Genomic DNA, 56973 nt, shown 5'->3' on the forward strand with positions numbered 1-56973 from the left:
GCCCCGCGTCGACGCCGCCTACCACCTCCTACCCCCCCCCCCCTCCCCCCCCCCACCCCCCCCCCCCCTCCCCCCCCCCCCCCCCCTACCCCCCCCCCCCCCCCCCCCCCCCCCGCCGGCCCCCGGCCGGACACGCCGCCGGACTGGCGGAGCCGACCGTGATCACCCAGGGTGGAGGCAGCACCGGACGAAGGAGTGGTCTTGGACGCGGCCGACGGCGCGACGCGCACACTGGTGACCGGCGCGAGCGGTTACATCGGCGGTCGGCTGGTGCCCGAACTCCTCGCCGCCGGACACCGCGTGCGCTGCCTCGCGCGCTCCCCCGGGAAGCTGCGCGACCACCCCTGGGCGAAGGACACCGAGATCGTCCGGGGCGATGTCACGGACGCCGCCTCGGTCGCCGCCGCGCTGGCCGACGTGGACGTCGCCTACTACCTCGTGCACTCGCTCGGCGCCGGTGACGGCTTCGAGCGGACCGACCGCGAGGCCGCGCGGATCTTCGCCGAGGAGGCCCGCCGGGCCGGTGTGCGCCGCATCGTCTACCTCGGCGGCCTCACCCCGGCGGGGGTGCCGACCCGCGCGCTCTCCCCCCATCTGCGCTCGCGTGCCGAGGTCGGCCACATCCTGCTCGCCTCGGGAGTGCCGACCACCGTTCTGCGGGCCGCCGTCATCATCGGCTCGGGATCGGCGTCGTTCGAGATGCTGCGCTACCTGACCGAGCGGCTGCCGGTGATGGTGACGCCGAGCTGGGTGAGCACCCGGATCCAGCCGGTCGCGGTACGTGACGTACTGCGCGTGCTCGTCGGCAGCGCGACCATGCCGGCCCGGGTCAACCGCGCCTTCGACATCGGCGGCCCCGACGTGCTGACCTACCGGGACATGATGGTCCGGTACGCGGCGGCGGCGCAGCTGCCCCGGCGCCTCCTGCTCCCGGTGCCGATGCTCAGCCCCGGGCTGTCCAGCCGGTGGGTCGGCCTGGTGACGCCCGTACCGGCCTCCATCGCCCGGCCGCTGTGCGAGTCGCTGCGCCACGAGGTCATCTGCCACGAGCACGACATCGCCGAGTGGGTGCCCGACCCGCCGGGCACGCCGATCGGCTTCGACGAGGCCGTGGCGCTCGCCCTGCGCCGGATCCAGCAGGCGCAGGTCGCCACCCGCTGGTCATCGGCCTCGCTCGCGGGCGCGCCGAGCGACCCGCTGCCGACGGACCCCGACTGGGCGGGCGGCAGCCTCTACACCGATGAACGGGAGCGCGTGGTCGACGCCGCCCCGCAGCGGCTGTGGGACGTCGTGGAGGGCATCGGCGGCGAGCACGGCTGGTACTCCTTCCCGCTGGCCTGGGCGGTGCGCGGCTGGCTCGACCGGCTGGTGGGCGGCGTCGGCCTGCGCCGGGGGCGGCGCGACGCGGCCCGGCTCCGGGCCGGCGACTCGCTGGACTTCTGGCGCGTCGAGGAGATCGAACCGGGCCGACTGCTGCGGCTGCGGGCCGAGATGCGGCTGCCGGGACTCGCCTGGCTCGAGCTGTCCGTGGAGCCCGTGGAAGGCGGCCGGTCCCGCTACCGTCAGCGGGCACTGTTCCACCCGCGGGGCCTGGTGGGCCAGGCGTACTGGTGGAGCGTGGCACCGTTCCACTCCGTGGTCTTCGGCGGCATGGCCCGCAACATCGCCGCCGCCGCGGAGCACGATCCCGCGCGCTCCTGACGTCGCGCCGGACCACGGCCCCCTCGCGCCCGCGGAAAATCTTCGCCTCCGGACCCATCCGCCCGCTCCGCGGCTCCGTATTACCACCGCAGACGTGATCGCATGTGTGCGCACGCGAGAGCTCGGAGGTCGCGAACGTGAAGGAAGCCGTGCACATCGGCCCCGCACCGGAGGCCGGGCCCGGCCTGGAGGAGCTCATGGCCGAGGTGGCCAGAGGGGACAAGGACGCCTTCTCCGCGGTGTACGACGCCGTGGCGGGCTCGGTCCTCGGCGTGGTGCGCGGCGTCCTGCGGGACCGCGCGCAGTCCGAGGAGGTGGCGCAGGAAGTACTCGTCGAAGTGTGGGGCAAAGCGGCCCGCTACCGCACCGACCGCGGAACGGCGATCAACTGGGTGCTGACCCTGGCGCACCGCCGCGCCATCGACCGGGTCCGCTCGGTGGAGTCCGCCGCCGCACGGGACCATCAGGCGGCGCTCCTGGACCGGACACCGGAGTTCGACGAGGTGACCGAGGCGGTGGAGAGGCGCCTGGAGCACGAACAGCTGCGGCGCTGTCTGCGGACGCTGACCGAACTCCAGCGGCAGTCCGTCTCCTTGGCCTACTACCGCGGTCTCACCTACAGTCAGGTCGCCGAACTGCTGGCGGTGCCGCTCGGCACGGTCAAGACGCGGCTGCGCGACGGGCTGATCCGGCTGCGCGACTGCCTGGGGGTGAGCGCGTGACCGCCGATCTGCACACGCTGACCGGGGCCTACGCCCTGCACGCTCTCGACCCCGCCGAACGGGCCGAGTTCGAGCGGCATCTCGACGCGTGCCCCGCCTGCGCCCAGGAGGTGCGGGAGCTGTCCGCCACGGCGGCCCGGCTCGGGAGCGCCCTGACGCTCGTACCGCCCGAGGCGCTCAAGGAGTCGGTGCTGCGCCGGATCGACACCGTGCGCCAGGAGCCGCCGCGGACCTCCGCGAACGCGCCGGCCGGGGCGGTCCTTCGCCGTCGCGCCGTGTCGGCCTGGGCGCTGGCCGCCTGTCTCGCCGCGGTGGCCGCGCTCGGCGGGACCACGGTGTGGCAGCACCTGGAGGCCCGGGACGCGCGGCAGGAGGCGCGCCAGGCCCAGCGGGCCACGGACCGGGTGGCCGACGTCCTCGGGGCGCCCGACGCCACGACCAGCAGCGCGCGGCTGGCGGGCGGCGCGAGCGGCACGGTCGTCGTCTCCAGGGCGCGCGACAAGGCCGTGTTCGTCGCCGCCTCCATGGCGCAGCCGCCGCGCGGCAGGATCTACCAGTTGTGGTTCGACGACGGCGGCACGATGCGGCCCGCCGGGCTGATGGACCCCGGGCGGACGGCGCAGACGGTGCTCATGGACGGTGCGGTGGGCGACGCCTCCGGCATGGGCATCACGGTCGAGCCGGCGGGCGGCTCACGGCATCCGACGTCGAAACCGATGGCGCTGATGCGGCTGCCCGCCTGACGCGGAAGGCCGTACGAGGCATCGGGGTGAACGACCAATCCGGGCAGGACGCAGGGACGGATTCCCGTACATGGAAGACACTGCTCACCAGCCGCCGCGCGGCGTCACACGTCTGTCACTGGGTGCCCTGAGCGGCTTGCTCGCCGGGTACGCGGCGATCGCCGTCGCCGAACTGCTCTCCGCCGCCGTACGCCCCGAGTCGGGGCCGGTCGTCGCGGTGGGCGGGGCGGCGATCGACCGCACTCCGCCCGGGGTGAAGGACTGGGCGATCCGCCAGTTCGGCACCGACGACAAACTCGTGCTGCGGCTCGGCATTCTCGCCGTGCTGACCGTACTGGCCCTCGCTCTGGGGGCGCTGGCCACCCGGTGGCGGCGGGCCGGATCCCTCGGGGTCCTGGCGTTCGGTGCCGTCGGCGGGTCGGCCGCGGTGGGCCGGCCCGACTCGACGAGTCTCACCGATGCTCTGCCGTCCGTCGTCGGGGCGGCGGCCGGGGCCGTCCTGCTGTACTGGCTGGCCGGTCGTCTGGGCCCGGCCGACGGGGCTCGCGGGAGGACCGTCGCCGCCGGGGAGCCGGGCTGGGACCGGCGCGGCTTCCTCGTCGCCGCCACCGCGGCGGCCGCCGCGTCGACCGGCGCGGGCCTCGCGGGCCGGGCGCTCGGCGGCTCCCGGGGGCAGGACGCGGTGGCCGCACGCGAACGCGTCGTCCTGCCCGCTCCGGTGTCGGAGGCCGCGCCCGTGCCGCGCGGCGCCGCGCTGCGGATCGGCGGCGTCAGCCCGTTCATGACCCCGAACGACGCCTTCTACCGCGTCGACACCGCTCTGACCGTGCCGAGGGTGGACGCCACGAGCTGGCGGCTGCGCATCCACGGCAAGGGGGTCGCGCGGGAGCTGACCGTCTCCTTCGACGAGCTGTTGCGGATGCCGCTCGTCGAACGCGACATCACGTTGACCTGTGTCTCCAACGAGGTGGGCGGGCCGTACGCGGGCAATGCCCGCTGGATCGGGGTCCGCCTGGCCGACCTGCTCAGGCGCTGCGGGGTACGGCCGCCGTCCGAGGGCGGCCCCGCCGACCAGCTCGTGGCCCGCTCCGTCGACGGCATGACCATCGGCAGCCCCGTCGAGGACGTGCTGGACGGCCGCGACGCCCTGCTCGCCGTCGGCATGAACGGCGAGCCGCTGCCGTTCGCGCACGGCTTTCCCGTCCGCATGGTGGTGCCCGGCCTCTACGGTTACGTCTCCGCCTGCAAGTGGATCCGGGAGATCGAGCTGACCACGTTCGACTCCTACGACTCGTACTGGGTCGAGCGGGACTGGGCCCCGCGCGCCCCCGTCAAGACACAGTCACGGATCGACACGCCGAAGCCGTTCGCACGTCCGGGCAGCGGCACCGTCATGGTCGCCGGGGTCGCCTGGGCCCAGCATCGCGGCATCGACAAGGTCGAGCTGCGGGTCGACGACGGCCCCTGGGAAGAGGCCCGCCTCGCCGCCGAGGACACCCGCGACACCTGGCGCCAGTGGTCGATCCCCTGGCAGGCCACCAAGGGCAGCCACACCCTGACGGTCCGGGCCACCGACCGCACGGGCGGAACCCAGCCAAAGAAGCGGACTCCCACCATCCCCGACGGAGCCTCGGGATGGCATTCCGTCGTCGTCACCGTCGGCTGACCGAGCCGTGCGCGACGCACCGCTTTCACTCTTCCGGGCGACCGACCAATCCGCGCGGTGAGCCGTTCCGGATTCCCCGCGACGGAGGCAGATCGCCTTCGTGCACCATTTCGCCAGGGAGTCACCATGCGCACTCGAATCCGTCGTATCGCCGTCGCCGTCACGGTCAGTGCCGTCCTGCCGCTGGCCCTGACCGCCTGTTCCGACAGTGATTCCAAGGACAGCGCGTCCGACAGCGCCTCGGCCGGCGCCACCAAGGGCTCGGGCATGTCGAGCCCGGACGACTCCGCGGGGGCCATGAACGAGCCGTTCGGCCCGGCGTGTTCGTCGGTCCCCGAGGACGGTGCGGGCTCCTTCGACGGCATGGCCAAGGACCCCGTCGCCACGGCCGCGTCCCACAACCCCGCGCTGTCCACGCTCGTGTCGGCCGTGAAGAAGGCCGGTCTCGTCGACACCCTCAACAACGCCGAGAACATCACGGTGTTCGCGCCCACCAACGACGCCTTCGACAAGATTCCCAAGGCGGACCTGGACAAGGTGCTCAACGACAAGGCCACGCTCACCAAAGTCCTGACCTACCACGTGGTCGGCCGGAAGCTGACGCCGAAGGACATGGAGAACGGCTCCTTCGCGACGCTGGAGAAGTCCAAGCTGACCACGGCGGGCTCCGGCGAGTCCTACAAGGTCAATGACACGGCCGGCGTGGTCTGCGGCAATGTGAAGACCGCCAACGCCAACGTCTACCTCATCGATTCCGTGCTCATGCCCAAGAGCTGACGGGCTCGCGCCCCGGCACCGCGGGTCCCCGGCCGGACGCCCTGACGGCGTCCGGCCCGTACGGCGTCGGACAGGCTCTCAGTCGGCGTCCTTGCCCATCGCGCCCAGGACCGCCTGGCGGGCCTCGTAGAAGTCGGCGTCCGAGACGGCCGGATCGTCCTCCACCTCGCTCAGCCAGTCCTCCATCTCCTCGGGCTGCCACAGGTCGAAGCCCCGGGGGATGTCGATCGTCGTGGTGCTCGCACGCAGCTGCTCCATCGCAGCGGCTTCCTGGACACTGCGAGTGCTCACCTCGGTCACCGCGCCACGTCCTTCCGTCTCTATAGGGGAACGGACGGGCGACCTTGCCAGACACACCCCGGATGTGTCCAAAACAGCTCTTGGCGGGCCGTCTCTACGAGGCCAGGACGCTCACCCGCCCGGTCAGTTCCGCCGAGAAGACGTCGGCGGCCTGCCCCAGGGCCTCGGCGGACCCCGGCGCGATGACCGTGCGGCCGCCGTCGACGGTGATGTCCTTGTCGAGGGTGAACCAGCCGGGGACGATGTGGGCCGCCCCCATGGAGGTCAGCACGGGACGCAGCGCGTAGTCGATGGCCAGGACGTGCGCGGTGCTGCCGCCGGTGGCGAGCGGGAGCACGGTCTTGCCGGCCAGTGCGTACTGCGGGAGCAGGTCGAGCAGCGCCTTCAGCAGACCGCTGTACGCCGCTTTGTAGACGGGGGTACCGATCACGATGCCGTCGGCCCGGGCGAAGCGCGCCGCGGCGTCGATGATCGCGGGGTGGCCGAAGTCCGCGCGCAGCAGCGCTTCGGCGGGCAGGTCACGGACGTCGAGGGCGCTCACGTCGTGGCCGCGTTCGGTGAGCCGGGCGTCGATGTGGCGCAGGAGCCGGCCGGTGCGCGAGGTGGCTGAAGGGCTTCCGGAGACGGAGAGGACGGCGGCCATGGGGACCTTCCGGTTGCGGTGGGGTGAGCGGGGCGGGGTGTGCGGCCGTGCGGCCGGTGGTGTGTGCGGTGCCGGGGCGTCCGGTCACCACGAGCTGGTCCGTACGGTGACCAGGGGTGTCAGGTCGGCTCGCAGGGTTTCGAGGAACGTGACGATCTCGGCGGCCACCGAGCGGTGCTGCTGGTCGTTGAGGACGTCGTGGCGGGCTCCGTGCACGACGGTGAGGCGGGCGCGGGGCAGCGTCCCGGCCAGCCGGTCGAGGGCGTCGTGGTCGGCGAGCGGGTCGCGGTCACCGGCGAGCAGCAGGCGCGGCAGGCCCGAGTCGGTGGCGCGGGCCGCCTCCAGGAGAGCCTCCGGCACGGGGGTGCCGAGGGCGCCGCGCCGCACCTGTGGGTCGTCGGTGAGAGCGGCCCGGTGGGCGGGGCACGTCGTCCGTACGTCCAGTTCCTCGTCCCAGGTGGTGGCCCCGGCGGCGCCGGTCCCGGGGAGGGCGGCGAGGACGAGGGCGTCCGGCCGGGGCGCGTCGGGGCCGGTGGGCGGGCCGAACAGCGCGGCGAGCGCGGCGGCGCCCGTGTCGGAGCCGATCAGGACGAGCGGCCGTACCGTGCCGTCCTCGGAGGCTGTGCCGTCGATCGCCGCGGTGAGGCGTGCGCCGAACTCGGCGGAGTGCGCGGCGAGTCGGTCCTCCGTCACGTCCGACACATCCGCCGCGTCGATGACGCGGACCCGGTAGGCGTCGGCGGCGAGGCGCTTGCCGAGCCGGTCGTAGGTCGCGCGGGTCTCGCCCCGTCCGGGCACCACGACGACGGTGCCGCGGGTGCGCAGGCCCTCGGGCGCGTGGTGGTCGGTGTACTGCCCGCTCATGCGACGCCCGCCTTCTCGGCGGCGTGCCGGTTGGCCGGGACCGGCAGGCCGAGGTTGCCGCGCAGGGTGTCGGCCTCGTACTCGGTGCGGAACAGGTCGCGCTTCTGCAGGATCGGTACGACGCCGTCGACGAAGAGCTCCAGTTCCTCCTCGGTGCGGAAGGCCAGGTTGATGCCGTCGAAGGTGCCGGCGTCGAACCACTCCTCGATACGGTCGGCGACGGTCTCCGGCGCACCGACGAACGGTGAGCGCCGGAACTCGGCCAGCGACTGGGCGACTTGACGTAGCGTCAACTTCTCGGCCGTCGCCCGCTCGATGATTTTCGCGGCGCCGGTCCTGCCCCCCTTCTCGGCGAGGTGGGCGACGTCCGGGAAGGGCGCGTCCAGGTCGTGCACGCTGAAGTCGTAGGCGCCGAAGGACCGGCCGAGGAGGGCGAGGTGGCGGTCGAAGTCGTTGTCCTCCTCGAAGATCTCCCGTTCGCGACGGCGGGCGGCCTCGTCGGTCGCGGCCACGACCGGTCCGCCGTGGATGAAGATCTTGATGTGCTCCGGGTCGCGGCCGTGCGCGGCGGTGCGGCGCTTGATGTCGGCGTAGTACTCCTGGGCCTGCTGGAGCGGTCCGCCGGGCGCGTAGATGCCCTCGGCGACCCGGGCGGCGAGGTCGCGGCCCTCCTCGGAGACCCCGGCCTGGAAGATGACCGGCCGGCCCTGCGGCGAGCGCGAGAGGTTCAGCGGGCCCGCGACCTTGAAGTGCTCCCCCTCGTGGTCGAGCGCGTGGAGCTTTTCCGGGTCCAGGAAGACGCCCCGCTCGACGTCGGCGGGGAACGCGTCGTCCTCGTAGGAGTCCCACAGGCCCTCCGCGACCTGGACGAACTCCAGGGCGCGCCCGTAGCGGGTGGCGTAGTCGAGGTGTTCGTCGAGGCCGTAGTTCTTCGAGGTGCCGGTGTCGAAGCTGGTGACGACGTTCCAGCCGGCGCGGCCGCCGCTGATGTGGTCGAGGGAGGCGAACCGGCGGGCGAGGTTGAACGGCGAGTTGTAGGTGGAGCTGGCCGTGCCGACGAGGCCGAGGCGGCGGGTGTGGGTGGCGACGGCCGACAGGAGGGTGAGGGGTTCGAGCCGGTTGAGGTAGTGCGCGGGGTAGGTGGCGTTGATGAATTGGCTGTCGACGATGAACAAGGCGTCGAACAGGGCGTGTTCGGCAGCCTGGGCCAGCCGTATGTAGTAGTTGATGTCGATGCTGGCGTTCTTGGCGACGCGCGGGTCCTTCCACAGGCCGTGCTGGCCGGGGCCGCCGACGCCGTACGGGTGCAGCGCGAGGTGGATCTTCTTGCGGGACATGGCTGTTCCTGTCTGTGAGCGCGTGCGAGAGGGGGGCTAGGAGTGCAACAGGGCGCGGAGCGCGTCCCGTTCGGCGCGGTCGATCGGGGCGCCGTGCAGGGTCGGCGCGGAGCCGAGCAGGAGGCGCGTGTACGCGTGCCGCGGGGCGTCGACGATGCGGCGGGCCGCGCCGGTCTCGACGAGTTCCCCCTGGTAGAGGACGGCGATGCGGTCGGCGACGCCGGCGACGGAGCCGAGGTCGTGGGAGATGAGGACGAGCGCCGTGCCTTCGGCGCGCAGCTCCTTGAGGATCTCCAGGACCAGGACGCGGTTGGCGGAGTCGAGGGCGCTGACCGGTTCGTCGAGGATGACGACGCGCGGTTCGGTGACCAGCGCCCGTGCCACGGCGACGCGTTGGCGCTGCCCGCCGGAGAGCTCTCCCGGCAGCCGTTGGAGCAGGTCCTCGGTGAGCCGGACCCGGCCGAGGAAGCTGCTGACGCGGGCGGCCGCCTCTCCGCGCGGCACACCGTGCACGAGCAGGGGCTCGCTCAGCGACTCCTCGATGGTGAGGTCCGGGTCGAGGCTGCGCAGCGGGTCCTGGAAGACGTACTGGATGATCCCGCTGCGGCGCAGGTCGCGCCATTGGCGGCGGCTGTAGGAGCTGATGTCGGCTCCCCCGACGACGATGGAGCCGCTGGTGGCCGGTACCAGGCCGAGGACGGTGCGGGCGAGGGTGGACTTGCCGGAGCCGGTCTCGCCGATGAGACCGACGGTCTCGCCGGGCGCGACGCTCAGCGAGACGCCGTGCAGGGCCCGGCGGCGTCGGCGGCGCGGTCCGTAGTGCACGTCGAGACCGGTGATCTCCAGGATCGGATCGTGGGACACGGCCGGGCGGTCGGTGCTCATGCGTCCTCCTTCGCCGTGCGGAACGTGTCCAGGCCGTAGCTCTCGTGCTCGTCGATGAGCAGCCGGGTGTAGTCGTGCCGCGGGGCGTGCAGGACCGAGCGGGTGGGTCCCTGTTCGACCACTTCGCCCTGGCGCATGACCAGGACCTCGTCGCAGAGCTGGGCGACGACGGCGAGGTCGTGGGAGACGACCACGAGCGCGAGGCCGCTCTGTTCGCGCAGGTCGGCGAGGAGGTCGAGGATCTCCGCCTGCACGGTGACGTCGAGCGCGGTGGTGGCCTCGTCGGCGATCAGGATGCGCGGCCCCGCGGCGATGGCGGCGGCGATCAGGACGCGTTGCAGCATGCCGCCGGAGAGTTCGTACGGGTACTGGCCGTGCACGAGTTCGGGGTCGCGGAGGTGGACGGCGCGCAGCAGTTCGACGGAGCGTGCGCGTGCCTCCCGGCGCTTCAGGCCCTTCTTCACGCGCAGGACCTCGGCCACCTGGGCGCCCACGCGGATCGAGGGGTTGAGGTAGGAGGCCGGGTCCTGGAAGACGGCGCTGATCGTGGTGGCGCGCAGTGCGGTCCAGCGGGCGGGTGTCAGGGTGGTGATGTCGGCGCCGTCGATCTCGACCGAGCCGCCGGTGATCTCGAAGTGCGGGGGCAGGATGCCCAGCGCGGCGCGGCAGGTGAGGGTCTTGCCGCTGCCTGACTCGCCGACGATGCCGACCGTCCTGCCGGGGGTCAGCTCGAAGCTGACGCCGTGCACGATCTCGCGGTCACCCGCCAGGTCGCTGATGCGCAGATCGCGTACGCGGAGCACGGGCTCGGCCGGGGGCGTGCGCGCTTCGGGCGCGGTGACCGGCTGCGGGAGCGTCTTCTGGGGCGACGGGGTCATCGGGCTCCTCCGGCGGGGGCGGGTTCGGCCGCGTCGACGCGGTGGGCGCGTGCCTTGCGGCGGTTGACGAGGGCGCGGCCGGCCTCGCCGGAGACGTCGCGGACGGCGTCGGCGAGCAGGTTGGCGGCCCAGACCGTCACCATGATCAGCAGGGCGGGGGCGACGGGCGCCCACGGCTGGTGGCTGAGGTAGGCCAGGTCGGAGGCGAGGAGTCCGCCCCAGGTCGGGGCGGGGGGCTGGACGCCGATGCCGAGGAAGGTGAGGCTGGAGACGATGACGAAGCCGACGCCGATGGTCTGCGCGAAGGCGACCGCGATGGGCGGCAGCACTTTCGTACCGACGTGGCGGCGGACGATCCGGCCGAGGGAGGCGCCGGAGACGAGCGCGGCCTCGACGTACTGGGAGCGGGCCACGGTGAGGGTCGCGGCGCGGGCCACGCGGTAGAACAGCGGGGAGACCAGGACGCCGGTGACGAGCATGGCCTGCGTGATGCCGTTGCCGAGGAGGGCGATCACGGCGACGGCGAACAGGAGGAACGGGAGCGCCACGAGGGTGTCGGTCAGCCGCAGCGTGAGCCATTCGAAGGCGCGGCCGAGGTAGACCGACAGGATGCCGGGGACAGCCCCCACGACCAGTGCGGTCAGGGCGACTTCGAGGGAGCCGAGGACGCTGACGCGGGAGCCGTCGAGGAGGCGGCTGAACGTGTCGCGACCGAGGTAGTCGGTGCCGAGCCAGTGGGCGGGGGAGACGTCCGCGAGGGTGTGGGCGCTCGTGGCGAGGGGATCCTGCGGGGCGAGCAGGGGGCCGAGGAGAGCGAGCAGGGCAATCAGGGTGAGGATGCCGAGGGCGATCCGTCCGGATGTCAGGGTGAGGAGGCGGCGCACCATGGGTCACACTCCCCTCTGCGAGGCGGGCGTCACGCGGGCCAGGACCAGGTTGACGAGCAGGTTGAAGGTGACGACCAGGAGGATCGACACGACGAGGACGCCTTGGACGGCGGGCACGTCACCGGCCTGGGCGGCGTCGTTGGCGAACCGGCCGAAGCCCTGGAGGCCGAAGATCCACTCGGTGATCACGGAGGCGCCGACCAGCGCGGGGAACTTCAGCCCGAGCGTGGCCAGGGTCGGGCCGAGGCCGTTGCGCAGGACGTGGCCGAAGAAGATCCGCCGGGGGCTCAGGCCGCGGACGACGGCGCCGGTCACGTAGTTCTCGCTGTAGGCCGCGATGAGGCTGGTGCGCAGTTGCCGGGCGACGTCGGCGATGACGTCGAAGCTCAGGGCGAGGGCCGGCAGGGTGATGTGGGCCAGCCACGGCCCGACGCCCTCCGCGGCGGGGACGTAGCCGGCCGAGGGGAAGAGGTGGAGTCCGACGGCGAAGACGGTGACCAGGACGATGCCGACGACGAATGCGGGCATCACCGAGATCACGGTGACGAAGCCGGTGACGGCCCGGTCGATCCAGGTGGTGCGGCGCAGTGCGGCGAGCGTGCCGAGGGCGAAGCCGACGACCACGCCGATCAGCAGGGCGAACGTCGCGACGGAGAGGCTGACGCCGAGACCGACGCCGATAAGGGTGGAGATGTCGGCGCCGTTGGTCCAGCTGGTGCCGAGGTCGCCGTGGAGGATGCCGTCGAACCAGTCCCCGTACTGGACGAGGAAGGGCCGGTCGAGCCCCCACTCGGCCTCGACGCGGGCGACGGCCGCGGGGGTCGCCTCCTCGCCCAGCTGGATGCGCGCCGGGCTGAGCCCGCTCAGCGAGCGCAGCGCGAACGTCACGAAGGTCGCGACCAGGAAGACGGGGACGAAGAGAGCGACCGACCGGCCGAGGGCGGCCAGGATCCGCCCCGGCGCGTGCCGTGTCCGGGAGCGTGGGGCCGTCACTTGGCGCCGCCGATGGTCACGCCGGTCCAGTCGATGTGGGCCGGGTTCGCGGGCAGGCCGGAGATGGACGTGCTCTTCGCGATGAGGTTGGGCTGGGAGTACGTGAAGACGAGGGCCTTGCTCTCCAGGCCGGCCCGGGTCGCCGCTTGCAGCGTCCTGGCGTAGCCGGGCGCGTCGAGCGGGGTCCTGCGGACCTTGGCGATGGCGGCCTCGAACCCGTCGGGCTCGTAGGGCGAGCTGAGGTTGAGCGGGCCGTTCGGGCCGAAGTGGGCGGTGAGCGTCTGTGCGGCGGAGTCGCGTCCGGTGGTGGAGTACAGCGAGAACGTCAGGTCCTTGGCGAAGAACGGCGTGGCCCAGTTCTTGTCGATCCTGATGTCGACGGTGATGCCGGCCTTGGCCAGTTGTGACTGGACGATCTCGGCCTGCGGGTCCTCGGCGGGGATGACGAGCTTCAGCTTGAGGTCACCCGCCTTGTAGCCCGCTTCGGCGAGCAGCTTCTTCGCCTTCGCCACGTCGTGCGGGTAGGCGTTCTCGGACTTCGGGTCGTAGGCGACGTACCCCTTGGGGAAGGGCTGGTCGGTGGTCTCGCCGTAGCCGAACGTCAGCTTGTCGACAAACTCCTGCCGGTCGACCGCGTAGCGGACGGCGTCGACGACCTTGTCGTTGTCGAACGGCTTCTTGTTGATGTTCAGGCTGAGGTTGGAGGCGTTGAAGCCGGGCTGCACGAAGACGTCGAGGCCGGCCTTCTTGGCGGCGGCGGCCTGGCTGGGTTCGATGTCGGCGAAGTTGTAGACGCCGGTCTGGAGGCCGGAGATGACGGTGGAGGCGTCGGGGGCCGAGGTCAGCTCGACGTTGTCGATGTGGATGTTGCCGGCGTCCCAGTAGTCCGGGTTCTTCTTCAGTACGGCCTTGGTGCCCGGGACGATCTGGGTGACGGTGAAGGGGCCGGCGCCGACGGGGTTCTGGTCCAGCTTCGCCGGGGACTTCGCCGCCTTGGGGCTGGCGATCTGCAGGACCCGCTGTCCGAACAACTGCGGTATCTGGTAGTCGACTTGGTTGAGCTGGACGACGGCGTCGAGTCCCTTGGCGGTCACGGACTCGATCGAGGTGAGGTCGCCGAAGAGGGCGGAGTTCTTCTGCTTCTTGGCCCGCTCGACCGCGGCCTTCACCGCGGCGCCGTTCACCGGCGCACCGTCGCTGAACTTCAGGCCGGGCCGCAGATGGAAGGTGATCCGGTCGCCCTTGTCGTTGTACTCCCAGCTCCTGGCGAGGTCGGGGACCGCGTCGCCCTTCTCGTTCGTGCGCGTCAACGAGGCGTACACCAGGGAGAGTTCGCGGAACTGGGCGCCGCTTCCGCCGACCACCGGGTCCCAGTGGGCGGGGAAGTACGAGGACGTCCACTTCAGGGCGGAGCTTCCGTCCGCGGAGGCGGCCTCGCCACCGCAGGCGCTGAGAGCCGGTACGAGGAGTGCGGCCAGGCCGGTCACCAGACCTGCGGCGCGCAGCCGGGCGGCGGGACGGGGGTGGCCTGCGGGGCGTCGGGGCGTGCGGCGTCCGGACATGGGTCTCTTTCGTCGATGGCCCGCTGCCGCCCGGGGCGGCGGAGAGCGGAGCGAGGGGTGGCGCACCCGGGACCGGCACCGGCGCACGCCTCGGCCGGCCGTCGCGCACGGGCAGGTGGGCACGGCGGGCCGAGGCAGGGGCGTCAGCGGGTCACGGGAGGACCGGGATGCGGAGCGGAAGAGGCGGCGGCGCGGGGAAGAACGCGCTCGGCCGGAGAGTGCGCGGGCAGCGCGCAGGGCGGTGGACTCGGTCGGTCAGCGACAGAGGGCGCTACAGGTGCGCCGCAGATCCACGTAGCGGCACACCACACCGGGGTGCGTCGTGAGCATGCCCACATCCTGGGGCCGGTCGTCCGCCCTGTCAATGGACACCAATTGGTGTCTCATTCGGCGGACGGACTTTCGCCGCTGGTCAACGGCGTGTCAGGGGGCGCCGGATGCGTCGAGCGGGTGGGCGGGGCGGGCCCGGGCCTCCTCCGTCAGCAGCCACAGCGGGCCGCCGGCGGTGTCGACGCGCACCGCGTCGGGCGGCGGCCAGGGGCCGGTCGTCAGCGCCTGGCTCTCGGGCCCGGTGAGGCTGCGGTAATGCCGCAGCGCCCGTGCCGCGGGCAGCTTCGGCGTGGGCTCCGCCAGCAGGCCGGGGCTCAGCTCCTCGACCGCCGCGGCGTACTCCCCGTAGGGGCGCCAGCCGGGTACGAGGCGCCGGCCGCCCGGGGTACGGAACAGCAACGTCGGCAGCGCGTACCGGAGTTGCCCGTCCGACGCCTCCTTGGCCGCGCCGGGGTGCGGCGAGTCGGAGTCGACGCGAAGCGCCTCCGGGACCGGCCTGCGCGCCTCCGCACGGTCGGCCCGTACCCGCTCACGTACGGCGTCGGAGGCCGCGTCGGCCCGTAGCCGCTCCGGCTCGAGACCCGGCACCGACGCCACGGCGAACAGCGCCGAGTCGAGCGTGTCGGCGGGACGGCCCGTCACGAACATGCTCTCGCGCAGCCGCCGCAGCACCTGGTCGGCGACGCGGCTCCCCTGCGCCTCCGCCGCCTTGGCGACGAGGGACGCGGGCCAGGAACTCGCGGCGACCCGGAACAGGCGGGCGGCGCGGGGCGCTTTCGTGTGGCCGCAGATCCGCTCGACGTAGCGGGCGTACCAGGCGGCCTCCGCCACCGGGTCGGGCGGCGGGTCGTCGTCGTCGTCGAACAGGACGCAGTACGCCCGGCGCCAGCGGGCCCGCCCGTCGAGCGCCGCCCGCAGACGGCGGAAGGTGGGCTCCGAACCCCAGGCCCAGGGGCACAACGGGTCGGTGTACTCGACGACTTCGAGGCCGGGATCCCGCTCCCCGCCGTGCACGTCCGGGCCGGGCGGGGCCGTCACGCGGCGCTCCTGCCCGCCCGTGCACCAGGGGCGTCGGCCGTCAGCAGCGAGGCGAGGGTGACCCCGTCCAGGAGCGCCGACGCGTCGGCCTCGATCCGTCGGTACACGTCGGGCAGGTCCGTGGCGGCGCCCGGGTAGTCCAGGCCGTCCAGCGGCTCGCCGCGCAGGGTGATCAGCTCGCCGTCGACGGCGCGCGCGACATCGAGGAGGGAGATCTCCTCGGCGCGGCCGCCGAGCCAGTAGCCCCCTTCGCAGCCGCGCTGGCTGCGCACCAGGCCGGCCTTGCGCAACTCGCCCACGACGGACTTCAGGAAGCGGAACGGAATCCCCTGGGAGGAGGCGATGGACTCACAGGTCAACGGACGATCGGGGGTACGGGCGAGCTCCAGGAGCGCCCGCGCGGCGTAGTCCGCCTTCGCGGAGATATGCATGCGCACATCATGCCTGAACACCCGGCCCCGACAAGGCCCTTCGTGACCGGCCCTCCCTTTGTTGCGGAAACATTGCCGCAGGTGGGAGGCAATGGACACCTCTTGACATCCTTTTCCGGCGGGCTCTAGCGTCCGGGCCATGAGCGATCCGCTGACCACCGCCGGCGAAGGTTTCCACCCGCATCTCCACGAGTCCCCGGACCGGCCGGCGGCCTCGCTGCGCTCCCGTCTGCACCACATCCGCGCCGGCTTCCTGGACGGCGACACCGCGCAGACGGGCGGCATGCGCCGATTCGCCGCGGTCAGCGGACGGGCCGTGGGCTCGGAGAAGCTCTGGATGGGCCAGACCCATGTCGCCCCGGCCACCTCCTCCTCCGACCACCACCACGGCGCGTCCGAGACCGCCATATACGTGGTCAGCGGACACCCGGAGTTCGTCTTCCTGGAGGACACCGGCACCGGCGAGGAGGAGGTCCGCCTGCGCACCTCCCCCGGCGACTACATCTTCGTCCCGCCGTACGTGCCGCACCGCGAGGAGAATCCGGACCCGGCCGACGAGGCCGTGGTCGTCATCGCGCGCAGCACCCAGGAGGCGATCGTGGTGAACCTGCCGAAGCTGCACGCGCTCCCCGCCCGCGACAGCTGAAACCCCATCGGCCCCGACAGCCTCCGAATTCACCCGTCCGGCCCCGCATCGATGCTCCCGGCGGGCGCCCGGACCGCGCCGGGCCAACGCTCTCCTTACGACTGATCTCTACGTGGTGAGGGTGGTGGCGATGCGCACGAGAGCGTTGGCGTCCGAGTTCATCGGGACTCTGCTTCTGGTCTTCTTCGCCGTGGGCTCCGCTGTCCTGGGGGTCGAGTTCATCGGCACCCTCGGTATCGCGCTGGCCTTCGGCTTCACGCTGCTGGCGCTGGCCTACGCGCTCGGACCGATCTCCGGGTGCCACGTCAACCCCGCGGTGACCCTGGGCATGCTGTGCGCCCGCCGCATCGACGTGCGGACCGCGGTGGGCTTCTGGATCGCCCAGTTCGTCGGCGGCATCGCCGGAGCGGCCCTCCTCTTCCTGCTCGCCAAGCAGGTTCCGGGCTTCCACGCCACCGGAGCCTTCGGCAGCAACGGGTACGGAGCGCGGTCGGCGGTGCACATCAACACCGGCGGCGCGTTCCTCGCCGAGGTCGTGCTCACCTTCCTGCTGGTGTTCGTGGTGCTCGCCGTGACGCACCGCGTCGCCGTCACCGGCTTCGACGGCCTGCCGATCGGTATCGCCCTCGCCGTCATCCACCTGGTCGGCATCCCGCTGACCGGCACGTCGGTCAACCCGGCGCGCAGCCTCGGGCCGGCCCTGTTCGCGGGAAGCTCCGCTCTGTCGCAGCTGTGGCTGTTCATCGTGGCGCCCCTGGTCGGCGGTGTGCTCGCCGCGCTCGCACACCGGGTGACGCACCCGGCGGGCGAGGACCGCACGATCGCCGACGAGGTGGCGGCGGTCTGAGCTGTCTTTGAGCGGCCGCTGCCGCGAGCCGGCGCGGGCCGCCGGACGGCCGACCCCTGCGCGCGGGCAACGGACCAGCCCCGCGCAGGGACTTCCCAGAAGGCTGGTGTGACGGCGTTCGAACAGGGGTAGGACGGTGCAGGGCCGGTCCGATCATGGGACCGCGCTCACTCAGTCCGCCCGTCTCCGAGCCGGGCGAAAGAAGACGAAGGACAGCAGTATGGCCAGCGGCACCGTGAAGTGGTTCAACTCCGAAAAGGGCTTCGGCTTCATCGAGCAGAGCGGCGGCGGACCCGACGTGTTCGCCCATTACAGCAACATCGCCGGCAACGGCTACCGTGAACTGGTCGAGGGCGAGACGGTCACCTTCGACATCACCCAGGGCCAGAAAGGCCCGCAGGCCGAGAACATCGTGCGCGGCTGAACCACCACGGAACCACCGGCACTGCGGGGCGGCGGCCCTGAGACCACCGCCCCGCAGTGCGGTTCCGGCACGGACTCAGCAGTCGACGTCGGCCGCGTCCCCGGACACCGCCACATGGCGGACGCCGACTGGCCGTCCGGCTCCCCCGCGTCGATCGTGTTCCCATGGCCGACGCCCCTTCCAGACGCGACGTACGCGCACGCCTGGAACTGCAGGCGATCCGCGCGCTGCTGGAGGCCCAACGGCGGCGCATCCGGACGTACGTCGAACTCCGGTCGAACTCCGCGCTGCCGCGCGACACCGCCGCCCCCGCACCGGCCGCGTCACCGCCGGCGGGGCAGGAGGTGCTCGACGCCCTCCCCATGCCGGCCTTGCTGGTCGCCCCGCTCCTCGGCGAGGACGGCACGGTCCAGGGCGTCGTCTACGCCTGCGAGAACGACGCGGCGCGGGCCTACGGAGCCGACCGCCTCCCCGAGACCGCTCTGCAGCGATGGTCCGGCCCGTTGTCCCTGTTCGAACAGTTCCCGGCCCTCGCGAGTACGGCTCTGCCCACGATGCTGGCCCGCGCCTTCCGCGACCGCGCGCACCAGGGCCCCGAGACGGTGGAGTGGCTCGTGAGCGCCCCGGCCGGTCCGGTGCGGCTGCACGACGAGGTGCGGGTCGCCCCGTGCGGCGACCACCTGCTCATCACCTGGCAGAGCGGTCATCGGACCCGTATGGCGGGCGCCGCCCAGCACCTGGTGCGTACCTGCTGGGCCGAGTGGAACCTCGGTGATCTCCATGTCGAGCCCTCGCGCGGATTCCGCGATGTGCTCGGCCTCCCGGAGAACACGCCGGTGCCGACCCTCTTCGAACTGGCCGCCGTCGTCACCGGCGACAGCCTGCCCGCCCTGTACCAGACCCTGTACGACGTCATCCTGCGCAAACGCCGGGCCGAATGCCAACTGCGCCTCGCCGGGCGCGGCGAGCGGGTCTTCCGCATGGTCGCCGAACCGGTGCGGATCGCCCCCGGGAGCCTGGTCTGGGCGCTGCGGGCGGTGCTCATCGACGTCACCGCCGAGCGTCGGCGGCGGGAGAGCGCCGAGTCCGCCGCACGGGAGGCGCACCGGCAGCTGGAACGCGTCGAAGCCGTCACGGAGGTCGCCGATGTGCTGCGCGAGGCGGTCCTCCCGCACTTCCAGGGCGAACTCGCCTCGTACGGACTGGACGCGGCCGCCGTCTATCGGCCCGACGCGCGGGAGGCCCGGGTCGGCGGCGACTGGTACAAGGCCCGCCGGCTGCCCGACGGGCATCCGCTCATCGCGCTGGGGGACGCGCGCGGGCACGGCCTGGAGGCGGCCACGCTGATGGCCAAACTCCGCTACGCGCTGGCCGGACTCGCCTACACCGGGCAGCCCGTGGAGCGGCTGACGCAGTGGCTCAACGAGGTGGCCTGCGCCGACGGCACCGAATCGACGGCGACGGCGATCATCGCGCACTACCACCCCGAAGACGCCTTGCTGCGATGGACGTGCGCCGGTCATCCGCGCCCCGTCCTCCTGCGCGACGGCGTCGCCACGCAACTGCCGGACCCGGTCGACGGCCCGGGGCTGACGCTCGGCGTCCTGCCGGGCACCACGTACACCGCCGCCACCGCCCCCCTGTGCGTCGGTGACGTGGTGCTCCTGTACTCCGACGGCCTGACCGAGCGCCGTGACTCCGACCCCGACCAGGACACCCGGCGCTTCCTCGCCGCCGCGGAGCGATGCCAGGCCGAAGCGCCGCCCGCCACCGGTCACGAGGCGCTCCAGGACTACGCCGAACGGCTCGTCGCGCGGCTGGACGGCCCGCACCGCACGGACGACGCCACGTTGCTGGCCCTGCGCCGGATCGCCACCGGCTGAGCGGCCGGGGGGCGCGGGCTCCGTCAGGCCGCCGGGCCGCCGCTGCCGCTCGGGGCGCTGCTCAGGTCGACGACGCAGAAGATGTTGTCGTCCGGGTCGGCGAGGACGACGAAATCCGGGTCGGGCGGATAACTGTCCCAGGGGACGGCCCGCGCGCCCAGGCCGATCAGCCGCCGCACCTCTTCCTGCTGTTCCTCCGCCGTTTCCACGAAGAGGTCGAGGTGGAGACGGGGGCGCGGCTCGGCCGGCGACTCGCTGTACAAGAGGGCGAGGGCCCGCCCGGAGCCGTCGGCGTGATCGAGCGTCCGCCACGTCGCGCTCTCCCACTCCTTGGTGGCGACCAGGTGCAGGGCCTGCGTCCAGAAGGCCACCGCGCGGGACATGTCCGTGACACCGATGACGGGGAATCCGAGTCTCAGCATGCGAGGAGCGTAGATCGCGGGACCGGAGCCCGGTACGGCGCCCTACTGCGCGTCCGGTTGCGAGGAGTTCAGGGCCTCGCTCCGTGTCTCGTAGATGGCGGTCACCTGGAGCAGTTGTTCCTCGCTGAGCCCCGGGAGGAGGTCCTTGTCGGTGAGCAGCTCCTGCCGCTCCGCGGCCATCCGGCCGAGGTGCTCCATGTCGGTGGCGGCGGCGTGTCCCTGCTGCTGGATCAGGGCTTCGTAGCGCGCCAGCAGACTGTTCAGCGCGCCTTCGGCACGGGCGCGGGGTGCGGCGGGATCGGTGTTGTGGGCTTCGTCCATGGGTCCATCATCTCCGGACGAGGCACCGGGCGGCCGGGCGAGGGCCCTCGTGTCGGTCTTCGTGCCGGGTTTCCCGGCCGGACGGGGCGCCGCGCGGGCCGCCTCGCCGCGCCGGTCATCCGACGTGTGCCTGCTGGCGGGCCCTGCGGCGCCAGGCCCGGAGCATCGGGGCGCGTTCGTGCTCCGATGTGCCGCCCCACACGCCGGTCGCCTGCCCTGTCCGCAGGGCCCATTCCAGACACGCCGACCTGACCGGGCACCGATCACAGATCTCTATCGCGTCATGGACGTCCTGGAGGGCGGGTCCGCTGTGCCCCACCGGGAAGAACAGTTCGGGGTCCTCCCCCACGCACGCCGCTCCGTCGAGCCACTCCATTGTTCTTCTCCCTCTCTTGTCTCGGAAGCAGCGCGGGTACCCACAGCACCGGGACGGCAACCGGCCTGATGCGGAACCTTCTTGGGCCGGGCCGCCGGTACGGCGCTACCTGGCGTGCCCGTGCGCCGACGCCCGCCTCACTCCTGGAGGTCCGGGGCGGTCCGGCCGTCCTTCTCGAAGGTCACGTCCTGGCCCGCGACGATCTGCGCGCCCATGTTCCTGCGCATCATCTCCAGGGCGGCGTCGGCCAGTTCGGGGTGGATGTGCGCGACGGCGTCGCGGACCACCGTCACGTCCAGGTGCCGGATGTGGGCGTCCAGGGCCGAGTACAGCACGCACTGCTCGGTGACCTGGCCGCACAGGACCACCTGGCCGACGCCCAGTTCCCACAGCAGATACGTCAGCGGCGTCTCGTAGAAGATCGAGTGCCGGGCCTTCACGACGAACAGGGCCTCGTCGTCCGGCTGGATCGGTTCCACCAGCTCCGCGTGCGGCCCCGACAGCGCCGCGTCGACGAGCGCGCCCTGGTGGGACCGCCACTGCCCGAAGTTGTCGTTCACGTAGATCACCGGCACGTCGTGAGCGCGCGCCTCCCGGATCAGGTCGGCCACGACCGGCACGATCTTCCGGGCCGAGGGCAGGAGCTGATCCGCGTCCGGATGGTCGTACGTGTTGATCATGTCTATGACGATCAGGGCACACGGTTGCTGTTCCATGGTGATGAGAGCCTTCCTTGCGCACGGACCCTTACCAGGCTGGTCACACTTGGCGCCGTTCCGCCACATGACCGCCTGCGCCGACGATCACCCCGGGTACCCGGGGCCGCACGGGCGATGCACGCGGACGCGCAGCACATGCGCAGGCAATCCGCGCAGGTCACGATGGGAGAAGACGGGAAAATCAGGTGAGTGCCGTCGACTTGTGCGGGAACGCGTGGAGGAGCGGGCTCCTGCGGACGAAGCAGAGAAAGACGAAGCAGAGAAAACAGAGGAGACAGACAGAGCGGAACGAGCAGCCGCACCCCCCGTACAGGCCCCGCCCGCAGCAGCATCCGCCCGATGACGCCCGCCGAGACGGTTCTGGAGCATTCGATGACTACGGCCGACCGAGACGCCCCGGTACTCAACGCCGACGAACTGCGCGAGGTCGACGCCCACTGGCGCGCCGCGAACTTCCTGGCCGTCGGCCAGATCTACCTGATGTCCAACCCCCTGCTGCGCGAACCGCTCCGCCCCGAGCACGTGAAGCCGCGCCTGCTGGGGCACTGGGGCACCTCACCCGGGCTGAATCTCGTCTACACACACCTGAACCGGGTGATCAAGCGGCGCGAGCTCGACGCCCTGTGTGTCTGGGGCCCCGGGCACGGTGGTCCGGCCGTCCTCGCCAACGCCTGGCTGGAGGGCAGCTACAGCGAGATCTACCCGGATGTGGCGCGCGACGAGGCGGGCATGACCCGGCTGTTCAAGCAGTTCTCCTTCCCGGGCGGCGTACCCAGTCACGTGGCGCCGGAGGTTCCGGGCTCCATCCACGAGGGCGGCGAGCTCGGCTACTCCCTCGCGCACGCCTACGGCGCGGCCTTCGACCACCCGAACCTGCTCGTCGCCTGCGTGGTCGGCGACGGCGAGGCGGAGACGGGTCCGCTCGCCGCGTCCTGGCACTCGGGCAGGTTCCTCGACCCGGTGCACGACGGCGCCGTACTGCCGATCCTGCACCTCAACGGCTACAAGATCGCCAATCCGACCGTGCTGGCCCGGATGCCCCGCGACGAACTCGACGCGCTGCTGCGCGGCTACGGTCACCTCCCGCTCTATGTGGAGGGCGACGATCCCGCCCAGGTCCACCAGGACCTGGCGCGCGCCCTGGACCAGGCGCTGGACCTCATCACCGACCACCAGCGGGCGGCCAGGACCGGTGAGGCGGCCACCCCTGTGCGCTGGCCCATGATCGTGCTGCGTACCCCGAAGGGCTGGACCGGGCCCGGCCAGGTCGACGGCCTCCCGGTCGAGAACACCTGGCGCGCCCATCAGGTCCCCCTCCCCGAGGTCCGTGAGAACCCCGAGCACCTCGCCCAGCTGGAGAGCTGGCTGCGCTCGTACCGGCCCGAGGAACTCTTCGGCGAGGACGGCGCCCCCAGCGAGCCGGTGCTGGCCTGCGTGCCGGAGGGAAAGCGTCGGCTGGGATCGACGACGTACGCGAACGGCGGGCTTCGCCTGCGCGCCCTGCCGCTGCCACCGTTGGAGGAGTTCGCCGTGCCGGTCGAGAAGGCCGGTGCCACGGCCCACTCCCCCACCGGACTCCTCGGCGAGTACCTCGAACGCCTCATGGCCGACACGGCACGCGAACGCAACTTCCGGCTGGTCGGGCCGGACGAGACGGCCTCCAACCGGTTGCAGGCCGTCTACGGGGCGAGCGGCAAGGCCTGGCAGGAGCAACTCCTGGCCGTCGACCAGGACCTCGACCGGCACGGCCGGGTCATGGAGGTGCTCTCCGAGCACATGTGCCAGGGCTGGCTCGAGGGGTATCTCCTCACCGGCCGGCACGGCCTCTTCTCGTGCTACGAGGCCTTCGTCCACATCGTCGACTCGATGGTCAACCAGCACATCAAGTGGCTCAAGACCTCCGGTGAGCTGCCCTGGCGCGCCCCCGTGGCGTCGCTCAACTACCTGCTCAGCTCACATGTGTGGCGCCAGGACCACAACGGCTTCTCGCACCAGGACCCCGGCTTCATCGACCATGTCCTCAACAAGAGTCCGCACGTCGTCCGGGTGTTCCTGCCGCCGGACGCCAACACGCTGCTGACCGTGGCCGACGACGCGCTGCGCAGCCGCGACCACGTCAATGTCATCGTCGCCGGCAAGAACCCGGGCCCCGACTGGCTCTCCCTCGACCAGGCACGCGCCCACTGCGCGCGCGGCGCCGGCGTGTGGGACTGGGCGGGCACGGAGAGCGGGGAGGGGCCCGACGTGGTCCTCGCCTGCGCCGGCGACGTCCCCACGCAGGAGGTCCTGGCCGCGGCCGGGCTGCTGCGCCGGTACCTGCCGGAGCTCGCCGTGCGGGTCGTGAACGTCGTCGACATGACCACGCTGCTGCCGTCCACGGAGCACCCCAACGGCATGCGCGACGCCGAGTACGAGGGACTGTTCACCTCCGACAAGCCGGTCATCTTCGGCTACCACGGCTATCCGTGGCTCATCCACCGCCTCACCTACAAGCGGACCGGCCACGACAACCTCCACGTCCGCGGCTACAAGGAGTCCGGCACCACGACGACGCCGTTCGACATGGTCGTCCGCAACGACCTCGACCGGTTCCGTCTGGTCATGGATGTCATCGACCGGGTGCCCGGGCTCGCGGTCCGGGCGGCCGCGACCCGGCAGCGGATGGCGGACGCCCGCACCAGGCACCACCGCTGGATCCGCGAGCACGGCACGGACCTGCCCGAGATCGTGGAGTGGCAGTGGCCGGGCTGAACGGACTGAACAGGGGCGGCCGGTCCGGCCACCGGCGCGGCCGGACGGAGACGGTCGAGGAGAAGGCCGACCGGCAGTGGGCGGAGCTCGTCCAGGAGTTGCGGGTCGCCCTGACCGGTGTGCAGATCCTCTTCGGTTTCCTGCTCACCGTCGTCTTCACACCACGGTTCACCGAGCTTTCCGACACCAACCGCACCATCTACATCGTCACGGTCATCCTCGGGTCCGCCGCGACCGGCGCCCTGATCGGCCCGGTCGCCCTGCACCGGCAGATCCGCGGACGGCGCATCAAACCGCAGGCGGTGCTCTGGTCCTCCCGCCTCACCTTCGTGGGCCTCGTCCTGCTGCTGGCCACCCTGACCTCGGCGCTGTTCCTGATCCTGCGCGTCGCGACGCACGACGGACTCACCCCGGTGCTCGTCGCGGGGGTCCTCGCCTGGTACCTGCTCTGCTGGTTCGTCCTCCCGGCCTGGGTCCGAAGACGGCACACCGAGGAGGAATCGGCCACCGAAACCGACCCCCGTACCGACACCGATACCCACAGCAATACCGATACCGATACCGATACCGATACCGACAGCAACGGCAACGACGCCTCGCGTTGACCCCCAGACCCGATCAGGAGGCGAACATGGTGCACATCGGCTACACGATGATGACCGAACAGGCCGGACCCCGGGACCTCGTACGGCACGTCGTGGCCGCCGAAGAGGCGGGCTTCGACTTCTCCGTCACGTCCGACCACTACTCCCCGTGGCTGGCCGAACAAGGCCACTCCCCCTACGCCTGGGCCGTGCTCGGCGCCGCCGCCCAGGCGACCTCGCGCATCCCGTTGATGACCTACGTGACGTGTCCGACCACGCGCTACCACCCGGCGGTCGTCGCGCAGAAGGCCGCCACGCTCCAGCTGCTGTCCCAGGGCCGGTTCCGCCTCGGCCTCGGCTCCGGCGAGAACCTCAACGAGCACGTGGTGGGCGGGGGCTGGCCCGCGCCCGGCGTGCGGCTGGAGAAGTTCGAGGAGGCCGTCGGCATCATCCGCGCCCTGCTCGACGGTGAGGAACTCACCCATCGCGGCCGCCACTTCGAGGTCGACCGGGCCCGCCTGTGGGACCGGCCCGACACCCCGCCCCCGATCGGTGTCGCCGTCTCGGGACCGGCCTCCTGCGCGCTGGCGGGCCGTGTCGCGGACCTGGTCATCGCCACCGAGCCCCGCGGCGAACTGCTCGATGCCTTCGACCGCGCCGGTGGTGCCGGAAAGCCGCGTGTCGGCCAGCTTCCCGTCTGCTACGACCCGGACCGGTCGGCCGCGGTCAAGCGCGCCCACGAGCAGTTCCGCTGGTTCGCCGGCGGGTGGCGGGTCAACGCCGAGCTGCCGCACCCCGTCTCGTTCGCCGGTGCCACCGAGCTGGTGTCCCCCGAGGACGTCGCCAAGTCCATCCCGTGCGGCAGCGATGTCACCGAGTTCGTCGAGGCCGTACGGCCCTTCGCCGACGCGGGGTTCACCGAGGTCACGCTCGTCCAGATCGGGGGGGACCACCAGGACGCCTTCTTCACCTGGGCCCGCGACGAACTGCTGCCCGCTCTGCGCGCGGCTCTGTAGACCGCTCCGGCGCCGACCGGACACGAACCACAAGTACAGCAATGGACCGACCGACGGTCTCCGACGACCCGATACAGGAGAAACCCCTGATGAACAGCGCTTCCGACGACAACCAGACCCTCGTCACCGTGACCTTGAGCAACTGCTCGGCCCAGGACGCCGAGAGCGTCCTCACCTACCTCGCCTCGCACTTCCCCGACCGGGCGTCCACCGGGGACGGCTCCGACTCCTCCGCCACGCCCACCACGGTGTGGACCGCACAGCTCGACGTCGGCGCCGCCTCCTCCGGCTCCGCGTCCGGCTCCCCGAGCGGTGCCGGCCTTGAGGGCGCCGTCTCCGTGTCCGCGCAGGGAGTCCCCCACGAGGTCGGCGCCGTCCGTGAGGCGCTGGCACGGGCGTTCCGCGTCGAGGACGCCGGGTCGGCCTCCGGCGACCAGGAACTCGACGCCCAGTTCCGGCTCACCTCACGCTGAGGTCCACCCGCTCACCGGGCCCGCCGCCGATCGACTCGTTCGCGCTGCGGGCCCACGGTGTACCTGGGGTCCTCGGCCGAGGCGACGCCCGCGTCGAAGATCCCGAAGCGGGTGCACGCCGAGCCCGCGAGCAGTGCGAGGCCCGAGGCGATCGCGGCCGGCCGGCTGCGGCCCAGGACGGCGGCGCCCGCGGCCCCGGCGAGCGTCAGCGCCTGCGCCGTGCGCAGGAGCGTGCCCGCCCGCCCCTGCCGGTACGTCTCGGCGACGGGGCCGAGGCGCCGCTCCGCCGCCTTCACGGCCACGGTGTCCGCGAGCGCGGCGAGCCCGGCCGCGTACCGCGCGGGGGCGGTCTCGTGCACGGGGGCGACGAGGAGGGCCATGCCCGCGGCGGCGGCCGTCGCGGAGGCCGTGAAGAGGTAGGGCAGTTCGCGGTGGGCCCCGTGCCAGGCGGGGACCGCCGTGTCGGCCGCCAGGACGGCGGTGTACGCGGCGACCACGGGGCCGAGCACGGCGGCCGTCCCCGTCGCCACGGCCCCGGCCCTGGGCAGCCGGCCGGTGACGGCACTGGCCGCGGCGGCGCCGGCGGCCGGGCCGTAGGCGCTGAGAAGCCAGGAGCCCATGCTCATCGGTGAGGTGGGCTTGAAGACCCGCAGCATGTTGGCGAAACGGGACGGCCGGCCCAGGTCGTGGACGAGCGCCGCGGCCGACAGCGAGACGGCGGCCAGGGAGGACACCTTCAGGGCGGTCGCCGTCCGGGGGCGGTCCGTGAGCTGCGCGGCCGCCGCGACGACGGAGCCCGCCCCGGCGAGCCCGCCGAGGAAGAAGTACCCGGCGATGTCGCGCGCCTGCCAGGACGGCGGCTTGATCACAGGGCGGCCGTAGTAGGAGTCGAACTCGGCCTTGGGCACCATGAGTTGCTCACCTCGGCGGCCTCGCCGCCGCTGCCCCGTCGGCCGGTCCTGCGCCGTCATCGCTGCCTCCTGCCGGCCGCCGCGAACGACACGGCGACGCCGCCGAGCAGCGCGAGCGCCGCGCCGGCCGCGTGCTTCCACATGGCCGGCAGATCGCGGGTGGTGACGACGGGGTCCGGTGGCAGCCCGTACACCTCGGGGCGGTCAAGGAGCAGGAAGAAGGCCCCGTCCCCGCCGACGCCGTCCTCGGGGTCGTGCCCGTACAGATGGGCCTGGTCGACGCCCGCTTTGTGCAGCTCCTCGACGCGCATCGCCGCCCTCTCCCGCAGTTCGTCGAGCGGCCCGAACTGGATGGACTCCGTGGGGCACGCCTTGGCGCAGGCCGGTTCCTGGCCCGCGCCGAGCCGGTCGTAGCACATCGTGCACTTGAAGACGCGGCCGTCCGTGGGGCGCTGCTCGATGACGCCGTACGGGCAGGCCGGGACGCAGTACCCGCAGCCGTTGCAGATGTCCTCCTGCACCACGACGGTGCCGAACTCGGTGCGGAACAGCGAGCCGGTGGGGCACACGTCGAGGCAGGCGGCGTGCGTGCAGTGCTTGCAGACGTCCGACGACATCAGCCAGCGCATGTCCGAACCCGACCCGCCGTCCACCAGCGGCAGTTGGGTTCGTCCCTCGGGCGCGGGCTGCTCGCCCGGCTCCCCGTCCACCAGCGGCAGTTGCGTACGCCCCTGGGGCGCGGGCTGCTCGATGAACGCGACGTGCCGCCAGGTGGACGCGCCGAGCGCCTGCGTGTTGTCGTACGACATCCCGGTCAGCGAGAGGCCGTCCTCGGGGATGGCGTTCCACTCCTTGCACGCCACCTCGCAGGCCTTGCACCCGATGCACACGGACGTGTCGGTGAAGAACCCGACCCTCTCCTCGCTCATGTCCGGCTCTCCGTCCCGGTGGTGTCGGTGATGCCCGCGCGGCGCCGGTACGCCGCCACCAGGCGCGGCAGCTCCGGTCCCCGGGGGCGGCGGCCCGGGCGGATGTCGGCGGTGAGCGCCTTGTCCTCCTGGATGTGCGCGTTGGGGTCGAGCGTGATGGCGACGAGTTCGTTGGCGGCGTCGCCGGTGGCCACGCCGTTGGGCCCCCAGTGGAAGGGCAGGCCGATCTGGTGGACGGTGCGGCCCTGCACGGTCAGGGACTTGATGCGGTCGGTGACCATGACGCGTGCCTCGATGGCGTTGCGCGCGGTGACGATGGTGGCCCAGCCGCCGTGTTCGAGTCCGCGCTCGGCGGCGAGCTGCGGGGAGAGCTCGCAGAACAGTTCCGGCTGCAGCTCGGACAGGTACGGCGACCAGCGGCTCATGCCGCCCGCCGTGAAGTGTTCGGTGAGCCGGTGGGTGGTGAGGATGTACGGGTAGACGTCCGCGCCGGGCTCGGCGGCGCTGGGGTGGTAGCGGTTGCCCTCGCGGGAGATGACCTGCCGCACCGGGGAGCGCGGGGTGCGCGGGTAGAGCGCGTTGGTGAAGGGCGAGTCCTGCGGCTCGTAGTGGGCGGGCAGGGGGCCGTCCTCCAGGCCCGCGGGCGCGTACAGCCAGCCTTTTCCGTCGGCCTGCATGATGAACGGGTCGTCGCCGCGCAGCGCGTCGGGGCCGGTCGCGTCGTCGGCGGGCACGTGGCCGGGGGCCCGGTCGGGCACGAAGTCCGGCACGTCGTGGCCGGTCCACCGGCCGGCGTCGGGGTCCCACCACACATGGGCCTTGCGCTCGCTCCACGGGGTTCCGTCGGGGGCGGCGGAGGCGCGGTTGTAGAGGATGCGGCGGTTGGCCGGCCAGGCCCAGGCCCACTCGGCGGCGACCCAGTCCTGTTCCTGCTGGGGCTTCTTGCGGGCGGCCTGGTTGATGCCGTCGGCGTAGACGCCGCAGTAGATCCAGCAGCCGCAGCTGGTCGACCCGTCGTCCTTCAGCTCCGTGTAGGCGGACAGCGGAGATCCGTCGGGGCCGTGGCCGTTGATCTCGGCGAGCACGGCGGCGGCGACGGGCTCGTCCAGCCGTCCCTCGACGGGGTAGTCCCAGGTGAGGTCCAGGACCGGCCGGTCCATCGGGTCGGTGGAACCGGCCAGCTTCTCCTTGATGCGGCGGCCCAGGTGGTACATGAACCAGAGGTCGCTGCGGGCCTCGCCCGTGGGTTCGACGGCCGCGTGGTGCCACTGGACCCAGCGGTTGGTGTTGGTGAACGACCCGGACTTCTCCGTGTGGGCGGCGGCGGGGAAGAAGAAGACCTCCGTGCCGATGTCCTCGGTGCGCAGTTCGCCGCTCTCGATCTCCGGCCCGTCCTGCCACCAGGTGGCGGACTCGATGAGCGAGAAGTCCCGTACGACGAGCCAGTCGAGCTGGGCCATGCCCATGCGTTGCAGGCGGGTGTTGGCCGAGCCGACTGCGGGGTTCTCGCCCATCAGGAAGTAGCCCTTGCACTCGCCGTCGAGCTGCGACATCACCGTCTCGTACGTGGAGTGCGAACCGGTGAGGCGGGGGAGGTGGTCGAAGCAGAAGTCGTTCTCCTCGCGCGCCGCGTCGCCGTAGTACGCCTTCAGCAGGCTCACGAAGTAGGACCGCATGTCGGCCCAGAAGCCCTTCTCGGTGCGGGACGCCTTGATGAAGCTCTCGAGGTCGATGTGCTGGTGGGCATGGGGCATCGGCAGATAGCCCGGGAGCAGGTTGTACAGGGTCGGGATGTCGCTGGACCCCTGGATGGAGGCGTGTCCGCGCAGCGCCTGGATGCCGCCGCCGGGGCGGCCGATGTTGCCGAGCAGGAGCTGGAGGATGCTCGCGGCGCGAATGTACTGCGAACCGGTGGTGTGCTGGGTCCACCCGACCGCGTAGACGAAACAACTGGTGCGCTCACGGCCGGAGTTGGAGGCGAGCGCGGCGCAGACGCGCAGGAAGGTCTCGCGCGGCACGCCGCACACGTCCTCGACCATCTCGGGTGTGTAGCGGGCGAAGTGCCGCTTGAGCACCTGGTACACGCAGCGCGGGTGTCGCAGGGTCGGGTCGGTGGGCGCGTCGGGGGTGGTGCGCGCGCCGCCGGAGCCGTGGGTCTCCGGGCGGCCCGCCGAGCGGACGCGGTCCTCGTACTGTTCGTCGACCTCGCCGGTCGGCTGCTGGACCTGCGCGCCCTCGTACTGCCAGCTGTGCTGGTCGTAGTGGCGCTTGTCCTCGTCAAGCCCGGAGAAGACGCCGTCCAAGTCCTCGGTGTCGCGGAAGTCCTCGGCGACCAGCGTCGCGGCGTTGGTGTAGTTGAGGACGTACTCGCGGAAGTCCTTCTCCTCGGTCAGGACGTGGTTGATGATCCCGCCGATGAAGGCGATGTCGCTGCCGGCCCGCAGCGGTACGTGCAGGTCGGCGAGTGCGCTCGTGCGGGTGTAGCGGGGGTCCACGTGGATGACCGTCGCACCGCGGGCCTTGGCCTCCATCACCCACTGGAAGCCCACCGGGTGGGCCTCGGCGTAGTTCGAGCCCTGGATGACGATGCAGTCGGAGTGCTGCTGGTCCTGCATGAACGTGGTCGCGCCGCCGCGGCCGAACGAGGTACCGAGCCCGGCGACGGTGGAGCTGTGGCAGACGCGTGCCTGGTTCTCCACCTGGACGACGCCGAGGCCGGTCAGCAACTTTTTGATCAGGTAGTTCTCTTCGTTGTCGAGCGTGGCCCCGCCGAGGCTCGCGATGCCCATGGTGCGGGCCGTACGCACGCCGTCCCTCTCCCACTCCCAGGTGGCGCGGCGGGTCTCGACGACGCGGTCGGCCACCATGTCCATGGCCGTGTCGAGGTCCAGCGGTTCCCAGTCGGTGGCGTGGGGGCGCCGGTAGAGCACCTGGTGGTGCCGGGCCGCTCCGGTGGTCAGCTGGAGCGTGGCGGAGCCCTTCGGACAGAGCCGGCCGCGGCTGACCGGGGAGGCGGGGTCCCCCTCGATCTGCACGACCTTCTCGTCCTTGACGTACACCTGCTGGCCGCACCCGACGGCGCAGTACGGGCAGACGGACTGCGTCACCCGGTCCGCGGTGTCGGTGCGCGGGCGCAGTTCGGCCGTGGTCCGCGACCGGGCCGCGCTCCCCCGGCCGAGTCGGTCGTCCCCGGTGAGCTGCCGGTAGACGGGCCAGCCGCGGATTCGGTCGGTGACACCCATGGGGGCTCCTAGGCGGGGCGGGGATCAGGCCGGTGACTCGTCGGGGTCGGGGTGCTCGGGGTGCACGGTCTCCGATCGGGGGTCGCCGCGGCGCCGCGTGCCCGCCTCGTCCGTGTCGGGCACGTCGTCCGCACGGTCCGCCCCCTCGGCGGGCCCGTCGCTCGCTCCGTCCGCGCCGGCCTGTTGATCGGGCATGTCCCTGGGGACGGGAACCCCGTCCTCACCTGGGCCTTCGAGTCGATGATCAGTCATAGCAGCCTCCATTGTTCGCCACCTGGCACGGGTCCGCACGCGCAGCCACGGACGCGCACTGGGTACCGGGCTGGCCGCGGACGAAACGTGCCCCTGGCTCAGGAGTGCGCGCGCCCCCGCAGCACGAGGGCGAGACCGTCCTCGGCGTCGTCGTTCAGGGCGTCGTGGAAGGCCTTGTCGTACGCGTCGTTCCCGGCCGCCGTGCGGGCCTGCCGCTCCCACTGGTCGCGCACCTCGGAGAGTTCGGGTGTGCCGTGGTTCGGATGGCCGAGCATGCGCCAGTAGGTGTTCCCGGTGCCGGAGGTGCGGGCGGCTCCTATGCCGTTGCCCTGCGCCGCGTTGGCTCCCGTGAGGAGGTCGAGGGCGAGGGCGATGCCGAGGTTGTCGTGGAGGTTGTGCTTGCTGATCAGCATCGCGCGGGCGTGGCGCTCCGCGTCGTCGGGGCGGCCCTGGAGCAGGTCGATGAAGGCGAGCTGGTGGAAGGCGTAGGAGCGGGCCCAGTGCTCGCCGTAGCGCAGGCTGAGCCGGCGCAGGCCGGCGGCCGCTTCGTAGGCTTCGGCCAGTCGGCCCAGTGCGGAGTGGGCGAAGGTGCGGATCACCATGCAGCACAGCTGTGGCGCGCCCGACGGCGGCGAGGTGCTGTGGGTGACCAGGGCGCGGTCGCTCACCTCGTACGCGTCCTGGGGGCGGCCGGCCATGAGGTGGGTCAGGCCCAGGGTGTGGGCGGCGAAGAGCGCCGAGGCCGGTGTGCCGTCCCGTCGCGCGGCGTCGGCGCACTCCTCTCCTGTGCGCAGGGCGGCGCAGTGGTCGCCCTGGAGGGTGAGCGTGATGCCCAGGGCCCAGAGCGCGCGGGTGCGCGCCGGGCCTCCGGGGGCGTCGAGGGCGAGGACGCGTTCGAGGTAGTCGCGGGATTCGTGGAGGTGGCCGCAGCAGGGCCAGAACAGGCCCGTCCGGCCCGCCATGTCGAGGGCGGCCCCGGTGTCCTCGACCATGAGGTGGTCGAGGGCGGCGCGTACGTCGGTGTGGCTGTCGGCGACCCTGGTGTACCAGGAGACCTGCCGTTCGCTGAGCCACTCGGCCTCGGCCTGTTCCAGGAGGGCGGCGAAGTGCGCGGCGTGCAGCCGGGCGAGGGTGGCCTGCTCCCCCAGCTCCGCGAGCCACATGGCTCCGTACTCGCGCAGGGTGTCGAGCATGCGGTAGCGGGTGCCGGTCCGCTGGAGGACGGACTGGTCGGCGAGCCGGTCGAGGAGGCGCGGGATGTCGTGGTCGGTGAGGGGGCCGCCCGCGCAGACGGCCTGCGCGTCCGCTTCCTCGACGGGTCCGTGGAAGACGGAGAGCCGCGCCCACAGCAGGCGCTCGCGGGGGGTGCACAGCTCGTGGCTCCAGCCGATCGCGGTGCGCAGGGCGCGGTGGCGCTTGGGCCAGGCCGTCTCGTCGACGAGGGTGTCGAGCCGGGAGCTCAGTCGCTCGGCGACCTCGGTGAGGCTGATGTCCCGCAGTCGTGCGCAGGCGAGCTCGACGGCGAGGGGAATCCCTTCCAGGCGGCGGCAGACCGCGGCGATGGTCTCGGGGGTGCCCGGCGCGTCGAGCGGGACGCCCGGCGCGGTCGAGGCGCACCGCTCGCGGAAGAGGCGCACCGCGTCCGCGCCGCTGTCGTCGGTGGAGAGCGGGGTCACCTCGACGCACCGCTCCCGGTGCACGCCGAGCGGCTCTCTGCTGGTGGCCAGGATGGTCAACCGGGGCGCCGCGGTGAGCAGTTCGCTCACCAGGAGCCGGCAGGACGCCAGAACCCGCTCGCAGCAGTCGAGGACGAGCAGGACCTGCCGTCCGGCCAGCCACTCGCACAGCGCCTCGATGGGGGCCCGCGAGTTGTGGTCCAGGAGGTCGACGGCGTCGCAGACCGTGGCGGTGAACAGCCGGTCGTCGTAGAGGTGGGAGAGATCCGCCCACCACACGCCGTCGGCGTACGCGCCTTGCACCTCCTCGGCGACGCGCAGGGCCAGACGGCTCTTGCCGACGCCGCCGCCACCGGTGAGGGTGACCGATCGGTGTTCGGTCAACGCCGTTTTGACGGCGCCCAGTTCGCTGACGCGACCGACGAAGCTGGTCGTCATGACGGGAAGATTGCCTACCACGGTGCCATACTGCCGTGCCGCGGCGGATAAGCGGATCCTCCTGCAAGAAACGGCCATAAACGATCGGCTTTGGCGACTGGGCGAGCTGATTCGAGCGTTCGGTGTTCTGACCGATGCGCCACCGCCCGCGGGTGGCCGGGTGGTGGCGGACCGGAACGGGAACGGACCGTGTCAGCCGCGCAGGATCGTCACCCGCAGGGCCGGGTCGGCGGCGATCTCGGCCGCCGTGAACCGCTCGGTGACCCACTGCCCGCGGCTGAAGAGGCGGGTCTGGTCCGTGTAGTGCGGCGAGGCCGGGTTCGAGGACTGGCCGTAGGTGAGAAGGGTGCGGGTGCGGGGGCCGCCGGGGGTGAGCTCGACGGCCATCAGGAAGCTGGAGCCGAAGGCCTCGGCGGGCGGGGTGCCGGTGCCCGCGCCGGGGGCCGCATCCACCACGTTGAAGCAGCCCTTGTTCCCGTTGCAGCCGGGCAGCGGAATCCCGGCCCACTGCTGCACGGCGCCGAGTGCGGTGTCCACGGGGAGGTCCCGGGCGGCGAAGTCCTGGACGGCGTCGGCCAGGGCCCGGCGGACCCGCGCGTCCGCGCCGTCGATGCCGCGCGGCGTCGTGAGGGCGTGCGCCGGGTCGTAGGGGACGCGGTGCCAGGTGTCGGGGGGCCCGGTCCGCAGGAGGTGGTCGTAGAACGTGCCCCAGAGCGCGGCGCCCCGGCTGTCGGTGTCGGCGCGGGTGTCCCAGCGGGCGAGGGCCGCGCAGGCCCGCCGCACATCGGTCTCCTTGCCGTCGGTCGCCTCCAGGAGCGGGTGGGCGCGGCACAGGGCGACCACGTCGTCCCGGCCCGTCTCGGCCGACAGGACGCGGTTGCCGAACATCGAGGAGCGCAGGGTGCCGCCGGTGAACCCGGGGGCGCCGAGTCCGTCGGTGCCGTCCGCCCGCCGCGCGATCATGTCCACTCCGAGCTGCGCGCGCTGCCCGGGGCGGGATCCCACGTCGTACGTGCCGGGGAGCCCGGTGATCGGGGCATCGGGGTTGGTGTACCGCGGCCCGTTGTTGGAGTTGGCGACGTAGTCGGTGCGGGTCAGCTCCGGTTGGCGGGACGGGCCGTAGAGGCCGGGGACGAGTGCGTCGGGGTCGCTGCCCCAGGCGCAGGCCGATGTCGAGCCGTCGAGGGCTTCAGGTCCTTCCTCGCCGCCCGGGAGGGTGCAGCGTTCGAGCTGGGCGTCGGTGAGGTGCGGTACGGCGGAGGAGTCGGTGAAGTACGTGTCGCCGGAGGTGTCGGCGGCGAGCGTGTAGGTCCAGGGGATGCCCTGGTAGGTGTCCTGGGCGGTGCGCAGTTCACCGAGGCTGCGCGCCTTGCCCATGGCCAGCCAGGTGTTCATGGAGCGCAGGTTGTCGGCGTTGGCGTCCCGGACGGCGTAGGCGGTGCTCGTGGTCCAGCCGGAGGAGAGGACGGGGCCGAACCGTGAGGTGTAGAGCGTCCGTTCGGCCGTGGTGGTCCGGCCGTCGGCCCGGCGCACGGTGACCGGGACCGTGCGGCGTTCCATCCGCTCCGTCCGGCCGTCGACCACGTAGCCGGTCGGGTCGCCCGCCACGAGTTTCAGCGCGTAGGTGGAGGCGTGCTGGGCGTCGCTCGCGGTGTGCGTCCAGGCCAGGTCCCTGTTGTGGCCGATCAGGACGAGGGGCGTGCCGTACAGTCCGGCGCCGGACACGTCCAGGGTGCCGGGGATCGTCAACTGCACCTGGTAGAAGCGCAGGGCGCCGCCGGTCCAGGGAAGGTGCGGGTTGGCGAGGACCATCGCGTCGCCGGTGCGGGTGGCGTCGCGGCCGAGCGCCCAGCCGTTGCTGCCGAAGGCGTCCGTGCCGGTGTGCTGCCCGGCGGGGGCGGCGGCCGGGGTCCGCGCGGTCCTGGATCCGGCCGCGCCGTCGGCGCCGGCCGTCGGGGGTCTCGCGTCGCCGATGTCCGGCGCGAGCGGTACCAGGCCGGTCACCTCGTTGGCGTCGTGGACGATGCTCCACAGGTCGAGCGCGGTGATCGGGCGCGCCCACGGCTTGCCCTTGCAGCGGGCGTCCGGCAGGTCGCCGACGCCCGTCTCCCGCAGGTAGCGGTTGTAGCCGGCGGCGTATCCCTCCACCATCCGGCGCAGTTCCGCAGCCGGCCCCAACGGGGCTTTTTTGTGCAGCAGTTGGCGGACCGTGCCCGCTCGCCGCTGCCCCTGGTAGTACGTGTCGCTCGCCAGGTTTGCGCCCTCGCCCCGGTCTCCGTCGGGGCCGAAGTAGCGGGACCGCTCGCCCCGCACCGTCACCACCTGGTCGGCGAGTTCACACACGTTGTCCTGCGCGAACGCGTAGCCGTAGCCGTAGCCGAGCCCGTCGAAGTTCCGTGCGCGAATGTGCGGGATGCCGTACGCGGTACGGCTGATCTGTGCCGTGCGCCCGCCTCCGGAGAGGCTCTCCCGGGCCGGCCCCGCGGCGGCGGACGAGGGCACCGGCAGGAGGGCCGCGGTCAGCGACAGAAGACCGAGCGCGACGGCGGATCCGCTCAACCTCCGTAACAGAGAGCCTCTATGACGTGGCGTCAGCGTTCTGGATTCACCCATGCGCCCCACCCTTTCCGACAGGGCGGCGGACCGCATCCGGCCCCCGGGGGACACCCGCGACCCGGCCTCCCCCCTGGGAGGTACGCCCCACGGGCCGCCGGAACCCCCGTCTGCTCCCGGGGTCGTACGCCGACGGCGCCGATAGACTCCGGGCGTGTCAGCAATGGACGAGATCCGACGCAGCAAGTACATCAGCCTCACGACGTACCGGAAGGACGGAACCCCGGTCGCCACACCCGTCTGGCACGTGGGCCGGGACGATCACGAGCTGCTCGTGGTCACCCCCGCGGACTCCTGGAAGGTCAAGCGGCTCCGCAACAACAGCGCGGTGATGGTCACGGTGTGCGATGCGCGCGGCAAGACCGCTCCGGACGCTGCCACCTTGGGGGGCACCGGCCGTCTGCTCGACGAGGACGGCACCGCGGCCGCTCAGGCCCTCCTCGCCGAGCGGTACTTCCTGTCCCGGGTCGGCAACGGCCTCGTCAGGTTCCTGCGTCTGCGCAAGAAGCCGAACATCGGGATCGCCGTCACGCTCTGAACGGCGTCGGCCGCGGTGCCGTCCGCGCCGGGGCACGAGGGAGCTTCGCCGCCGGCGTGGACAGCGGGGCGTCGGACACGCCGGCGACGAAGGTTCGGGACGGGCCTGAGGTCAGCCCCGCTTGATGACGAACTGTGAGCCGGGCTCGGTCAGGATGTCGCCCTGCGCCGAGTTGGTGATGGTGACCCCGGTCAGTGTGGCGCTGCCGCGGGCGCCGGACATGGCCAGGATGCCCGAGCCGTTGTTCGACTTGTCGATGGTCACGTTGGTGACCTGGACATCGGGCAGCTCGCCACCGCCCGTCTTGAACTGGATGCCGTCGTAGGTGGAGTCGCGGATGTCGGTGTCGCGGATCGTGACACCGGGGATGGGTTGCCCTTGCGCGAACAGGGTGATCGCGCCGAACTCCTGGTCCTCGTTCCAGAAGGCTCCGCCGGTGCGGTACAGCCCGTTGTTCGCGATCAGGGTCGTACCGGAGAACGGCAGCGGGTCGTGGTCGGTGGCGAGCATGATCCCGGGGTAGTTCATGGTGTCCGAGACCAGGTTGTTCTCGATGGTGTTGCCGTAGCCGCCGTAGACCGCGATGCCGTTGGCGCGCCAGAGCAGTTGGACGGTGTTGTTGCGGAAGTGGTTGTCGTGGCCGACGTCGACCGAGGTGTCCTTCACGTACTTGCTGGCCCAGACCGCCAGGGCGTCGTCACCGGTGTTGCGGAACGAGGAGTTGAAGACCGTCGAGTTGCGGGTGCCGTTGGCGAAGTTGACGCCGTCGGCGTAGGTGTCGCGGATGCGGACGCCGTTGAACTCGACGCGGTCGCCGGGGCCCCACAGTTCGGGGATGTTGGAGTAGTCGCGGCCGACCCAGGCACCCACGTTGGCGTGCTCGATCCAGACGTTGGTGATCTTGGTGTCCTTGCCGAAGCGGCCGTTGAGCGCGACTCCGCCCTCCGCGTTGCCGTCACCGCCGCGGATCGTGCCGGAGCCGAAGACGGCGATGTCGGAGATCTTGGTGTTGTCGTCGATGTCGAAGCCGAAGTTGCCCTCGTGCGGGTGGTTGATGCCGCCGGCGTCCTGCGGCGCGATGAGGGAGTACAGCTGGGAGTGCCACATGCCGGCGCCCCTGAGGGTGACATCACGGATCCCGACCTGGTTGTACTGGCCGCGGTTCTGCGGGTCGTCGGTGAGGATCTTCTTCTCCTGGCGCCACTGCCCGGCCGGGACCCAGACGCAGGGGATCTTGCCGGTCTGGTCCGCCGTCACGGCACGCTGGATGGCGTCCGCGTCGTCGATGCCGTCGTTGGGCACGGCTCCGTACTCGGTGATGGAGACGCACTCGGCGGGCTTGGCGGCCGGTGCGGCGACCTGCTCCAGGTCGATCAGGTCGACGACGTAGAAGGCGGCGCTGTCCCCGCTGTCCCGCTGGAGCCGGAACGTCGTGCCCTCGGGGTAGGTCTGGGTGAGCAGGGCGTGGGACTCGTCGAACAGGCGGCGGGCGTCGCCGCCGGGCCGGTTGGTCAGCCCCTCCGGGTCGTCGGTGGTGCCGTAGAGCCAGCTGTGCTTGGACGAGAGGTTGAGCTTGCGGACGAAGGTGCCGTTCGCGTAGAGGCTGAGCGTCGCCTCCTGGCCGCCGCCGGCCGCGGCGTCCGGGATCGAGTTGCGTACGACGACCGAGTTCGAGGGCGTGGTGGAGGTGAACTCTACGTACTGGCCTGTGGAGTTGAGCCGCACCGACTTGCGGCCGGAGGACTCGGTGGCGAAGTTCGTGTGCCCGAAGGTGCGCTGGGCGTCGGCCGTGAGCAGGGTGCCGTTGGTGCGGCCGTCCTCCGCCTCGTACTCGGTGTAGGGCACGGCGGCGCCGCGTCCGACGACCAGGGTCCGGGCGAACGTGTTGTTGTTCTCGTTGGTCTCGGTGACCTTGTTCGTGGAGTCGGCCGTCGCGGTGAGGGCGGCTCCGCCGTTGGCGGCGGTCCAGCTGCCGCCGATGGACACGGTCGCCGAGGCGCCCGCGGCGACGGCGCCGGTGGCGCCGGTCAACGCGGTACCGCCGACGGTGAGTTGGGTGACGCTCCCGGTGGGCGCCGCGCTCGTGCCGCGGTTGTGCACGGTGACGGCGAAGGTGACCTTCGCACCGACGGCCGGGTTGGCCGGGGTGGTGGCTATCCCGGTGACCTCCAGGTCGGGTCCGGGCGCCTGGGTGACGACCAGCTTCGTGTCGGCGTTGCGGCTGTTGTTCGAGTTGTCCAGCTCGGGTACGGCGTCCGTCGGGTCCACGACCGCGGAGACGCTGTAGCTGCCCAGGGGGCGGGCGCCGACCTTGACGGGCACCTTCGCCGACGCGCCGGCGGCCAGGGCCCCGACGGCGGCGCTCCCGGCGACCGCGCCTTCCAGGCTGACGTCCACCGTGGTGGCGGGGGCCGCCGCGGTCCCGCCGTTGCGGACCGTCGCCTCGACCGTGACCGGGTCGGCCTCGGACGGGGCGGCGGGTGACCACGTCAGGCCGCTCACCGTCAGGTCGGGGGCGGGCGCGGCCGAGCCGACGACCTCGAACTCGGCCACCTGGCCGCCGCCCGCGCCACTGTTGCCGGAGAACTGCAGCCGTACGTCCGCGTAGCGGCCGGTGACCGGGATCGTCACGGTGTTCTGGTTCGCCGCCGGGTCGAAGGTGTACGCGGCCCGGTCCTTCAGCGAGGTGAAGTCGGTGGCTCCGGCCTTGCGGCCGAGGACCTGGAGAGTCTGGGTGCGGGTGCTCCAGGCGGCGTTCGGGCTGAGCTTGAGGACGACGCCGGTCAGGTCCGCGTCGGAGCCGAGCTTCACGGTCAGCGCGGCGGACTGACCGCTCGCCTCCCAGTAGGTGTCGGTGCTGCCGTCATTGGCGTTCGGCGCCAGGTAGTTCTGCGTCGTCGACGTCGCCTCGATCGGCTTGCGCAGGGCCAGGTTGGTCCCGGTGGGCGGCGGCTCCTGCGGGTCCCCGCCGCCGGCCGTGCCGAGGACCTCCACCTCGGACAACTGGGCGGCGTTCCAGCCGGTGTTGTCGCTGACCTGCACCCGCACGTACCGGGTCTCGGCCGTGACGTCGACGCTCACGCTGTTCCCCGAGCCCGGGGCGAAGGCCCGCTTCGCGGCGGCCGAGAGGGTGGTGAAGCCCTGCCCGTCCGGGCTGCCCTGGACGGCGACGGTCTCGGTGCGGGCCTCCCAGGAGGCGGGAAGCTTCAGGACGACCTCGTCGATGTCGACGGTGCGTCCCAGGTCGATCTGCACCCACTGGGGGAACGACCCGGTCGGGCCTTCCCAGTACGTGGCCTGGCTGCCGTCGGTGACGTTGCCCGCGGGGTAGCCGTCATGCACTCCCCCGGCCGTGGCCGGTCTGCCGAGCGCCACGTTCTGCGCTTCCGCGGCCTGGGCCGCCGCCGGGACCAGCCCGACGGTGAGCAGCCCCGCCGTCACCGCACCGGCCAGCCAACGCCATCTATGACGTGCCCCTGTCATTCCAGTCATGACGCTCCTTGAGGGGGTCCTCGGAGGCCCGGCGCGGCGCGTCCCAGCCGGCCGTCATCCAAGTATTGAGTTGCGCTGTTAATTTTTTGCGTAGTTTCGATGGACAGATTCGCGTCACGAGTCAGGGGTGTCAACGGGCGCGGTCCGTATTTTTCTCTTGGATATCCGCATCTTGCGCGTACCCAGGGCCTGCCGGGCGCCGATAGAGGTTCGGCGCCCGGCAGGCAAGGTAAACAAGGTCACACCTCCGCCACCTGCTGCTCGTCCCCGGATCTGCCCTAGCATCCGGGCATGACGGTCCTGCCTGACGACGGGCTTTCCCTGGCAGCCGAGTTCCCCGGCGCGACGCATGAGCAGTGGCAGCACCTGGTCGCGGGTGTCCTGCGAAAGTCGGGCAAGGAAGTCTCGGCCGGCGAGGCGGAAGCCGCCCTGTCCACCGCGCTGGAGGACGGGCTGCGCGCCCGCCCCTTGTACACAGCCGACGTCGACACGCCCCCCTCCGGCCTGCCCGGCTTCGCCCCCTTCGTACGCGGCGGCCGCGCCGAGGGGAACACGGTCGGCGGCTGGGACGTACGCCAGCGGCACACGCTCGCCGCGTCCGGCCCGGTCCTGGCCGACCTGGAGAACGGCGTCACCTCGCTCTGGCTCACGGTCGGCGCCGACACCGGCTCCCCCGTCTCCGTGCTCGCCCCGGCCCTCGACGGCGTCTACCTCGATCTGGCCGCCGTCGTGCTCGACGCGGGCGCCGAGACCGACGCCGCCGCGCGCGAACTGCTGCGGCTGTACGAGGAGAAGGGCGTCGCCCCCGAAGCGGCCCGGGGCAACCTGGGCGCGGACCCGCTGGGCCACGAGGCGCGGACCGGGGACTCGTACGACACCGGACCGGTCATCGAGCTGGCGCGGCTGTGCGCCCGGCGTTATCCGGGGCTGCGCGCGCTGACCGTGGACGCGCTGCCGTACCACGAGGCCGGCGGCTCGGCCGCGCAGGAACTGGGCTGCTCCCTCGCCACCGGTGTCGCCTACCTGCGCGAGCTGACCGGCGCGGGGCTCGACGTCGAACAGGCGCTGGCGCAGCTGGAGTTCCGCTACGCCGCCGGCGCCGACCAGTTCCTCACCATCGCCAAGTTCCGTGCGGCGCGGCGGCTCTGGGCGCGGGTGGCCGAGGCCTGCGGCGCGCCGCGCTCCGGTGCGCAGCTCCAGCACGCGGTGACCTCGCCGGTGATGATGACGCGCCGCGACCCGTGGGTGAACATGCTGCGCACCACGATCGCGACGCTGGGCGCGGGCGTGGGCGGCGCGGACTCCGTCACAGTGCTCCCCTTCGACCACGCGCTGGGGTTGCCGGACGCGTTCGCCCGGCGCATTGCCCGCAACACCTCCACCATCCTCATCGAGGAGTCACACCTGGCCCGGGTGATCGACCCGGCGGGCGGCTCCTGGTACGTGGAGCGACTGACCGACGAACTAGCCCACGCGGGCTGGGAGTTCTTCCAGCAGATCGAGCGGGGGGGCGGTCAGGCCGCCGCCCTGCGCTCCGGTACGGTCCGCGACCGGCTGGCCGAGACCTGGTCCGCACGGAGCAAGAAGCTCGCCACGCGGCGCGAACCGGTCACCGGTGTCAGCGAGTTCCCGCACCTGGCCGAGAAGCCCGTGCTGCGTGAGCCGGTGCCCGCAGCGCCGTCCGGCGGACTGCCCCGGGTGCGCCGGGACGAGGCGTTCGAGGCGCTGCGGGCCCGCTCCGACGCACACCTCGCCGCGACCGGGGCCCGGCCCCGCGTCTACCTGGCCGCCCTGGGCCCGGCCGCCGCGCACACCGCCCGGCTCACCTTCGCGGCCAACCTGTTCCAGGCGGGCGGCGTCGAGCCCGTCACCGACGGCGCGTTCGAGGAGAGCGGGGCACGGGACGTGTGCCTGTGCTCCAGCGACCCGGTCTACGAGGAGCGGGCCGAGACCGTCGCCCGGGAGCTGCGGGCGGCGGGCGCCCGGCACGTGTTCCTCGCGGGCCGCCCCGCCGAGCACGCCGGGGTCGACACGTATGTCTTTGCCGGCTGCGACGCCGTGGCCGTGCTGTCCGCCGCGCTCGACCGCATGGGAGTGTCCCGATGACCGCCCCCCGCATCCCCGACTTCTCCGCGATCGAGCTGGGGACCCCGGCGCCGGACGCCGGCCCCGGCGACTGGCGCGACGCGGTGAAGCGCGCCGCCGACGGCGACGACCTGCTGTGGGAGACGCCCGAGGGCATCGCGGTCAAGCCCCTCTACACCGGGCAGGACCTGGAGGGCCTGGACTTCCTGGAGACCTTCCCGGGTGTGGCGCCGTATCTGCGCGGCCCGTACCCGACGATGTACGTGAACCAGCCCTGGACGATCCGGCAGTACGCGGGTTTCTCGACGGCCGAGGAGTCGAACGCCTTCTACCGGCGCAACCTCGCGGCGGGCCAGAAGGGCCTGTCGGTCGCCTTCGACCTGCCCACGCACCGCGGGTACGACAGCGACCACCCGCGCGTCACCGGTGACGTCGGCATGGCGGGGGTGGCCATCGACTCGATCTACGACATGCGCCAGCTCTTCGACGGCATCCCGCTGGACAAGATGACCGTGTCGATGACGATGAACGGGGCCGTGCTGCCCGTACTGGCGCTGTACATCGTGGCGGCGGAGGAGCAGGGCGTCGCGCCCGAGAAGCTGGCCGGGACCATCCAGAACGACATCCTCAAGGAGTTCATGGTCCGCAACACCTACATCTATCCGCCGAAGCCGTCGATGCGGATCATCTCCGACATCTTCGCCTACACCTCGCAGCGGATGCCCCGCTACAACTCCATCTCCATCTCCGGCTACCACATCCAGGAGGCGGGTGCGACAGCCGATCTGGAGCTGGCCTACACCCTCGCCGACGGGGTGGAGTACATCCGGGCGGGGCGCGAGGCGGGTCTGGACGTGGACGCGTTCGCGCCGCGGCTCTCGTTCTTCTGGGCGATCGGCATGAACTTCTTCATGGAGGTCGCCAAGCTCCGCGCGGCCCGCCTGCTGTGGGCGAAGCTGGTCAGGCAGTTCGACCCGAAGAACGCCAAGTCGCTCTCCCTGCGCACCCATTCGCAGACCTCGGGCTGGTCGCTGACCGCGCAGGACGTCTTCAACAACGTCACACGTACGTGCGTGGAGGCGATGGCCGCCACCCAGGGCCACACCCAGTCACTGCACACCAACGCCCTCGACGAGGCGCTCGCCCTGCCCACCGACTTCTCCGCGCGCATCGCCCGCAACACGCAGCTGCTGCTCCAGCAGGAGTCCGGGACGACCCACTCGATCGACCCGTGGGGCGGCAGCGCGTACGTGGAGAAGCTCACGTACGACCTCGCCCGCCGGGCCTGGCAGCACATCCAGGAGGTGGAGGCCGCGGGCGGCATGGCCAAGGCCATCGACGCGGGCATCCCCAAGCTCCGCATCGAGGAGGCCGCGGCCCGCACCCAGGCCCGGATCGACTCCGGACGGCAGCCGGTCATCGGCGTCAACAAGTACCGGGTGGAGACCGACGAGCAGATCGACGTCCTCAAGGTCGACAACTCCTCCGTGCGGACCCAGCAGATCGCCAAGTTGCGGCGGCTGCGCGCCGAACGGGACGAGGCCGTCTGCCAGGACGCGCTCGATGCGCTCACCCGGGCCGCGGACGGCAAGGGCAACCTGCTGGAGCTCGCCGTGCGCGCGGCGCGCGCGAAGGCGACCGTCGGGGAGATCTCGGACGCCCTGGAGAAGGTGTACGGGCGCCACGCGGGCCAGATCCGTACGATCTCCGGCGTGTACCGCAACGAAGCAGGCGAGTCGCCGACCGTGGACCGCACCCGCAGCCGCGTCGAGGAGTTCGCCGAGGCCGAGGGCCGCCGCCCGCGCATCCTGGTCGCCAAGATGGGCCAGGACGGGCACGACCGCGGGCAGAAGGTGATCGCGACCGCCTTCGCCGACCTGGGCTTCGACGTGGACGTGGGCCCGCTCTTCCAGACCCCGGCCGAGGTGGCGCGGCAGGCCGTCGAGGCGGACGTGCACATCGTCGGGGTGTCGTCGCTGGCCGCCGGGCACCTCACCCTCGTACCGGCGCTGCACGAGGCGCTCGCCGAGGAGGGGCGCGCGGACATCATGATCGTGGTGGGCGGTGTCATTCCGCCGCAGGACGTGGCCACGCTCCTGGAGATGGGCGCCGCCGCGGTGTTCCCGCCCGGCACCGTGATCCCGGACGCCGCCCACGACCTGGTGGGACGCCTCGCGGCCGACCTCGGGCACGACGACCTGTGAGCCGGTGACTCCATGGCCATCGACCTCGACACGTATGTCAAAGGGGTGCTCGACGGGAAGCGGGCGGTCATCGCCCGCGCGATCACCCTCGTCGAGTCCACCCGCCCCCAGCACCGGGCGCTGGCGCAGGAGTTGCTGACCTCGCTGCTGCCGTACAGTGGCCGGGCGCGGCGGATCGGCGTAAGCGGTGTGCCGGGGGTGGGCAAGTCGACGTTCATCGACGCGTTCGGCACGATGCTCACCGGGCTCGGCCACCGGGTCGCCGTGCTCGCCGTCGACCCGTCCTCCACGAGGACGGGCGGCTCGATCCTCGGCGACAAGACGCGGATGGAGCGGCTCGCCGTCGACCCCGCGGCCTTCGTCCGCCCCTCCCCCACCGCCGGCACGCTCGGCGGTGTGGCCAAGGCGACGCGCGAGTCGATCGTCGTCATGGAGGCCGCCGGGTACGACGTGGTGCTCGTGGAGACCGTCGGCGTCGGCCAGTCGGAGACGGCCGTCGCCAACATGGTCGACTCCTTCCTGCTGCTGACCCTGGCGCGCACGGGCGACCAGTTGCAGGGCATCAAGAAGGGCGTCCTGGAACTGGCCGACGTGGTCAGCGTCAACAAGGCGGACGGCCCGCACGAACGCGACGCCATGACCGCCGCGCGGGAACTGGCAGGCGCGCTGCGCCTCATGCACGGCAAGGACGCCTTCTGGACGCCGCCCGTGCTCAGTTGCAGCGCCCGCGAGTCGACGGGGCTTGACGACGTCTGGGAGCGGCTCGAACAGCACCGCAAGCTGCTCGACTCCTCGGGCCGTCTCGCCGGCCGGCGCCGCGAGCAGCAGGTCGACTGGGCCTGGGCCATGGTCCGCGACGAGCTGCTCGGCAGCCTGCACGCCGACCCCTCGGTCCGCTCCCTGGCGCCCGGCCTGGAGCGGCAGGTCCGCGACGGTGAAATCACCGCCACGCTGGCCGCCGAGCGCATCCTCGACGCCTTCCGGAGCCGATGAGCCGTCCGGCCGGTCCGTGTTAATCTCAACCGTTTGGGCGGTCCCAGTTCATCGGTCAGTCACCCTGCCGGGCCTTCCTCGTACGTTCCCCTGACGGAAGGCTCCTCATGAACGACTCGGCACCGTCCTTCTCGGACCTGGACCTGCCGGCCGAAGTGCTGCGCACGCTCACCGAGCACGGCGTGCGGGAACCGTTCCCGATCCAGGCGGCCACGCTGCCCGACGCCCTCGCCGGACGTGACGTCCTCGGGCGCGGGCGCACCGGATCGGGCAAGACGCTCGCCTTCGGCCTGCCGCTGCTCGTGCGGACGGCCGGGCGGCGCGCGGAGCCGAAGCAGCCCCTGGCCCTGGTCCTCGTACCGACCCGGGAGCTGGCGCAGCAGGTGACCGAGGCGCTCACGCCGTACGCGCAGGCGCTGCGGCTGCGGTTGGCGACGGTCGTCGGCGGGGTGTCGGTCGGCCGGCAGATCGCCGCGCTGCGCGACGGGGCCGATGTCGTCGTCGCCACCCCCGGCCGGCTGCACGACCTGATCGACCGCAAGGCCTGCCGCCTCGGCCGCGTCCGGATCACCGTCCTCGACGAGGCGGACCAGATGTGCGACATGGGCTTCCTGCCGCAGGTCACCGAGGCGCTCGACCAGGTGCACCCCGACGGCCAGCGGATGCTCTTCTCTGCCACCCTGGACGGCGACGTCGAGCAGCTGGTGGGCAGCTACCTGCACTCCCCCGTCGTCCACTCCGCCGACCCGGCGACGAACTCGGTGACGACCATGGACCACCACGTGCTGGTCGTCCACGGCCCCGACCGGTACGCCGTCACCACGGAGATCGCCGCCCGTGACGGCCGTGTCCTGCTCTTCCTGGACACCAAGCACGGCGTCGACCAGCTCACCCGGCATCTGCGCGCCAACGGTGTGCACGCCGCGGCCCTGCACAGCGGCAAGTCCCAGCCGCAGCGCAGCCGGACGCTCACACAGTTCAAGGACGGCCGGGTCACCGTCCTGGTTGCGACCAACGTCGCGGCCCGCGGCCTGCACATCGACGACCTCGACCTCGTGGTCAACGTGGACCCGCCCACCGACCCCAAGGACTATCTCCACCGGGCGGGCCGCACCGCCAGGGCCGGGGAGTCCGGCCGGGTCGTCACGCTGGTGCTGTCGGGGCAGCGCCGCGAGGTGAGCCAGGTCATGGCCGAGGCCGGGATCGAGCCGACGGTCACCAAGGTGCGCTCCGGTGAGGCGGAACTGAGCCGCATCACCGGCGCAAGGGCCCCCTCCGGCACCCCGCTCGACAGCGCGCCGGCCGCGGCCAAGCCGAAGAACACCAACACGCCGTTCCGGGGTTTCGGCACCACGAAGGACACCTCCCGCGGCACGTCCCGCAAGTCCGGCGAGGCGCGCAAGCTGGCCGAGGCGCGCAAGGCCGCACAGGTGCGGCGCGGGCGCTGAGAACCCGTCTTTGCCCCCGGCGCGTCCTTGCGCGCTACCCCGGCCCGTCTCGAAGACAGGCTCTCAGCTCTGCTGTGCGGTGGCGGGCTCCTGTCCCGCCTTGTCGACCACCGCGTGCCCGAGCACGGCCGTGCTCGACATGAGGGTCCCGGCCTTGCCGTAGGTGGTGTCCTTGACGAGGTACCTGCGGGAGCCCAGGAAGGCGAGGTCGTCCTTGTCGAAGACCCACTCGGTGCGGGTGCCGAAGGTCGTGTCGTCGCGGGAGATCCCGACGCCGTGTCGGCCGATGGCGTCCTGGGCGCCGGGGGCCTTGGCGACGCCGGGGATCCTGGCCGCGGCCCGGTAGAGCGCGGCGGCGGTCTCGGGGGGCATCACCGTACCGACGAGGCCGCCGATGCGGTCGAAGACCGCCTGGTCGCGTTCTTGCTCCTCGGACTTCGGCGTGTTGGCGTACAGGTACGTCAGCAGCTTCTCGGGGTCGGTGGGCAGCGAGGCCAGCCAGTGGTAGGTGGGGCGGCCGAAGCCGGCGGGTGTGCCCTTGGTGTCCCCCAGTTCGGCGTTGATGGGGAGCGTCTCCCCATCGGTCCTGCTGATCCCGAGCCTGCGCAGCGGGCCCGGCTCCTGCGCGACCCACGACTCGGTCTCCTGGAGGGGGCCGACGACCGCCTTGCCGCTGGTCAGGTCCGCCCCGGTGCCCTTCTCACGGCTGTAGACGAACTGGTCGTCGCGCACCTGGAGCGCGTCGCCCTTGCTCGCGGCGAGGGAGATCCGGTCCAGGAGCACCGTCGCGGGCCGCGTCCCGGAGGCGTCGTGCCGCCGGGCCGCCGAGGTGGCCGGCGCGTCGTCGCCCGTGGCGACGACGACGCCCGCGGTGAGGATGCCGCCGAGGGCGAGTGCGGTCACCGGCACCAGCAGGGCGGGGCGCAGCAGGCGCCGGGCGGGGCGGGGGCGGGGAGCGGCCTGGTCATGGTCGATGCGCTGCATGAGTCGTTCCTTGTGACGGAGGTGCCGCTCGCGAGGGAGGCCCTGACGGGCCGGGGCCGGCAACAGCCGAGCGAGCTCCACGATGTCGGTGTCACGGTCCGCCTCGACCTCCGTGGCCGTCCGCTCGTCGTGCCTGTCGTGGTTGTCGTTCATGCCGTTTCCTCCCTCACGGGCAGGGCCGCGAGTGCGGCTTCACCAGTCATCTCTCCGCGGGCGGCACGCGGTTCCGGATTTTTCTGCGCCTCGTCGGCGAACCGGGCGAGTTTCGCGCGGGCCCGCGACAGGCGCGAGCGCACAGTCCCGACGGGGATGCCGAGCGCCTCGGCGGTCTGCTGGTAGTCGAGGCCCGACCACACGCACAACGTCAGAACTTCCCTCTCGTGGCGCCGCAGCCGGTCGAGCGAGCCCTGGACGGCGGCCAGCCGCCGCGTGTCGTCGACGCGTCCGACCACCTCGGGCGCGAAGTCCGCGACCACGGGCGGCTGCCGTTGGCGGGCCAGGAACGCCACCCGGCGGCGCAGTCCGCGCCGGGCGTTCTCCGCTTTGTGCGTGGCGATACCCAGCAGCCAGGGGCGGAGGGAACCTCCCTCGGTCTGCAGTCGTTCCCGTGCCCGCCATGCGGTCAGGAACGTCTCCGACATGATGTCTTCGGCCGTCGACCAGTCGCCGGTGAGCCACAGGGCGTGCTGGTAGACGGGGCCGGCGCACTGCTCGTACAGCTCGGCGAACGCACCGCGTTCACCGGCGCGTACGCGCTCGCGCAGATCGTTTTCTGAGTCCCTCACAGCCTTTACCTCTCCGCCGCGCCGGCGGAGTTCCAGTGACCTGCGCCACAGACGGGTACCGCGTCGACCAGGTGCTCCCCCGCGGCGAGCCCCGCCGGGCCGTCGCGCGGGGCCGGGACCCGGGCCCGACCCATCATGCGTGAGCCTCCCGGACGGCCCGCGGGCAGGACGGTCCCACCTGCCGTCGAGCGGCCCGTGCACTACTCTGTTCCGACCTCGAAACACGCCGGCCGACCCGACCCACGGAGCTGCTCGTGACCCAGGACAAACCGCTGGCGGACGGCCAGGCACCGCACTCGGCCCGGATCTGGAACTACTGGCTCGGCGGCAAGGACTGCTACGAGATCGACCGCGAGGTCGGCGATGCCATCCAGGCGGTCAACCCGGAGATCGTGCAGGTGGCCCGGGCGCAGCGCGCTTTCCTGGCGCGGGCCGTCGCCCACCTCGTGCGGCACGCGGGCATCCTCCAGTTCCTCGACGTCGGCACCGGGCTGCCCACCATCGACAACACCCATGACGTCGCCCAGCGCCTCGATCCCACCGCCCGGATCGTCTACGTCGACCACGACCCGGTCGTCCTGCGCCACGCCGAGGCCCTGCTGACCAGCACGCCGCAGGGCGCCACCGACTACATCGAGGCGGATCTGCGCGACACCGCGAGCATCCTCCGCCAGGCCGCGCACACCCTGGACCTCGGCCGTCCGGTCGCGCTGATGCTTCTCGGTGTCGTCGCCCATGTCACCGACGACCACGCCTACACCCTCGTCGAGGAGCTCAAGAGCGCGCTGCCCGCCGGCAGTCACCTGGTCCTGTGCGACAGCACCGCGGAGTACCACCCGGAGGCCACCCGCGCGATGGTCGAGCAGTGGAACAGCACCAGCGACAACCCGCGGGTCAACCGCACCCCGGCGCAGCTCGCCCGGTTCTTCGACGGTCTCGACCTCGTGGAGCCCGGCCTGACCTCCGTCTCCCGGTGGCGGCCCGCGACCGACGGCGCCGGTCTCCCGGCACCGGTCAGCAGCTTCGGCGGGATCGGCCGCAAGCCGTAGCGCACCGGCGGCGGCCGGTGTCAGTGGCCGGCCCGCAGCCCCCTGAGCAGCATTGGCAGCGAGGCGTGCAACTCGCGCTGCCAGTACGCCCAGCCGTGGGTTCCCGGGCCGTAGAAGTGGGTGGTCAGGCGGCGGGCGCCCAGGCGGTCGAGCCGGTCCGCGAGGGCCTGGTTCTGGCGGCCGAAGTCGGCTTCCAGGTCGCTGGTGGCGCCCGGCGCGTCCAGCGGGCCGGTGGTGCCGTCGCCGCACGACAGGTAGACGGGGAGCGACGTGAGGCGCCGGGCCAGGTGGTAGGGGTCGTGGGCCGCCCAGATGTCGCGCTGGGCGACAGGGTCGCCCCAGACGTCGCGCGGGTCGCCGCCCTGGCCCGCGAAGAAGCCCATGACGCGGTCGACGGACTCGTCGTTCAGGAGCGGGTGCACGGAACCGGAGTACGCCGCGGCCGCCTTGAACATGCCCGGGTGGCGGGCGGCGTACATCAGTGCTCCCTGGCCGCCCATCGACAGGCCCGCCACGACGCGGCGGCTGCCCGCTCCCCAGTCGCGTTCGAGGAGCCGGCGCAACTCCTGCGTGTGGAAGGTCTCCCAGGCGGGAGCGGCGCCCCGGCCCTGGTTCCACCAGTCGCTGTACCAGCCGTTCCAGCCGGCCTCCGGCATCACCACGAGGACGTCGCGCAGGCTCTCGACACCGGCGACGTCGGTCATGTCCGTCCACGACGTGTAGTCGCCGCAGCAGCCGTGCAGCAGCCACAGGGTCGGCCAGTGCCGGTGGCGGTCCTCCGGGTTCCAGCCGTCGGGGGTGAGGAGGCGGACGCCTACCGTGCGGTCGCCGAGCGCCGGGGAGCGTACGGACAGATCCACCTGGCGGTCGGCGACCTGTTCGACGGCGACGACCTCGGCGCCGCCCCGGGGATGCGCCGACGCCGGTGTGCGCGGCGTCAGGGTGAACAACAGCGCGGCCAGGACGAGCAGCAGGCAGCTGGTGCGGCGGATCGGTGCGGCGGTCATGGCGGCTCCCGTCGGTCCCCGGTGCGCTTCTTGCCGGGGCGCCGAGGTCGCCGGCGCGGTCCCGGGCCCCCGGACGGCGAGGACGGACAGTGCCGCGGCCACGCCGAGCAGTCTGCTGTTCACGAACCCCCCACGGGACACCTCACCTGACGGACAGCGGGCGGATGAAGCCCCCGCAACGGTGCGTGTGGCCGAGACCGCCAGTCAAGGCATGTACACGTAATTCATCCGGCCGTCCCCCCGCGCGGGGCCCACCGTCTCCCCCGGGGCCGGTCGGCTACGCGGTCGGCGCCGCCGTGCTCTTCCGTACGACGAGGCTCGTCGCCAGTTCGAGCCGCGTCGTCACCGGTTCCCGCATGCGCAGCCGCATGAGCATGTGCACCGCTTCCTCGGCCATCTGCCGCAGCGGCTGGTGCACCGTCGTCAGGGCCGGGCTCGACCACTGGGCCAGGGGCACGTCGTCGTAGCCGACCACGGACAGGTCCTCCGGGACGCGCAGGCCGCGCAGGCGGGCGGCCTCCAGGGCGCCGAGCGCCTGAAGGTCGCTGCCCGCGAAAATGGCGGTCGGCGGTTCGGGCAGGTCGAGCAGGTCCACGGCGCGCTCGCGGCCGCCCTCGACGTGGAAGTCGCCGTACCGCACGAGGTCGGGGTCGGCGGGGAGCCCGGCCATGCTCAACGCCGAGCGGTAGCCGTCGAGGCGGGCCAGCGAGCAGAGCATGTCACCGGGGCCGGTGATGATGCCGATGCGGCGGTGGCCGAGTTCGATCAGGTGCCGGGTGGCGACCAGTCCGCCGTTCCAGTTGGCCGAGCCGACCGAGGGCACGTCGGGGTCGGGGTCGCCCGCCGGGTCGATGATGACGAACGGGATGGAGCGCGACCGCAGGCGCTGCTTGACCTCGGTGGGCAGCGCCGAGAAGACCAGGACCACGCCGCGCGGCCTGCGCTGCAGCACGCCCTCGATCCACTCGGGGCCCGGCGCCTGGCGCGTGCCGCTCTCGGTCAGCACCACGCTGGCCTGATGCGCCTTGGCGACCTTCTCCACGCCGCGGATGAGCTCCAGCGCCCAGACGCTCTCCAGCTCGTGGAAGACGAGCTCGATGAGCGGGGCCTCGCGGGCGGCGCGCGTCGTGCGCCGGTAGGCGTGCTCCTCCAGAAGGCGCTCCACCCTGACCCGCGTCTGGCCCGCGACGTCCTGACGCCCGTTGAGCACTTTCGAAACTGTCGAAATGGAGACCCCCGCCTCCTGGGCCACCTGCGCCAGGGTGATCCGGCCCAACTCCTCGTCATCTCGCATGTTGAGGAGCATAAGGCACCGTCAACCGCCCCCGCCTCGTAACACTTTGGTAACTCGGCTACTCGGGGTTGACCCCTCCATGGGCGACACCTAGCGTCCCGACGTGTGAACTTTCGGTACTTGAGCCGAAAGATTTTCGGGAGGGCGAAACCATGACTCGACGCGCACGGCTGCCCAGGTCTGTCGCCGCAGGCGGAGCGGCACTGGCCTTGCTGCTCACCCTTGCGGGATGCGGGGACTCCGACTCGGTCGGCGGGGGCGACGGCAAGATCCACGTCCTGGTGTACGGGGACTCGGCCAACAAGGTGGAGAAGCAACTGATCGCCGACTTCAACAAGAAGTCGAAGGTCAAGGCGGTCCTGGACACCATTCCTGGCGCCGACTACCAGGCCAAGCTGCAGACGATCATCAGTAGCAAGCAGGCCCCTGATGTCTTCTACAACTGGGGCGGCGGCAGCATCAAGCCGTTCGTCGACGCGGGGCTGCTGCTGCCCCTGGACGACTTCATCGCGAAGGACCCGGGGCTGAAGTCGAACTTCCTGCCGTCCGTGTTCAACAGCGCCCTGGTCGACGGAAAGCCGTACGGCGTCCCCATGCGCGGCACCCAGCCGGTCCTGCTCTTCCACAACAAGAAGGTCCTCGACAAGGCGGGTGTCGAACCGCCCAGGACGTGGGACGAGCTGCTCACCGCCGTCAAGGCGCTCAAGTCCGAAGGTGTGACGCCGATCGCGCTCGGCGGCGGCGACCGGTGGCCGACCCTGATGTGGTTCGAGTACCTCTACGACCGCATCGCGGGGCCCGACCTGTTCCAGAAGGCGGTCAAGGGCGACAAGTCGGCCTGGGAGAGCGCCGACAGCAAGAAGGCGCTCGGCATGATCCGGCAGCTGGTCGACGCCGGCGCGTTCGGCTCCAACTACGACTCCGTGAAGTTCACCGACCAGGGTTCGGCGACGCTGCTCGCCACCGGCAAGGCCGGATTCGAGCTGATGGGCTCCTGGGAGTACTCGACCCAGCAGGAGGCGCACCCCGCGTTCGCCAAGAAGGACTTCGGATACACCTCCTTCCCGACGGTCACCGGCGGCAAGGGTGAGGCCGGCGACCTCGTCGGCAACACCAACAACTTCTACTCGGTCCTCAAGAAGACGAAGTACCCCGACGCCGTCGCGGAGTTCCTCAAGTTGCAGTACTCGGACACGTTCGTGAAGGCGCACCTCGGCATCGGCAACCTGCCCACCACGACGAACACGGCCGAGCACCTCGACGAGGCCGCGAGCCCCGACTACGCGAAGTTCCAGTACGACCTGGTGAAGAAGGCGCCGTCCTTCCAGCTGTCGTGGGACCAGGCGTACCCGCAGTCCGCGGCGACCGCCATGTACCAGGCCGTCCAGCAGTTCTTCAACGGACAGCTGGACGAGGACGGCTTCATCAAGGCGATGCAGGCCCTGCCCACCTCATGACCAGTGACCTCATGACCGACCGGCGCGCCCCCGGCAAGCGGCTGCGCGCGCCCTCGACCGCCACGCGCGGCGGCGGGCACGGCGCCGGGGTGGGCCGTCCCGGCGTCGGCTGGGCGGTCCCCGCCGCCGTGTTCTTCGGCCTCTTCGCCCTCGTTCCCCTCGTCCTGGTCGCCGTCCTGTCGTTCGCCAGCTGGAACGGTCTGACGGACCCGGAGTTCGTCGGCCTCGACAACTGGCGCAAGATCTTCGCCGATCCGGTGATGCTGGAAAGCCTGTGGCTGAGCGTCCTGCTGACCGTGCTGGGCGTCGCCGTACAGACGCCGCTCAGTCTCCTCCTCGGCGTCTGGGCCGCCGGGCACCAGCGCAACCGGGCCGTCCTGTCCGCGATCTACTTCGTGCCCCTGCTGCTGTCGGCGGCCGCCGTGTCCGTCCTGTGGCGGGCCGTCCTCGACCCGAACTTCGGGGTTCCGGCCCAGGCCACGTGGCTGTTCGGTGACGGCAACCTCTTCGGGCACCAGTCCACCGCCATCGGCGTTCTCGTGTTCGTGAGCACGTGGCAGTTCACGCCGCTGCACACGCTGATCTACCAGGGCGCCGCCCGCGCCGTGCCGCCGGTCCTCTACCAGGCGGCGCAGATCGACGGCGCGGGCACCGTGCGCCAGTTCTTCCACATCACCCTGCCGCAGCTGCGCAACAGCATCATCACCTCGACGATCCTGATGGTGGTCGGCGGCCTCACCACGTTCGACACGGTGCTCATCCTCACCCAGGGCGGGCCCGGCACGGACACCACCATCAGCGCGTACTACATGTACCAGAAGGCGTTCAAGAGCTTCGACTACGGCTCGGCCTCCGCGGTCGGCCTCCTCCTGGTCCTCGTCGCCACGCTCGTCTCGCTCGTCATGGTGCGGCTGTCCGGCTACGACAAGATGCGCAGCCAGATGGAGGGCCTGTGAGCGGTACCAAGACCGGGTCAAGGCGCCGGGAGAGCCCCAACTACCTCGCCGGATTCGGCTCGTTGGTCTGGCTGTTCCTGGTCGGACTGCCGCTGTACGTGATGCTGGTCGCCACGTTCCAGTCGCGCTCCGACTACGGCGGCAACGGCCCGCTGTCCCTCCCGAAGCACTTCACGCTCGACAACTACGTCAACAACTTCAACAGCGGCTTCGGCCAGTACTTCGTCAACACCCTTCTCGTCACGGTCTGCGTGGTCGGCATCGTCCTGCTGCTCGTGCCGCCGCTCGCGTACGCCATCGTGCGCGGCAGCGGCCGGCTCACCGGCGGGGTCTTCCGGCTCTTCCTGCTGGGCCTCGCCATCCCCGCGCAGGCCGTCATCGTGCCGATGTTCTACGTGATCAGCGAGGCCGGCCTCTACGACCACCTCATCGGCGTCATCCTGCCGACGGCCGCCTTCGCCATGCCCGTGTGCACGCTCATCCTGACCGGGGCCATGCGGGACATCACGCCCGAACTGTACGAGGCGATGACCGTGGACGGCGCCTCACCGTGGCGGACCTTCTTCCGTCTGGTGCTGCCGCTCTCCCGCAGCGGCCTCTCGACCATCACCGTGTACTCCGCGCTCCAGGCGTGGAACGGCTTCCTCTTCCCGCTGGTCCTCACCCAGTCCGCGGACTCCAAGGTCATCACCATGGGTCTCTACGACTTCCAGACCGAACACGGCGTCGACATCCCTGGCCTGCTCTCCGCGGTCGTGCTGTCCATGCTCCCCATCCTGATCGTCTACCTGTTCGCCCGTCGTGCCCTGGTCCAGGGGCTGATGGGAGTCGGAGGAAAGTGACCGACCACATGACCCGAGCGGACCGAGCACCCGACGCGTCCCCCGCCCCGCTGTGGCGCGATCCGAGCGCCGCCCCCGCGGACCGGGCCGACGCCCTGCTCGCCGAGATGTCCCTCGAGGAGAAGATCGCCCAGCTCTTCGGCGTCTGGGTGGGGGCCTCCGCCGAGGGCGGCGACGTCGCCCCGTACCAGCACGACATGGAGGAGGCGGTCGACCTCGACGAGCTGCTCCCGCACGGGCTCGGCCAGTTGACCCGGCCGTTCGGCACCGCGCCCGTGGACCCGGCCCTCGGCGCGCTCTCGCTGGCGCGGACGCAGCGCAGGATCGCCGCGGCCAACCGGTTCGGCATCCCCGCCCTCGCCCACGAGGAGTGCCTGGCCGGGTTCGCCGCCTGGGGCGCCACCGCCTATCCGGTACCGCTGTCCTGGGGCGCCACCTTCGACCCGGGCCTGGTCCGCGAGATGGCCGCGGCGATCGGGCGCGACCTGCGCTCGGTCGGCGTCCACCAGGGCCTCGCCCCGGTCCTGGACGTCGTACGCGACGTCCGCTGGGGCCGCGTCGAGGAGACGATCGGCGAGGACCCCTACCTCGTCGGCACGATCGCCACCGCCTACATCCAGGGCCTGGAGTCCACCGGGACCGTCGCCACGCTCAAGCATTTCGCCGGGTACTCCGCGTCCCGGGCCGGACGGAATCTCGCCCCGGTCTCCATGGGGAGCCGCGAGTTCGCGGACGTGGTGCTGGCCCCGTTCGAGATGGCCGTGCGGGAGAGCGGCGTGCGGTCCGTGATGCACGCCTACACCGACACCGACGGCATCCCGTCCGCGGCCGACGAAGAGCTTCTGACCGGACTGCTCCGGGACACCTGGGGCTTCGGGGGGACGGTCGTCGCCGACTACTTCGGCATCGCGTTCCTCCAGACCCTGCACGGCGTGGCGGGTTCCCTCGGGGAGGCGGCCGGTGCCGCGCTCGCGGCCGGCGTCGACGTGGAGCTGCCGACGGTGAAGACCTTCGGTGAGCCCCTGCGCAAGGCGATCGCGGACGGGTCCGTACCCGAGCGCCTGGTGGACCGTGCGGCCCGCCGGGTCCTCGCCCAGAAGGCCGAGCTCGGCCTCCTCGACCCGGACTGGGACCCGGCCCCCGCCGCCCTCGCGCGCGTCGCGGCGGAGCGGGCGCGGGGCACGGTCGACCTGGACCCCGAGGGCAACCGCGAGCTGGCCCGCCGCGTCGCCGAGGAGGCCGTGGTGCTCCTGGCCAACGACGGCACGCTGCCCCTCGCGCCGAACCCGCCGGCCCGCGTCGCCGTGATCGGTCCGCTCGCCGAGGTGCCCACGGCCGTGCTGGGCTGCTACTCCTTCCCTGTGCACGTCGGCAGCCGTACGCCGGACACCCCGCTCGGCATCGAACTGCCCACGCTGCACGAGGCGTTGATGGCGGAGTTCCCCGGGTCCGAGATCGTCACGGCGCGCGGGCTCGACGACGTGGACGCACCGCGCGGGGCGGAGTTCGCCGCGGCCGTCGAGCTGGCGCGCGGCGCCGACGTCGTCGTCGCGGCGCTC

49 protein-coding genes (1 of these 49 running past the window's edge) are annotated in these 56973 nt (G+C 72.0%); 23 read left to right on the forward strand and 26 right to left on the reverse strand.

Annotation, left to right across the window (positions count from 1 at the left end; genetic code table 11):
• Positions 1-195: 195 nt before the first annotated feature.
• From ACZ45E_RS00545 to ACZ45E_RS00565, 5 genes are all read left to right on the forward strand, one after another.
• A complete protein-coding gene (locus ACZ45E_RS00545) occupies positions 196-1701 on the forward strand; it encodes an SDR family oxidoreductase (protein WP_468215954.1) in 1506 nt (501 codons plus the stop codon).
• Between the two features lie 137 nt (positions 1702-1838).
• On the forward strand, positions 1839-2423 hold the full coding sequence (locus tag ACZ45E_RS00550) for a sigma-70 family RNA polymerase sigma factor (protein ID WP_468214740.1): 585 nt from the start codon (positions 1839-1841) through the stop codon (positions 2421-2423).
• Positions 2420-3166, forward strand: coding sequence for an anti-sigma factor (locus ACZ45E_RS00555; RefSeq protein WP_468214743.1), 747 nt, complete (start codon positions 2420-2422; stop codon positions 3164-3166). The genes ACZ45E_RS00550 and ACZ45E_RS00555 overlap by 4 nt, the downstream gene beginning before the upstream one ends.
• A gap of 70 nt (positions 3167-3236) precedes the next feature.
• Positions 3237-4832: a molybdopterin-dependent oxidoreductase gene (locus ACZ45E_RS00560; protein WP_468214745.1), complete on the forward strand. Its 1596-nt coding sequence runs from the start codon at positions 3237-3239 to the stop codon at positions 4830-4832.
• Positions 4833-4958: 126 nt separating this feature from the next.
• Positions 4959-5609, forward strand: coding sequence for a fasciclin domain-containing protein (locus ACZ45E_RS00565; RefSeq protein WP_468214746.1), 651 nt, complete (start codon positions 4959-4961; stop codon positions 5607-5609).
• 78 nt (positions 5610-5687) lie between these two features.
• On the opposite strand, the gene ACZ45E_RS00570 is transcribed toward ACZ45E_RS00565, so the two are convergent.
• The 11 genes from ACZ45E_RS00570 to ACZ45E_RS00620 form a co-directional block, all read right to left on the reverse strand.
• Positions 5688-5900, reverse strand: coding sequence for a hypothetical protein (locus tag ACZ45E_RS00570; RefSeq protein ID WP_468214748.1), 213 nt, complete (start codon positions 5898-5900; stop codon positions 5688-5690).
• Positions 5901-6003: 103 nt separating this feature from the next.
• Positions 6004-6552, reverse strand: coding sequence for an NADPH-dependent FMN reductase (ssuE, locus tag ACZ45E_RS00575; RefSeq protein WP_468214750.1), 549 nt, complete (start codon positions 6550-6552; stop codon positions 6004-6006).
• Between the two features lie 84 nt (positions 6553-6636).
• Entirely contained in the window at positions 6637-7416 is a 780-nt protein-coding gene (locus ACZ45E_RS00580) for an alpha/beta hydrolase (RefSeq protein ID WP_468214753.1), read from the reverse strand.
• Positions 7413-8753: an LLM class flavin-dependent oxidoreductase gene (locus tag ACZ45E_RS00585; RefSeq protein WP_468214755.1), complete on the reverse strand. Its 1341-nt coding sequence runs from the start codon at positions 8751-8753 to the stop codon at positions 7413-7415. The genes ACZ45E_RS00580 and ACZ45E_RS00585 overlap by 4 nt, the downstream gene beginning before the upstream one ends.
• 36 nt (positions 8754-8789) lie before the next feature.
• Positions 8790-9638, reverse strand: coding sequence for an ABC transporter ATP-binding protein (locus ACZ45E_RS00590; RefSeq protein ID WP_468214757.1), 849 nt, complete (start codon positions 9636-9638; stop codon positions 8790-8792).
• Complete coding sequence (locus ACZ45E_RS00595) at positions 9635-10516, reverse strand: ABC transporter ATP-binding protein (protein WP_468214760.1); 882 nt, start codon at positions 10514-10516, stop codon at positions 9635-9637. Before ACZ45E_RS00595 ends, ACZ45E_RS00590 begins: the two co-directional genes overlap by 4 nt.
• Positions 10513-11403, reverse strand: a complete 891-nt coding sequence (locus tag ACZ45E_RS00600) for an ABC transporter permease (protein ID WP_468214762.1) — start codon at positions 11401-11403, stop codon at positions 10513-10515. The genes ACZ45E_RS00595 and ACZ45E_RS00600 overlap by 4 nt, the downstream gene beginning before the upstream one ends.
• Positions 11404-11406: 3 nt before the next feature.
• Positions 11407-12396 carry an ABC transporter permease gene (locus tag ACZ45E_RS00605; RefSeq protein WP_468214764.1) on the reverse strand — a complete coding sequence of 330 codons (990 nt, stop codon included), beginning with the start codon at positions 12394-12396 and terminating at the stop codon, positions 11407-11409.
• Positions 12393-13958, reverse strand: coding sequence for an ABC transporter substrate-binding protein (locus ACZ45E_RS00610; protein ID WP_468214766.1), 1566 nt, complete (start codon positions 13956-13958; stop codon positions 12393-12395). Before ACZ45E_RS00610 ends, ACZ45E_RS00605 begins: the two co-directional genes overlap by 4 nt.
• A 423-nt stretch (positions 13959-14381) precedes the next feature.
• Positions 14382-15326 carry a DsbA family oxidoreductase gene (locus ACZ45E_RS00615; protein WP_468214768.1) on the reverse strand — a complete coding sequence of 315 codons (945 nt, stop codon included), beginning with the start codon at positions 15324-15326 and terminating at the stop codon, positions 14382-14384.
• Positions 15323-15757, reverse strand: coding sequence for an RrF2 family transcriptional regulator (locus ACZ45E_RS00620; RefSeq protein WP_468214771.1), 435 nt, complete (start codon positions 15755-15757; stop codon positions 15323-15325). The genes ACZ45E_RS00615 and ACZ45E_RS00620 overlap by 4 nt, the downstream gene beginning before the upstream one ends.
• 139 nt (positions 15758-15896) lie before the next feature.
• On the opposite strand from ACZ45E_RS00620, the gene ACZ45E_RS00625 reads away from it, so the two are divergent.
• The 4 genes from ACZ45E_RS00625 to ACZ45E_RS00640 all read left to right on the forward strand — a co-directional run bounded on the left by ACZ45E_RS00625 (position 15897) and on the right by ACZ45E_RS00640 (position 19557).
• Entirely contained in the window at positions 15897-16403 is a 507-nt protein-coding gene (locus ACZ45E_RS00625) for a cupin domain-containing protein (protein WP_468214773.1), read from the forward strand.
• Positions 16404-16533: 130 nt separating this feature from the next.
• Positions 16534-17250: an MIP family channel protein gene (locus tag ACZ45E_RS00630; RefSeq protein WP_468214775.1), complete on the forward strand. Its 717-nt coding sequence runs from the start codon at positions 16534-16536 to the stop codon at positions 17248-17250.
• Positions 17251-17470: 220 nt separating this feature from the next.
• Positions 17471-17674: a cold-shock protein gene (locus tag ACZ45E_RS00635; RefSeq protein ID WP_324768226.1), complete on the forward strand. Its 204-nt coding sequence runs from the start codon at positions 17471-17473 to the stop codon at positions 17672-17674.
• A gap of 164 nt (positions 17675-17838) precedes the next feature.
• Positions 17839-19557, forward strand: coding sequence for a PP2C family protein-serine/threonine phosphatase (locus tag ACZ45E_RS00640; protein ID WP_468214779.1), 1719 nt, complete (start codon positions 17839-17841; stop codon positions 19555-19557).
• Positions 19558-19580: 23 nt separating this feature from the next.
• Here ACZ45E_RS00640 and ACZ45E_RS00645 read toward each other — a convergent pair whose 3' ends face one another.
• The 4 genes from ACZ45E_RS00645 to ACZ45E_RS00660 all read right to left on the reverse strand — a co-directional run bounded on the left by ACZ45E_RS00645 (position 19581) and on the right by ACZ45E_RS00660 (position 21392).
• Positions 19581-19979: a VOC family protein gene (locus tag ACZ45E_RS00645; RefSeq protein WP_468214781.1), complete on the reverse strand. Its 399-nt coding sequence runs from the start codon at positions 19977-19979 to the stop codon at positions 19581-19583.
• 42 nt (positions 19980-20021) lie between these two features.
• Positions 20022-20300 carry a hypothetical protein gene (locus tag ACZ45E_RS00650; RefSeq protein ID WP_468214783.1) on the reverse strand — a complete coding sequence of 93 codons (279 nt, stop codon included), beginning with the start codon at positions 20298-20300 and terminating at the stop codon, positions 20022-20024.
• Between the two features lie 115 nt (positions 20301-20415).
• Positions 20416-20676, reverse strand: coding sequence for a WhiB family transcriptional regulator (locus ACZ45E_RS00655; RefSeq protein WP_468214785.1), 261 nt, complete (start codon positions 20674-20676; stop codon positions 20416-20418).
• A 137-nt stretch (positions 20677-20813) separates the two neighbouring features.
• The gene (locus tag ACZ45E_RS00660; RefSeq protein ID WP_468214786.1) at positions 20814-21392 is read right to left on the reverse strand and encodes a cysteine hydrolase family protein; all 579 of its coding nucleotides are present in this window, start codon (positions 21390-21392) and stop codon (positions 20814-20816) included.
• Between the two features lie 375 nt (positions 21393-21767).
• Here ACZ45E_RS00660 and ACZ45E_RS00665 point away from each other — a divergent pair, with 375 nt between their 5' ends.
• From ACZ45E_RS00665 to ACZ45E_RS00680, 4 genes are all read left to right on the forward strand, one after another.
• The gene (locus tag ACZ45E_RS00665; protein WP_468214789.1) at positions 21768-24146 is read left to right on the forward strand and encodes a phosphoketolase family protein; all 2379 of its coding nucleotides are present in this window, start codon (positions 21768-21770) and stop codon (positions 24144-24146) included.
• A gap of 5 nt (positions 24147-24151) precedes the next feature.
• Positions 24152-24751, forward strand: coding sequence for a DUF6328 family protein (locus ACZ45E_RS00670; protein ID WP_468215957.1), 600 nt, complete (start codon positions 24152-24154; stop codon positions 24749-24751).
• A 26-nt stretch (positions 24752-24777) separates the two neighbouring features.
• The gene (locus ACZ45E_RS00675; RefSeq protein ID WP_468214791.1) at positions 24778-25746 is read left to right on the forward strand and encodes an LLM class F420-dependent oxidoreductase; all 969 of its coding nucleotides are present in this window, start codon (positions 24778-24780) and stop codon (positions 25744-25746) included.
• 89 nt (positions 25747-25835) lie between these two features.
• On the forward strand, positions 25836-26219 hold the full coding sequence (locus tag ACZ45E_RS00680; protein ID WP_468214793.1) for a hypothetical protein: 384 nt from the start codon (positions 25836-25838) through the stop codon (positions 26217-26219).
• Positions 26220-26230: 11 nt separating this feature from the next.
• Here ACZ45E_RS00680 and nrfD read toward each other — a convergent pair whose 3' ends face one another.
• The 6 genes from nrfD to ACZ45E_RS00710 all read right to left on the reverse strand — a co-directional run bounded on the left by nrfD (position 26231) and on the right by ACZ45E_RS00710 (position 36226).
• Positions 26231-27190, reverse strand: a complete 960-nt coding sequence (nrfD, locus tag ACZ45E_RS00685; protein WP_468214795.1) for an NrfD/PsrC family molybdoenzyme membrane anchor subunit — start codon at positions 27188-27190, stop codon at positions 26231-26233.
• Positions 27187-28059 carry a 4Fe-4S dicluster domain-containing protein gene (locus ACZ45E_RS00690; protein ID WP_468214797.1) on the reverse strand — a complete coding sequence of 291 codons (873 nt, stop codon included), beginning with the start codon at positions 28057-28059 and terminating at the stop codon, positions 27187-27189. The genes nrfD and ACZ45E_RS00690 overlap by 4 nt, the downstream gene beginning before the upstream one ends.
• Positions 28056-31301, reverse strand: coding sequence for a formate dehydrogenase (fdh, locus tag ACZ45E_RS00695; protein ID WP_468214799.1), 3246 nt, complete (start codon positions 31299-31301; stop codon positions 28056-28058). Before fdh ends, ACZ45E_RS00690 begins: the two co-directional genes overlap by 4 nt.
• Positions 31302-31325: 24 nt before the next feature.
• On the reverse strand, positions 31326-31553 hold the full coding sequence (locus tag ACZ45E_RS00700) for a hypothetical protein (protein ID WP_468214800.1): 228 nt from the start codon (positions 31551-31553) through the stop codon (positions 31326-31328).
• Between the two features lie 98 nt (positions 31554-31651).
• Entirely contained in the window at positions 31652-33667 is a 2016-nt protein-coding gene (locus tag ACZ45E_RS00705; protein WP_468214803.1) for an ATP-binding protein, read from the reverse strand.
• 192 nt (positions 33668-33859) lie between these two features.
• Positions 33860-36226 carry a penicillin acylase family protein gene (locus ACZ45E_RS00710; protein WP_468214805.1) on the reverse strand — a complete coding sequence of 789 codons (2367 nt, stop codon included), beginning with the start codon at positions 36224-36226 and terminating at the stop codon, positions 33860-33862.
• A 217-nt stretch (positions 36227-36443) separates the two neighbouring features.
• Here ACZ45E_RS00710 and ACZ45E_RS00715 point away from each other — a divergent pair, with 217 nt between their 5' ends.
• The gene (locus tag ACZ45E_RS00715; protein WP_468215959.1) at positions 36444-36818 is read left to right on the forward strand and encodes a PPOX class F420-dependent oxidoreductase; all 375 of its coding nucleotides are present in this window, start codon (positions 36444-36446) and stop codon (positions 36816-36818) included.
• Positions 36819-36929: 111 nt separating this feature from the next.
• On the opposite strand, the gene ACZ45E_RS00720 is transcribed toward ACZ45E_RS00715, so the two are convergent.
• Positions 36930-40301 (reverse strand): CARDB domain-containing protein, encoded by a 3372-nt coding sequence (locus ACZ45E_RS00720; protein WP_468215961.1) that lies wholly within the window; start codon positions 40299-40301, stop codon positions 36930-36932.
• 300 nt (positions 40302-40601) lie between these two features.
• Between ACZ45E_RS00720 and ACZ45E_RS00725 the strand changes: the two genes are divergently transcribed.
• The 4 genes from ACZ45E_RS00725 to ACZ45E_RS00740 all read left to right on the forward strand — a co-directional run bounded on the left by ACZ45E_RS00725 (position 40602) and on the right by ACZ45E_RS00740 (position 47040).
• Positions 40602-42416 carry a methylmalonyl-CoA mutase family protein gene (locus ACZ45E_RS00725; protein WP_468214807.1) on the forward strand — a complete coding sequence of 605 codons (1815 nt, stop codon included), beginning with the start codon at positions 40602-40604 and terminating at the stop codon, positions 42414-42416.
• On the forward strand, positions 42413-44599 hold the full coding sequence (scpA, locus tag ACZ45E_RS00730) for a methylmalonyl-CoA mutase (protein ID WP_468214810.1): 2187 nt from the start codon (positions 42413-42415) through the stop codon (positions 44597-44599). Before ACZ45E_RS00725 ends, scpA begins: the two co-directional genes overlap by 4 nt.
• Positions 44600-44611: 12 nt before the next feature.
• Positions 44612-45592 (forward strand): methylmalonyl Co-A mutase-associated GTPase MeaB, encoded by a 981-nt coding sequence (meaB, locus tag ACZ45E_RS00735; protein ID WP_468214812.1) that lies wholly within the window; start codon positions 44612-44614, stop codon positions 45590-45592.
• Positions 45593-45699: 107 nt separating this feature from the next.
• Positions 45700-47040, forward strand: coding sequence for a DEAD/DEAH box helicase (locus ACZ45E_RS00740; protein ID WP_468214815.1), 1341 nt, complete (start codon positions 45700-45702; stop codon positions 47038-47040).
• 63 nt (positions 47041-47103) lie between these two features.
• Here the strand turns inward: ACZ45E_RS00740 and ACZ45E_RS00745 are convergent, their stop codons facing one another.
• Positions 47104-48177, reverse strand: coding sequence for a CU044_5270 family protein (locus ACZ45E_RS00745; protein ID WP_468214817.1), 1074 nt, complete (start codon positions 48175-48177; stop codon positions 47104-47106).
• On the reverse strand, positions 48174-48809 hold the full coding sequence (locus tag ACZ45E_RS00750) for an RNA polymerase sigma factor (protein ID WP_468214820.1): 636 nt from the start codon (positions 48807-48809) through the stop codon (positions 48174-48176). Before ACZ45E_RS00750 ends, ACZ45E_RS00745 begins: the two co-directional genes overlap by 4 nt.
• A 254-nt stretch (positions 48810-49063) precedes the next feature.
• Between ACZ45E_RS00750 and ACZ45E_RS00755 the strand changes: the two genes are divergently transcribed.
• Positions 49064-49858: an SAM-dependent methyltransferase gene (locus ACZ45E_RS00755; RefSeq protein ID WP_468214822.1), complete on the forward strand. Its 795-nt coding sequence runs from the start codon at positions 49064-49066 to the stop codon at positions 49856-49858.
• Positions 49859-49878: 20 nt separating this feature from the next.
• Here ACZ45E_RS00755 and ACZ45E_RS00760 read toward each other — a convergent pair whose 3' ends face one another.
• Both ACZ45E_RS00760 and ACZ45E_RS00765 read right to left on the reverse strand, forming a co-directional pair.
• Positions 49879-50865 (reverse strand): alpha/beta hydrolase, encoded by a 987-nt coding sequence (locus tag ACZ45E_RS00760; protein ID WP_468214824.1) that lies wholly within the window; start codon positions 50863-50865, stop codon positions 49879-49881.
• Positions 50866-51142: 277 nt separating this feature from the next.
• Entirely contained in the window at positions 51143-52171 is a 1029-nt protein-coding gene (locus ACZ45E_RS00765; protein WP_468214826.1) for a LacI family DNA-binding transcriptional regulator, read from the reverse strand.
• 140 nt (positions 52172-52311) lie between these two features.
• On the opposite strand from ACZ45E_RS00765, the gene ACZ45E_RS00770 reads away from it, so the two are divergent.
• The 4 genes in view from ACZ45E_RS00770 to ACZ45E_RS00785 are tightly spaced (at most 8 nt apart) and all read left to right on the forward strand, a layout consistent with a single transcriptional unit that may run on beyond the window.
• Positions 52312-53616, forward strand: coding sequence for an ABC transporter substrate-binding protein (locus ACZ45E_RS00770; protein ID WP_468214828.1), 1305 nt, complete (start codon positions 52312-52314; stop codon positions 53614-53616).
• A complete protein-coding gene (locus ACZ45E_RS00775; RefSeq protein ID WP_468214831.1) occupies positions 53613-54572 on the forward strand; it encodes a carbohydrate ABC transporter permease in 960 nt (319 codons plus the stop codon). The genes ACZ45E_RS00770 and ACZ45E_RS00775 overlap by 4 nt, the downstream gene beginning before the upstream one ends.
• Positions 54569-55414 carry a carbohydrate ABC transporter permease gene (locus ACZ45E_RS00780; protein ID WP_468214834.1) on the forward strand — a complete coding sequence of 282 codons (846 nt, stop codon included), beginning with the start codon at positions 54569-54571 and terminating at the stop codon, positions 55412-55414. The genes ACZ45E_RS00775 and ACZ45E_RS00780 overlap by 4 nt, the downstream gene beginning before the upstream one ends.
• 8 nt (positions 55415-55422) lie before the next feature.
• Positions 55423-56973, forward strand: partial view of a beta-xylosidase/alpha-l-arabinosidase gene (locus tag ACZ45E_RS00785; protein WP_468214837.1) — the 5' portion only. It continues 834 nt past the right edge of the window; only the first 1551 of its 2385 coding nucleotides appear in the window; the start codon lies at positions 55423-55425; its stop codon lies beyond the right edge, outside the window.

The sequence above is a fragment of the Streptomyces sp. NPDC030991 genome (assembly GCF_055571235.1).

Coding starts and splice junctions, on each gene's coding strand:
- ACZ45E_RS00560 (WP_468214745.1), top strand. CDS start 3,237: ATGGAAGACACTGCTCACCAGCCGCCGCGCGGCGTCACACGTCTGTCA.
- ACZ45E_RS00565 (WP_468214746.1), top strand. CDS start 4,959: ATGCGCACTCGAATCCGTCGTATCGCCGTCGCCGTCACGGTCAGTGCC.
- ssuE (WP_468214750.1), bottom strand. CDS start 6,552: ATGGCCGCCGTCCTCTCCGTCTCCGGAAGCCCTTCAGCCACCTCGCGC.
- ACZ45E_RS00580 (WP_468214753.1), bottom strand. CDS start 7,416: ATGAGCGGGCAGTACACCGACCACCACGCGCCCGAGGGCCTGCGCACC.
- ACZ45E_RS00585 (WP_468214755.1), bottom strand. CDS start 8,753: ATGTCCCGCAAGAAGATCCACCTCGCGCTGCACCCGTACGGCGTCGGC.
- ACZ45E_RS00590 (WP_468214757.1), bottom strand. CDS start 9,638: ATGAGCACCGACCGCCCGGCCGTGTCCCACGATCCGATCCTGGAGATC.
- ACZ45E_RS00595 (WP_468214760.1), bottom strand. CDS start 10,516: ATGACCCCGTCGCCCCAGAAGACGCTCCCGCAGCCGGTCACCGCGCCC.
- ACZ45E_RS00600 (WP_468214762.1), bottom strand. CDS start 11,403: ATGGTGCGCCGCCTCCTCACCCTGACATCCGGACGGATCGCCCTCGGC.
- ACZ45E_RS00610 (WP_468214766.1), bottom strand. CDS start 13,958: ATGTCCGGACGCCGCACGCCCCGACGCCCCGCAGGCCACCCCCGTCCC.
- ACZ45E_RS00620 (WP_468214771.1), bottom strand. CDS start 15,757: ATGCATATCTCCGCGAAGGCGGACTACGCCGCGCGGGCGCTCCTGGAG.
- ACZ45E_RS00625 (WP_468214773.1), top strand. CDS start 15,897: ATGAGCGATCCGCTGACCACCGCCGGCGAAGGTTTCCACCCGCATCTC.
- ACZ45E_RS00630 (WP_468214775.1), top strand. CDS start 16,534: ATGCGCACGAGAGCGTTGGCGTCCGAGTTCATCGGGACTCTGCTTCTG.
- ACZ45E_RS00635 (WP_324768226.1), top strand. CDS start 17,471: ATGGCCAGCGGCACCGTGAAGTGGTTCAACTCCGAAAAGGGCTTCGGC.
- ACZ45E_RS00640 (WP_468214779.1), top strand. CDS start 17,839: ATGGCCGACGCCCCTTCCAGACGCGACGTACGCGCACGCCTGGAACTG.
- ACZ45E_RS00645 (WP_468214781.1), bottom strand. CDS start 19,979: ATGCTGAGACTCGGATTCCCCGTCATCGGTGTCACGGACATGTCCCGC.
- ACZ45E_RS00650 (WP_468214783.1), bottom strand. CDS start 20,300: ATGGACGAAGCCCACAACACCGATCCCGCCGCACCCCGCGCCCGTGCC.
- ACZ45E_RS00655 (WP_468214785.1), bottom strand. CDS start 20,676: ATGGAGTGGCTCGACGGAGCGGCGTGCGTGGGGGAGGACCCCGAACTG.
- ACZ45E_RS00660 (WP_468214786.1), bottom strand. CDS start 21,392: ATGGAACAGCAACCGTGTGCCCTGATCGTCATAGACATGATCAACACG.
- ACZ45E_RS00665 (WP_468214789.1), top strand. CDS start 21,768: ATGACTACGGCCGACCGAGACGCCCCGGTACTCAACGCCGACGAACTG.
- ACZ45E_RS00675 (WP_468214791.1), top strand. CDS start 24,778: ATGGTGCACATCGGCTACACGATGATGACCGAACAGGCCGGACCCCGG.
- ACZ45E_RS00680 (WP_468214793.1), top strand. CDS start 25,836: ATGAACAGCGCTTCCGACGACAACCAGACCCTCGTCACCGTGACCTTG.
- nrfD (WP_468214795.1), bottom strand. CDS start 27,190: ATGACGGCGCAGGACCGGCCGACGGGGCAGCGGCGGCGAGGCCGCCGA.
- ACZ45E_RS00690 (WP_468214797.1), bottom strand. CDS start 28,059: ATGAGCGAGGAGAGGGTCGGGTTCTTCACCGACACGTCCGTGTGCATC.
- fdh (WP_468214799.1), bottom strand. CDS start 31,301: ATGGGTGTCACCGACCGAATCCGCGGCTGGCCCGTCTACCGGCAGCTC.
- ACZ45E_RS00700 (WP_468214800.1), bottom strand. CDS start 31,553: ATGACTGATCATCGACTCGAAGGCCCAGGTGAGGACGGGGTTCCCGTC.
- ACZ45E_RS00705 (WP_468214803.1), bottom strand. CDS start 33,667: ATGACGACCAGCTTCGTCGGTCGCGTCAGCGAACTGGGCGCCGTCAAA.
- ACZ45E_RS00715 (WP_468215959.1), top strand. CDS start 36,444: ATGGACGAGATCCGACGCAGCAAGTACATCAGCCTCACGACGTACCGG.
- ACZ45E_RS00720 (WP_468215961.1), bottom strand. CDS start 40,301: ATGACAGGGGCACGTCATAGATGGCGTTGGCTGGCCGGTGCGGTGACG.
- ACZ45E_RS00725 (WP_468214807.1), top strand. CDS start 40,602: ATGACGGTCCTGCCTGACGACGGGCTTTCCCTGGCAGCCGAGTTCCCC.
- scpA (WP_468214810.1), top strand. CDS start 42,413: ATGACCGCCCCCCGCATCCCCGACTTCTCCGCGATCGAGCTGGGGACC.
- meaB (WP_468214812.1), top strand. CDS start 44,612: ATGGCCATCGACCTCGACACGTATGTCAAAGGGGTGCTCGACGGGAAG.
- ACZ45E_RS00740 (WP_468214815.1), top strand. CDS start 45,700: ATGAACGACTCGGCACCGTCCTTCTCGGACCTGGACCTGCCGGCCGAA.
- ACZ45E_RS00745 (WP_468214817.1), bottom strand. CDS start 48,177: ATGAACGACAACCACGACAGGCACGACGAGCGGACGGCCACGGAGGTC.
- ACZ45E_RS00760 (WP_468214824.1), bottom strand. CDS start 50,865: ATGACCGCCGCACCGATCCGCCGCACCAGCTGCCTGCTGCTCGTCCTG.
- ACZ45E_RS00765 (WP_468214826.1), bottom strand. CDS start 52,171: ATGCTCCTCAACATGCGAGATGACGAGGAGTTGGGCCGGATCACCCTG.
- ACZ45E_RS00770 (WP_468214828.1), top strand. CDS start 52,312: ATGACTCGACGCGCACGGCTGCCCAGGTCTGTCGCCGCAGGCGGAGCG.
- ACZ45E_RS00775 (WP_468214831.1), top strand. CDS start 53,613: ATGACCAGTGACCTCATGACCGACCGGCGCGCCCCCGGCAAGCGGCTG.